Source organism: Marinobacter sp. (genome assembly GCF_040882185.1).
Lineage (GTDB): Bacteria > Pseudomonadota > Gammaproteobacteria > Pseudomonadales > Oleiphilaceae > Marinobacter.
Genome location: NZ_JBBEBW010000005.1, coordinates 114294 through 160593, shown reverse-complemented (window position 1 = coordinate 160593; position 46300 = coordinate 114294). Strand labels below are relative to the sequence as shown.

Below are 46300 nucleotides of genomic sequence, written 5' to 3'. Positions count from 1 at the left end.
AAACGATTTCAATGAGGTTGCTCCGTTCTATTTCGAACGCCTTGATCAAGTCATCTTTGAAGACGATCAGATTTGTGAGTACCAACAGGAAGGTTTGAACAACGACGTGCAAGGGCACTACACACCAGTTGAACCGGTGTCTGCTTACTTCTCGGAGCTTATTGGAGCAAGACTCAAGGACGCAGGGTATGATTAGCACTCGTACCGTTGGAGGCACCGCTCTATCAATTCCAGAAGGCTGGCTTAAATGGGGCGGTTGGTGCCTGCTCGTTAGCATCTTCATCAATGGTTTCTTTTTCCGTTTTGCGCCTGCGACGCTATCGGGAAGTATGCAACAGCAGCTTGGTTTGACAACGACTGCACTCGGTATTGTGGCATCTATGCACTTCTGGGTTTATACGCTGATGCAGGTACCCGCGGGAATTTTTACTGATTCAGTGGGAATGCGGAATGGGGGAGTCATCGGTGGGGCAGTAACGGCATTAGGTGCGTTTTGCTTTGGCTTTGCACCCACTTTTGTGGTTTTGCTCGTGGGGTCAGCGTTGATGGGCCTTGGACTGTCAGCCGTTTTTGTCGCTTTAATGAGTTACAACGCTACCTGGTTTTCACCAGAGCGTCATTCCCTAATTATGGGTACAACCATGCTCCTGGCTGCCTTGGGAAGTGCTATCGCGCAGAGTCCGACAGCGCATTTGTTGAATTGGTTTACCTGGAGGGAGATTGTCATTTTTTTTGGGATTCTTACGTTGTCAGCCACGGCGCTACTTCCTGTTTTCTCAGCAAGTTCTTCTAAGAAAGAACAACCGCCGGACCTGAAGGCCAGAATGAAATTGCGTCAACTACTTCTTGGAAATCGTTATGTATTAAGAGAACGCCAGGTTTGGTTGCTCTTTTTGTGCGTTGCTGCCACAAACGGAACACTGTATGCGTTTCTAGGTTTGTGGGCTGTTCCCTTGTTAACGGATGGATTCAGCCTAAACGCCTATCAAGCTGCACAATATGCCACCGCTGCGCTAATTGTTTATGGTATCAGTTCTTTGTTTTGGGGGTGGGCTGCATATCGTGTAGGTGCGAAGAAACCTATTATTGTTACAACTACTCTTTTATCCACGATCGTGTGGGCCGCCATGGCTTTTTCAGAATGGATGCCCGGATGGTCTGCACTGCTTCTATTTGTATTTCTGGGACTCTCTGGCGGACCGGTCGGTGTCATTTTTGCGGCTACGAAAGAGTCAGTAACCTTGCAGAACGTCGGGTTTGCGACTGCTCTCGTTAACATGGGGGCGTTCCTTGCAGCAGCTTTGGTTCAGTCAGGATTCGGCGTTATTTTAGATATTGCAACCATTTCAGAAAACGATATTAACCCAAGTTTTCAAAGTTACCAAGTCGCTTTGATTTTACCTTTAATTGTAAGCGGAATAGGCGTGATAGCAGCTATGTTATTAAGAGAAAAATCTTATTGAACAATATTTATCAAACTTATTAAAAATGGATATTAGTATAAGGACACAATACTTAATAATCTATATTAATATAATGGATCACAGGCGTCCATAATGATCATTATCATCTGGAGCATCACCTTAACCCAAGGGTGCCAATGTGGAATCTCCCAACCTCTAACCTCGTGCGTTTGGCTGAATCCAATTATCGAATCTGGGATAATCAATGGGGAGGCATATTCTCCAAGAAAGATGCTATATCCTCTAGGCGTACAGTTATCGAATATATTTTATCTCGAGACAATTGTATAGTCTGTACCGCCAAGGAAACTGGGGCGCAAAGCTATGGCGACTGAGTACTTTACATGGATTTTAGCGATTTCCTCTTTTGCCTTCATTATGACTTTTACACCTGGCCCTAATAACATTATGCTGGCCACCTCGGGGGCGAATTTTGGCATTCGGCGTTCAATGCCACACGTCTGGGGTGTCGCGTTTGGATTTCCAGCTATGCTCTTGGTTGTTGCCACTGGTATGGGCTATATTCTTGACTATCCCGTTCTAAGGCTGGCACTTCGAATTATCGGAATAGTTTACATTTTCTACCTTGCCTATGTAATGGCCACCATGAGTCAATTATCCAAGCAGGGCGTAAAGACACCTCTCACGTTTTTGCAGGCTGCTCTATTTCAGTGGGTTAACCCTAAAGCCTGGGCACAGGCAGTCGGCGCAAGCTCCGCATATCTTTCAATACACTTTGATAAAACGTTACAAATAATTGCTATGGCTGCAGTTTTCCTACCAATTGGTGTTGCTAGCTCCTATATATGGGCAATATTTGGGAGCAAAATTGCCAGGCTTCTAAATAATAAAATAAAACTCCGTACATTTAATATCTGCATGGCATTGGCTCTGCTGGTTACAGTGATACCAGTAATACTGAGCTACTGAACAAGACGGGCCCATACTTGCTACTAAAGCTGAGGTCAGCCGCTATGCCAAGCGGAACCTCGTGGGTGGTAAAGCGGGATAGGGGTCGTAATCTCGTTATTCGAGGTACCCATGGTTAAGTCTCGACATCAGCTCCAATTGTCGCTGTGGTTTGGAAATAAAGTTGGTAACTAAACACGCTCGCAATCCGGATTGAATGGCTTGGGTGTCGCCTGGCCAGAGAATAAAGATGGTAACTTTGGCGGGCTGCTCAGGCTCGGAAAACCGTAAATCAAACACTTACCATCCTTAATACGTTGATACCAACTTTATTACCACGCTACATTCTCACTGCGACACAAGCACCGTTCATTCGACCGTAACGCTTTTGGCTAGATTCCGCGGCTGGTCCACGTCAGTGCCTTTCAGTACAGCCACATGGTAGGCCAGTAACTGCAACGGCACGGTGTACACAATAGGTGCGGTAATGGGATGAACTGACGGAATCTGCATCACATGAAGGCCTTCTTCGGAGGTCATCCGGGATTCGCCGTCGGCAAAGATGAACAGTTCGCCCCCCCGGGCTCGAACTTCCTGCAGATTCGACTTCAGTTTTTCCAGCATGTCGTTGTTGGGGGCCACGGTCACCACAGGCATTTCACTATCCACCAATGCCAGGGGGCCGTGTTTGAGTTCTCCGGCGGGGTAGGCCTCTGCATGAATGTAGGATATTTCCTTCAGCTTGAGGGCCCCTTCCAGGGCGACCGGAAACAAACTCCCACGGCCCAGAAACAGGCTGTGATGCTTGTCGACGAAGGCGCCACTGAGCTCGGCTATGGCGTCATCCAGAGCCAGAACAGCCGCCACTTGCGAAGGCAGCGCGTGCAAAGCTTCAACCAGTTCTGCTTCTCTCGTTTCATCAAGGCCATTGTGCTTTGCCAGCGCAATGGTGAACAACAGCAGTGCGGTAAGCTGCGTGGTAAACGCCTTGGTGGAGGCAACTCCGATCTCCGGCCCGGCCTGAGTCATGATCACCAGATCAGATTCCCGAACCAACGAGCTGCTGGGAACGTTGCAGATCGCCATGGCGGCCCGGAAGCCTGCTTTCTTTGCCTGTCGCAACGCCGCCAGGGTGTCAGCCGTTTCACCAGACTGGGAAATACAGAGAAACAGGGTATCCGCCTGGATCACGTGCTTGCGGTAGCGAAATTCCGAGGCAACTTCGACCGAGCAGGGCACTCCTGCCAGATCTTCGATCCAGTAACGCGCCACCATGCCGGCGTGATAGCTGGTACCGCAGGCGATGATCTGAACGTGGCGGACGTTCTCCAACAATTTACCCGCATCTGTACCAAGAGCCTGCTCCAGTACCTTGGTTTTGGTAATCCGGCCTTCGGTCGTGGCTTTGATAACCCGGGCCTGCTCGTATATTTCCTTCAGCATGAAGTGGCGGTATTCGCCCTTATCGGCAGAATCCATACTGTGTTCGAAGCGGCTGATCGACCGGTCAACAGGTGCATTATCCCGATCCCAGATCTTGATGGAATCCTTCCGGACGTCTGCCATATCACCTTCTTCGAGAAACATGAAGCGGTCCGTTACCGGCAGCAGAGCAAGCTGGTCAGAGGCAATAAAATTCTCGCCAATACCGACACCGATTACCAGTGGACTGCCCTCACGACAGACCACCACGTGATCCGGCTCATCGGCGTGCAGGACTGCCAGAGCGTAGGCACCCCGAAGTTTGCCGGTGGCTGCCTGGACGGCTTTGAAAAGGTTAGCGGTGAGGCGAAATTGCTGCTCGATCAGGTGGGCAACGACTTCGGTATCGGTCTGGGAGGTGAATTCGAAGCCATCGGCCCGCAGACTGTCTCTTAACTCAACGTAGTTCTCAATAATACCGTTATGCACAATGGCCAGACGCTGGCCCGACATATGAGGGTGGGCGTTAGCTTGGGATGGCTCACCGTGGGTCGCCCAGCGGGTATGGGCGATGCCCACAATGCCGCGGCTCGGGGCGCCCGCCAAGGCGTCCCCGAGGGCAGCGACCTTACCCACTTCGCGCACCCTGCTAATCTGGCCGTCGCCACCCAAGACCGCCATGCCGGCAGAATCGTAACCCCGGTACTCCAACCGATGAAGGCCTTCCAGCAGAATCCCCTGGACATCCCGTTCCGATACTGCGCCTACAATCCCACACATGAGCCTGCCTTCCTGTTAAACGTTTAGTTCACGATTTCTTTTCGGGCCGGGCCCAGTTCGCCAGATTGCGCTGACGTCCACGAGCAACGGCCAGTTCCCAGGCACTGACATCCCTGGTAATGGTTGAGCCTGCACCAACGGTAGCGCCTTCCGCAACCGAAACAGGGGCCACGAGAGCGGTGTTGGAACCGATGAACACGTCATCGCCCAGCACGGTCTGAAATTTATTCACACCATCATAATTGCAGGTGATGGTTCCTGCACCCACATTCACATTACGTCCAAGTATGGCGTCGCCCACATAACTGAGGTGGTTGATCTTGCTTCCCTCCCCCACGGTGGCCTTCTTGGTCTCTACGAAGTTACCCACCTTGGTATCGGCAGCCAGCCGCGTGCCGGGGCGCAGACGGGCGAACGGACCGACCTGAGCCGCAACGCCTACTTCGGCCCCGTCGACTATAGAGTGGGCATGGATAACGGCCCCTGCGGCAATACGGCTGTCGCGGATGATACAGCCCGGACCAATGGAAACACCGTCAGCCAGTTCCACCTCGCCTTCAAACACCACGTTAATATCGATCAGAATGTCGTTGCCGATGGTGAGCTTGCCACGTACGTCCACCCGAGCAGGGTCAGCGAGGGTTGCGCCCTCGGTCATCAAACGATCAGCTTCCTGATGTTGAAACCAGCGCTCCAGCTCGGCCAACTGCAGCCGGTTATTAACGCCCTGCACTTCGTAAGAGTTATCGGGCTGACTGACCCGCACCGCCATACCTTCGTCCACGGCCATGGCAATAATATCGGTCAGGTAATATTCACCTTGGGCATTGCGATTGGATAGTTGCGGCAGCCATTTTTTCAAACGCGCAGCGGACACGGCGAGAATGCCGGTGTTCACTTCACGAATATGCTTCTGCTCAACGTTTGCATCTTTCTGCTCAACAATCGCCGTAACCTTGTCGGCGTTATCGCGAAGAATCCGGCCGTAGCCATCGGGATTGTCCAGAGTGACTGTCAGCAGGCCGAGAGTCTGGTCATCGATACCGGACACTAGCTGTTGCAAGGTTTCGGTACGAATCAAGGGTACGTCACCATAAAGCACCAGCACTCGGGCATCGTCTGGCAAATTTGGCAGTGTCTGAGCGACAGCATGGCCGGTGCCCAGTTGCTCCTCCTGCAATACCCATTGCAAATCCTCGCCCTGGGTTTCAGCCCTGACCCGATCGGCACCATGGCCGATCACACCGTGAATGTTCTCGGCACCGAGCTGGCGAGCCGTGGCAATTACATGGTGGAGCATGGGTAAACCGGCGATCTTGTGCAGTACTTTCGGCAACGCCGATTTCATACGGGAGCCCTGACCGGCAGCCAGGATTACAACATGAAGAGGGGGCATATCGGTGTCGTGCTCCTGCTCGGTAAATAAAAAAAGCCGCGTCCTTGACCTTTAGCGTGCCCAGTCCAAATCAGGATGTCGAACATATGGATGATGTTTAACATTCTGAACATGGGGCGCTCTCCGGTTTCGGATGCGGCTTTCCATCATGCAACACGCAGCATTCGGTGTTAGCGAACGTTCTTTCGCAGCTTCTGAAGCGTACGTAGCTGAGCAGCAGCTTCAGCGAGTTCCGCGGCTGCACGGGAGTATTCAAACTCGCCAGTTTTGTTAGCCAGAGCCTTCTCGGCTTCTTTCTGGGCTTCCTGCGCCGCAGCTTCGTCCACGTCTTTCGCCCGGATAGCGGTATCCGCCATCAAGGTCACGAGATTAGGCTGAACTTCGAGATATCCCCCTGAAACATAGAGGATCTCCTCGCTGCCGCCCTGCTTGACGATACGCACAGCACCAGGCTTGAGTTCGGTCAGCAAAGGCGCGTGGCCAAGCTGAACACCCAACTCACCTTCGGTTCCGGTGGCAACTAACAGCTCCACCAGCCCCGAATAGATCTTTTCCTCGGCACTTACGACGTCACAATGTATGGTCATAGCCATTTCTTACGCCTCTTGGGTCAGAAAGTGAAGGAGCGCTTACTTGCTTTCCTTCGCTTTCATTGCCTTCGCTTTCTCGACCGCTTCTTCAATGGTACCGACCATGTAGAATGCCTGCTCAGGCATCGTGTCATAGTCACCATTGAGGATGCCCTCAAAGCTGCTGATGGTCTCTTTCAGAGAAACGTACTTACCAGGCGAGCCGGTGAATACTTCAGCAACGTGGAACGGTTGAGACAGGAAACGTTCGATCTTACGCGCCCGGGATACCGTCAGCTTGTCTTCTTCTGACAGCTCATCCATGCCGAGAATCGCAATAATATCTTTCAGTTCCTTATAACGCTGGAGTACGTTCTGCACGCCCCGAGCCACGTCATAATGCTGCTGTCCGATCGTCAACGGGTCAAGCTGGCGTGAAGTAGAGTCCAGTGGATCGATCGCCGGGTAAATACCTTTTGATGCGATATCACGGCTCAGTACCACAGTCGCATCAAGATGCGAGAAGGTGGTCGCCGGTGACGGGTCTGTCAAGTCATCCGCCGGTACATAGACCGCCTGGATCGACGTGATGGAGCCGTCCTTGGTTGACGTAATACGTTCCTGCAGTTCGCCCATCTCCTGAGCCAGCGTCGGTTGATAACCTACCGCTGACGGCATCCGGCCTAGCAATGCGGATACTTCGGTACCCGCCAGGGTGTAACGATAAATGTTATCTACGAACAAAAGAACGTCACGGCCCTCGTCACGAAACTTCTCAGCCATGGTCAGACCGGTCAGTGCAACCCGCAGACGGTTTCCCGGGGGCTCGTTCATCTGGCCGTATACCATTGCCACTTTATCAAGGACGTTGGAGTCCTTCATTTCGTAGTAGAAGTCGTTACCTTCACGAGTCCGCTCACCCACACCCGCAAATACCGACAGTCCGGAGTGCTCTTTTGCGATGTTGTTGATCAGCTCCATCATGTTGACGGTCTTACCAACACCCGCACCACCGAACAGACCAACCTTACCGCCTTTTGCAAATGGGCAGATCAGGTCGATTACCTTGATGCCTGTTTCCAGAAGGTCGGCAGAGGCTGCCTGGTCTGCGTACCCGGGCGCCTTGCGGTGGATAGCCCAACGCTCCTCTTCACCGATTTCGCCCTGCTCGTCAATGGGACGGCCAAGAACATCCATGATACGACCCAATGTCTTGATACCCACCGGCACGGAAATTGGCTTGCCAGTGTTGTCTGCCTTCAGGCCCCGTTTAAGACCTTCAGTGCTGCCCATTGCGATGGTGCGTACAATGCCGTCACCCAGCTGTTGCTGGACTTCCAGAGTTGTTTCACCACCTTCAAGCAGCAGTGCGTCGTAAATGCCTGGCACGGAATCACGTGGAAATTCCACGTCGATAACCGCGCCTATGATCTGAACGATGTGTCCGCTACTCATGCTCGGTTCCTCGTTATCTTGATAGTCAATAAAACCAGTAGGATTGTGAGCCGGGTCAGACCGAAGCCGCGCCGCTGACAATCTCCGAAATTTCTTGCGTAATGGCTGCCTGACGGGCCTTGTTGTAGACCAACTGAAGATCGTCAATGATGCTGCCCGCGTTATCTGTCGCGCTCTTCATGGCAATCATCCGCGCAGCCTGCTCGCAGGCCAGATTTTCCACCACTCCCTGATAAACCTGGGACTCAATGTAACGTGGCAGAAGCCCATTCAGAATGGGTCGTGCATCGGGCTCGTAGATGTAATCCCACTGGTGACCGATCTCATCGTCTTCACTTTCAGGCAGTGGCAGAAGCTGCTCAACCTTTGGCGCCTGAGTCATGGTATTCACGAACTCGTTGCTGACCAGGTACAGGCGATCGATCTTGCCTTCCTCGAAGGAGTCCAGCATAACCTTGACGTTACCGACCAATTTTTCAGCACTCGGGTTGTCCCCTAGGTGCGTCAACGCGGCAACCACATTTCCCCCATAACTGCGGAAAAATGAAGCACCCTTTTGCCCCACAGCGCAGAGGTCCGTTTCAACACCTTTGCCTTTCCATTCACGCATTTCGCGAACCAGGGCCTTGAACAGGTTAGTGTTCAGGCCGCCACAAAGGCCGCGATCTGAGGACACTACAATAAAGCCTACCCGCTTGACCTCACGCTCCTGCATGAACGGATGCCGGTAATCCTGGTTTGCCTTGGCAATATGCCCGATCACCTGGCGCATCCGGGAAGCGTAGGGGCGGGTGGCCCGCATACGCTCCTGAGCTTTACGCATTTTACTCGCCGCGACCATTTCCATGGCACTGGTGATCTTCTGCGTGCTCTTGATGCTTCCGATCTGGTTACGTATTTCTTTTCCGTTGGCCATATGTCACTGCCTTCTCAAGTTAGACACTCAAACGGACCATGGCCCACCGCGAGGGCAGGCCAGGGACTCACCAGGTCTGAGTGGTCTTGAATTTTTCCAGAGCAGCTTTCAGGCCGGCAGCTATGTCGTCATCGTACTTGCCGTCTGCCCCGATCTTGTCGAGCAGATCTTTCTGTTCGGTGCGCATCCAGTCAATCAGCTGCGCCTCGAATTTGACCACTGCATCTACATCGACGTCGTCCAGGAAGCCTTCGTTGGCTGCGAACAATACGGTGCCCATTTCTGCCACAGACATCGGGCTGTACTGATTCTGTTTCATCAGTTCAGTAACCCGCTGACCATGCTCAAGCTGCTTCCGGGTGGCATCGTCCAGATCCGACGCAAACTGGGCGAATGCCGCCAGTTCACGGTACTGGGCGAGGGCCAGACGGATGTTACCGCCGAGCTTCTTCATGATCTTGGTCTGGGCTGCACCACCTACCCGTGATACCGAAATACCGGCGTTCATTGCCGGACGGATACCGGAGTTGAACAAATTGGTTTCCAGGAAGATTTGACCGTCGGTAATAGAGATAACGTTGGTCGGTACGAAAGCTGACACGTCACCAGCCTGGGTCTCAATGAGTGGCAACGCGGTCAATGAACCGGTCTTGCCTTTCACTTCACCGTTGGTCATCTCCTCAACGTAGTCCGCATTGACGCGGGATGCGCGCTCAAGCAGACGGGAGTGCAGGTAGAAAACGTCACCCGGGTAAGCTTCACGACCTGGTGGACGACGCAACAGCAGGGAGATCTGGCGATACGCAACAGCCTGCTTGGACAGATCATCATAGACGATCAGGGCGTCTTCACCACGGTCACGGAAATACTCGCCCATGGAAGTGCCGGAGTAGGGTGCCAGGAACTGCATCGCAGCAGGATCCGCAGCGCCAGCAGCAACGATGATGGTGTGAGCCAACGCGTCATGCTCTTCCAGCTTGCGGACAACTGCAGCAATGGAAGACTGCTTCTGACCAATCGCCACGTAGATACACTTGATGCCCGTGTTCTTCTGGTTGATGATCGCGTCGATCGCAACAGCGGTCTTACCAATCTGGCGGTCACCGATGATCAGCTCACGCTGGCCACGGCCGATCGGAACCATGGTGTCGATCGCTTTCAGGCCAGTCTGGACCGGCTGGTCAACAGATTGACGGGCAATAACACCCGGGGCTACTTTTTCGACCGGAGCGGTGAGGGTAGTGCCGAGATCGCCTTTTCCATCGATCGCGTTACCAAGCCCGTCAACGACACGGCCCATCAGTTCCGGACCAACCGGGACTTCCAGAATACGTCCGGTACACTTGACCTTCTGGCCTTCCGCCAGGTCTTCGAATTCACCCAGCACCACGGCACCAACAGAATCACGCTCAAGGTTGAGCGCCATGCCGAAGGTACCGTTAGAGAATTCAATCATCTCGCCGTACATAACGTCGGCCAGACCATGAATCAGTACGATACCGTCAGAAACAGACAGGATCGTACCTTCGTTTTTTGCTTCAGAGGAGATATCGAGCTTTTCGATTCTCTTCTTGATGATGTCACTGATCTCGGATGGATTCAGTTGCTGCATGCCTTTATCCTCAAACCTTATGCTGAAATCAGGAGCCCAGAGCCTTGGCCATTTTAGCCAACTTGCCACGAACAGAAGCGTCTATAACCATGTCACCTGTGCGAATTATCACACCGCCGATCAGTGTCTGATCGACTGAGGCTTCCAGATCAACTTTACGCTCCAGCTTTCTGGACAATGCGTCGACCAGCTTCTGTTGTTGCTCGGCTGTCATTTCAAATGCTGTGTTTACCTGCAGTTTCACCGTGCGCTCAAGTTCAGCGCGGTAAAGCCTGAATAATGCCGACACTTCCGGCAACAGGATCAAGCGTTTGCTTTGCGCGAGAATCAACAGGAAATTTCTGAGTGCTTCAGGCAGCTGTTCTTCAAAGCAGTCTGCGAAGAGTTCCGCTTTACGCTGCTCAGGCAGGCCCGGGCTGGCCAGGATTTTCTTTACCTGTTGATCGGCCGCTACCTGAGCGGCAAAGGCCAGCGCCTGATCCCAATGATCAACAGCATTCTGGTCCTGCGCGGCATCAAAAACGGCTTTCGCGTAGGGTCGGGCTAACGTCGTTAGTTCTGCCATGATGACCCTCTTCTAGAGTTCGGCGGCCAGCTTGTCCAGCATCTCGCTGTGAGCTTTGGCGTCGACAGAGGTTTCCAGGATTTTCTCTGCACCGGCAATGGCAATCGCTGCCACTTCTGCTCTCAGTGCGTCACGAGCCTGGACACGCTCCTGTTGAATTTCAGCTCTGGCCTGCTCAATAAGCTTTTCGCCTTCCTTGCGTGCGTCAGCCTTGGAGGCCTCGACGATCTGGGCGGCGCGCTTGTTAGCCTGGTCAATCAGGGCTGCAGATTCTTCTTTTGCCTTATGCATTTCCTTGGTGGCTCTTTCCTGCGCCAGTTCCAGATCGAGAGACGCACGATCTGCGGCGGAAAGGCCATCTGCTATTTTCTTCTGGCGTGCGCTCATGGCACCGGTGATCGGCGGCCATACATACTTGACGCAGAACCAGACGAAAATAGCGAAGGCGATGGTCTGCCCTATTAACGTAAGGTTGATATTCACGGCAATATACCTCTTGCTAGTCGGTGCATCCTGGTAACCGGAAATCAGGGCGCGGCTCCGAGTTAAGGGAGCTGCACCCGCAATGACGGTAGATTAACCAGCAACAACGAAGATCAGGTACATCGCGATACCAACACCGATCATAGGAACGGCGTCCAGCAGACCCGCCATAATGAAGGTTTTGGTTTGAAGCTGGTTAGCCATTTCTGGCTGACGAGCTGTGGATTCCAGCAGTTTGCCGCCCAGCAGTCCAAAGCCAATACCGGTTGCCAGGGCACCCAGACCGATGATGATTGACGCTGCAATAAATACCATTTCCATTGAAAGCTCCTCAGTTTTCTCAGATAGTTAAGGGTTTATTAAAGTAATCGGTAATCAGTGATCTTCGTGCGCCATGCCGAGGTATACCACAGCCAGCGTTGTAAAGATGAATGCCTGCAACAATATCACCATAATGTGGAAAATTGCCCAGGGCACATTAAGCGTCCATTGCACCCAGAAGGGCAACAGCGCAATCAGGATAAAGACAACTTCACCGGCGTACATGTTGCCGAACAGACGCAATGCAAGGCTGATGGGCTTTACAAAAAGCACCAGCAATTCGAGCACCAGGTTGAACGGAATAAGGGCCCAGTGGTTGAAAGGGGTAAATGAAAGTTCTTTCAGGAAGCCGCCTGCGCCTTTCACCTTAAAGCTGTAGAACAGGACCAGCAGGAACACGCCAATGGAGATCCCGAAGGTACCATTGGGATCGGTGGTCGGAACAATCTTGAAGTATTCCAGGCCCATGGCGTGAGCAATGGTTGGAATATAATCCACCGGGATCAACTTGAGACTGTTCATCAGTAGAATCCAGACGAACATCGTAAGCGCCAACGGTGCAATAAGTGTGTTGCGCGCATGGAAACCGTTTCTCACCATGCCCTCAATGAATTCCACTGTCATTTCGACGGCGTTTTGTAAGCCACCCGGAACACCCGTTGTTGCACGGGATGCGACGAATCGGAATAGACCGATGAACAGGATACCCATCGCGATTGACCACCCGAGGGTGTCTACGTGAAAGGCCATGAACCCCATATCGGAGGCTTCAGCCGCAGTACGGGCGAAGGTCCAGGTGGCTTCTTCCACCACGGTGCCATCAGCACGCTCGTAACCTTCTGGCAATTTGCCGTAGGTCAAATTCTGTAGGTGGTGCTTTATATACTCTACTGGGGTATCAGCTGCCATACTGCTCTCGTCCAGTCATCGCTGTGTTTGGGGCTGTATGAACCAGCGCAAAGCTGCACTGACAACAACCATCACAGCAAAAGTGAATAACAAAGCCGGCGCATGTACCGGCTCTATTAAGATGAAAACGGCCGCAAAAAAAACGGCGGTCAGGGCAAGCTTCACGCTCTCTGCCCTGAATAAATCACCGACCATCAGTCGCATGTTACGTGCGCCCTGAAAACGAAACATTCGGTGAGCAAAATATGCGTTCGGTATGACATGAATAAGACCGCCCAATAATGCGGAATAACCAGCCAAACGACTTTCAAAGTTCCACAACACACTCAGTACAACCAATATCGTGCCTTCAGCGATTAGCCATCGGGCAAACGGCAAACGGGTGAATCGGGTTCCGGTTTTCGTCATGGGAGCGAACCTTGTTCAATACCTGCTTCCTGGCGATGGAACCTTCACCTGCTGTCATACCAAGCGCGCGAATTATATGTGTTAACCGGTACTTGTTCAACTGACACTGACTGAAAGCTGGCGAAATTGTAGGCATTTTCCTGGGGGCGAAAAATCTCAGATAATACAAGTTGTGGTTTCGAATTAATTTTATCACGACATATAGTGGTTAAAGGGAAATTCATACTTCAACCAGTGAGCGAGCGTTCTTATTTGATATGGCCCAGAATCCCGTCCAATTCATCCAGTGAACTGTACTCGATAACCAGTTTGCCTTTACCACGCTGACCATGGTCGATGGCGACACGAGCCCCAAGACGCTCAGCAAGGTCATCCTGAAGCGCCCGAATATTGGGGTCGAGCTCTGTTTTCGTCCTAACTTTATGGTCCGGAGCTTCCTGTTGTAGTTTGCGCACCAGGGCTTCGGTTTGCCGAACCGACAGGGACTTTGCCACCACTTGCCTCGCCACCTGCATCTGTTGCTCGGGCGGCAGAGTCAGCATCGCACGGCCGTGGCCCATCTCGAGATCGCCATGCTCCAACATGACCCGAACATCTTCGGTCAGACTTACCAGCCTCAGCAGGTTGGTGATCGTTGTACGGGATTTACCCACCGCCTCAGCCACCTGAGCCTGGGTGAGGCCGAATTCTTCCTGCAGGCGCTGCAGGGCAAACGCTTCCTCAATCGGGTTGAGGTTTTCGCGCTGGATGTTCTCGATCAGCGCCATCGCGATGGCGGCTTCATCGGGGACATCACGGATAATGGCCGGGATGCGGTCCAGTTCAGCCATCTGAGTGGCTCGCCAGCGACGCTCGCCAGCAATCAGCTCATATCGGCCTTCACTCAACGGCCGCAGTACCACAGGCTGCATGACACCCTGTTGCCGGATTGAATCTGCCAGTTCCTGCAACGCCGTCGGATCCATGTCCCGCCTCGGCTGGAAGCGACCGCGCTGGATCAGATCGATGGGTACTTCCCGCAGTTCACCGTCATGCTCGCTGACCTCCCGGCCCAGGTTTACCTTGGAACCTGCCAGCAAAGCACCCAGTCCGCGCTCACCCAATCCTCGTTTTTTCGCCGCCATGGTGTTGGTCATTTGTCCAGGTGAATATCTGTCGTTGAGAATTTTCCGGTATCTTACACGGCAACGGCGGGTGATGTCTTTTGTGTGCCGTGCCGTCGTACCATTTCCCCTGCCAGCGCAAGGTAAGCGATAGCGCCCTTCGATATACGGTCGTACTTCAGCGCTGGCAGGCCGTAGCTTGGCGCCTCGGCCAGTCTGACATTACGCGGAATCACGGCTTTGTATACTTTGTCACCGAAAAATTCGGTTAACTGGGAGGACACATCGAGTGTCAGGCTGTTACGGGGGTCATACATGGTACGCAGTATGCCTTCGATCTGGAGGGCCGGGTTTACAGTCTCCTGAATCTGCTCGACCGTGTTCATCAGGGCCGCCAGACCCTCTAGGGCGTAGTATTCACACTGCATCGGGATCAACACGGTATCGGCCGCCGACAACGCGTTTACCGTCAGCAAACTGAGCGAAGGCGGGCAATCGATCAGGATGTAATCGTAGTTATCGCGCACGGTATTGAGTGCCAACCGTAACCGGTGCTCGCGGCCAATTTCATTCATGAGCACCACTTCCGCAGCGGTTAAATCGCCATTGGAGGGCATAATATCGAATCCGGAGGCCTCAGCGGGAATGATCACCTCGGCCGCCGTTGCCTGTTTGGTCAGCAGGTCATAGCCGGACAAAGCAAGCCCGCTTTTGTCGACGCCGCTGCCCATGGTGGCGTTGCCCTGAGGGTCCATATCCACCAGCAACACCCGGCGCTTGGTCGCCGCCAGAGAGGCACTCAAATTGACGCAGGTGGTGGTTTTGCCAACACCGCCTTTCTGGTTGGTGACCGCAATGACGCGTGCCATGGCTAAGCTCCTGTCCTGGGAATACGACCAATAATGAGCAAGTGACGTTCGCCCGCGCAGCCCGGCACCTTCAGCGAGTGTTGGGATTTAAGCTGCCAGCCGTGCGGTAGACCCGCGACTTCATCATCCGGAAACTGACCTTTCATGGCAAGGAACTCTCCACCACATTCTCCACCAAACTCTTCACCATCCGCCAGCAGATGGCCACACCAGTGAACCATATTTCCAATAGCAGTAAAGGCGCGACTGCTGATCTGAGTGTAGCGGATACCCTCGTCGCAGTCCTCGGCACGACCATGAAGGACCTGGACATTTTCAAGTTTGAGCTCCAGCACACACTGGGTCAGGAACCGGGTCTTCTTACTGTTGCTGTCCAGCAAAGTGAACTGGACGTCCGGATTAGCGATGGCCAAGGGTATGCCGGGTAATCCGCCACCTGCACCGACATCCAGCAGATGGCCGGTAGTAAGGAACGGCTGAATACTCAAACTGTCGAGCAGCTGTCGCGACACCATTTCGGAGGTCTCGCGTACCGCCGTCAGGTTGTAGGCCTGGTTCCATTTGGCCAGCAGTGCGAGAAACGCCACCAGTCGCTGGTGCTGATCACCGTCCAGCTCCAGGCCAAGCTCCTTCAGGCCACTCGTAAGCTGTCGCTGCCACAGTGATTCAGTCATCTCGGTCAATCAGGCGGATTGCTTGCGCAACAGGTCGCGCTTTTTCAAATGAACCAGTAGCTGGGATACAGCCGCCGGGGTTACCCCCTGAATGCGTGAGGCCTGGGCGATGGTCTCCGGCCTGACGGTTTTAAGCTTCTGCCTGATTTCGTTAGACAGACCACCCACCGCATCAAAATCCAGATCAATCGGCAGGACGGTGTTTTCATTGCGGCGTAGACGTTCAATTTCATCGGTCTGACGGGAAATGTAACCCTCATACTTGATCTCGATTTCAACCTGATCGGCCACAACCGGATCGTCGGCCTGTGCCCCACTGATTTCTGCTACATGGCGATAAACAATTTCAGGCCGGCGCAGCAGGTCTGCCAGGGAATGTTCCCGGCTCAACGGGCGCTGCAGATACTGGTCTGCAATGACGCCCTGATCGCTGCCCGGATGCACAAACGTAGTGTCGAGGCGAACCCTTTCGCTGCCGATGGCTTCGCGCTTCTCATTGAAGCTGGCCCAGCGATGCTCATTGACCAGACCGAGGCGGTAGCCGGTTTCGGTCAGCCGCAGGTCAGCATTGTCTTCCCTCAGGATCAGCCGGTATTCCGCACGACTGGTGAACATCCGGTAGGGCTCCGAGGTGCCCATGGTAATCAGGTCATCGACCAGGACACCCAGGTAAGCTTCATCGCGACGGGGATACCACCCATCTTTTTCCTGCGCTTTGAGGGCAGCGTTGATACCGGCGAGCAAGCCTTGGGCACCCGCCTCTTCATAACCGGTGGTGCCGTTGATTTGCCCCGCGAAATACAAACCCTGGATAAATTTGGTTTCCAGGGTGTGGCGAAGGTCCTGTGGATTCAGGAAGTCATACTCGATGGCGTAGCCGGGCCGGGTAATATGGGCCTGCTCAAAACCTGGAATGGAACGAACAGCGGCCAACTGGATATCGAACGGCATACTGGTCGAGATACCATTAGGGTAAAGCTCGTTGGTGCTCAACCCTTCCGGCTCGACAAAGATCTGGTGGGAATTCTTATCCGCAAAGCGATTAACCTTGTCCTCGATCGACGGGCAGTAACGGGGCCCAATGCCTTCGATATTGCCAGCAAACATCGGCGATCGGTCAAAACCGCTGCGGATGATGTCGTGGGTTTCTTCGGTGGTACGGGTAACGTAGCAGCACACCTGTTCTGGGTGCGCACTCCGGGAGCCGAGGAACGACATAACTGGCGTGGGGTCATCACCCCATTGCTGCTGCATCACCGAGAAATCCACACTGCGCGCGTCAATGCGCGGCGGTGTGCCGGTTTTCAGGCGGCCGACATTGAACGGCAACTCCCGCAGACGCTTGGCCAGCGCGTTGGCTGGAGCATCGCCTGCACGTCCACCCGCATGGTGTTGCATGCCGATGTGGATAACGCCACCCAAAAAAGTACCAGTGGTGAGAACCACTGTCCTGGCATTGAAACGGATTCCGGTCTGGGTGACGACACCAGTGACGGTATCAGCCTCGACAATCAAATCATCGGCCGCTTGCTGGAACAGCGTCAGGTTAGGTTCGTTCTCCAGCACACTGCGAATAGCTGCCTTGTAGAGCACCCGATCAGCCTGAGCGCGGGTGGCGCGAACCGCTGGACCCTTACGGGAATTCAGGGTACGGAACTGAATGCCAGCCAAATCGGTAGCATGAGCCATGGCCCCGCCCAGAGCATCAATTTCCTTGACCAGATGGCTTTTGCCAATGCCGCCGATAGCGGGATTACAGGACATCTGCCCAAGGGTTTCAATGTTGTGGGTCAGCAAAAGCGTCCGGGACCCCATCCGGGCAGCCGCCAGGGCAGCCTCGGTACCGGCATGGCCCCCACCAATCACTATCACATCGAAACGGCTCGGAAAATCCACACGTCACCTCAAAAAAGACGGAAAAATCAGGCGGGCGAGTATAACGCGTCGAGGCTTGGATTGCAGTCAGAATGTGCAAATTTTAACCACATTCGAATCGGAGTCGGCTTACCATAACCAGATTACCCCCCTCTACGGGAGCTGATCAGAAAACATTGCCGATTAATCAGGCGCTTAAGATGATCACTTCAGGAAGTGTTGCAAGAAAGTTATCCACATTTAACGAACCTTATGATCCGCCTTATTAGTCCTTTAAGCTATTGTTTATATTGGGTATATGAAAATCTATTCTCAGCTTATCCTGAGGTTGTTCAGTACTTTATCCACAGCTCGTCAGGCTTGATTTTGCTGTTGCATCGATCTGACCCGCGTTTCAAGATCAGCTGCTCGGACCTCATCAGGCCGAACCGGCTCCTGGGCGAGCAAATGGATACGGGACCAGAATCGCGTGGGCCAATGTTTCATCGCAGCGCCTCCGGCATTACTGAAGAAGCTCCCCCACAGTCCCTGTAATATCATCGGCACAATCGGTACTCCATAACGATCGACAATGCGCTCCACCCCTGGACGGAATTCTCCCACCTCACCATCCCGTGTCAGCCGACCTTCCGGGAAGATACACACAACATTGCCTTCCCGCAGTTCCTGCTCTATACGATCAAACGCGGCTTCGTATGTCTCTGGTGCCTCGCTGCGAGGGGCGATGGGAATAGTTTTGGCTAACCGGAAGAATGCACCCAGAACCGGCGTCCGGAATATCCGATGATCCATCACGAAACGCACCGGTCGACGCACCGCGCCGCCAATCACCAACGCATCCATATAAGAGACGTGGTTACAGACCAGTAACACCGGGCCGTCTTCAGGGATGTTTTCAAGGCCGTGACTACGTACCCGGTAAATGGTGTGAGATAACAGCCATATCACAAACCGCAGGGCGAATTCCGGCATCTGCTGATAAACAAACCCGGCGACAATCAGGTTCATGATCGACAACACCAGGAAAAACTCTGGAATGCTCAGACCAATAACACCCAGCATGACAATGCCCAGCAGGGCACTCACCACCATGAATAGGGCATTCATAACATTGAGCGCTGCGATGATCCGGGCGCGCTTATCCTTCGGGGTTTCATGCTGAACAAAGGCATACAGAGGCACGATGAACAAGCCGCCCGAGATTCCGATACCCAGCAGATCAATCATTATGCGGCGGTAGCCGGAGTCCGTCAGCATCAGCCACCAGTCGGAAGGCACCGGCCGCGCCGGCATGCTGAAATACAAATCAATGCCGAACAGACTCAACCCGAGCGAGCCGATGGGCACGATACCCAGTTCAATCCGGTGGCCTGATAACCGCTCACACAACATGGAACCTACCGCGATGCCGATGGTGAATACCGCCAGCAACAGGGTTACGACAGTTTCGTCGCCCATCAGATTGGTTTTGGCAAAGTTCGGGAACTGGGTCAGATAGGCCGCGCCGAGAAACCAGAACCAGGAGATCGCCATGATACTCAGCAGTACCACATGTCGCTCGCGGGCCAGCGCTAATAACCGCCAGGTTTCCCGAAAAGGTTGCAGTCGAATATCCAGTGTTGCGGAACCGGCCTCGGTCACCGGTACCTGACGGGCGACCAGATAACCAACGATTGCCATAATCAATACCCCGACAGCCGCCATTTTTGCTGCCGACTCAGAACCCATAATCACACCCGCGGCAATGGTTCCGAGCAGGATCGCCACAAACGTTCCCATACCGACCAGCGCATTCCCGCCTACCAGTTCGTCATCTTTAAGAACCTGGGGCAATATGGCGTACTTCACCGGCCCGAAGAACGTGGATTGCGCGCCCATCAGGAACAATAGCAACAACAGCAATTCATACCAGCCGAACCAGAGACCGATCGCTGCCGCCAGCATAATGCCTATTTCGAGCATTTTGACCCGACGAATTACCAATGATTTTTCGTATTTGTCCGCGACCTGGCCAGCAATTCCCGAAAACAGAAAAAACGGCAGAATGAACAGGAACGCCGCAAAGTTGACCACGATATCAATCGGCAAGCCCATCAGCCCGCCAGCGCTGTAGGTGACCAGCAGCAGCAGGGCGTTCTTGAACAGGTTATCGTTGAATGCACCCGAGAACTGGGTCAGGAAGAACGGCAGGAACCGCCGCTCCGTAAATAGTCGGAATTGGCTCTGGTCAGCCATAAAAGTTTGTATCCCTCAAAACGGCTCCTTTTTTGACTGTACAGTGCCAGCCAGACTCCCCCGGCTACCTTCAGCACGGGTCTGATGGTCCAGTTCCACAGCGACCGAATTGGCCGATTTCGCAAACCGGGCCAGCAAGTTGTACAACACCGGAATGATAAACAGCGTCAACGTGGTAGCAAATATCAATCCACCGAGCACCACCACACCGATCGCGGCACGGCTTTCAGCACCGGCCCCGGTGGCAATAACAAGGGGTACCGCGCCAAAGATCGTGGAAATGGTGGTCATCAGAACAGGCCGGAAACGCAGGATCGCGCCCTCCAGAATGGCGTCATGCACACTCCGGCCCTCATCCCGCAACTGGTTGGCAAATTCGACGATCAAAATACCGTTCTTTGCCATCAACCCCAAGAGCATGATGATGCCTATCTGACTGTATATGTTCAGACTGATACCCGACATCCACAACGCAGCCAGCGCTCCCGTCACCGCCAATGGCACCGACAACATGATGATCAGGGGATGAATCCAGCTTTCAAACTGCGCAGCCAGTACCAGGAACACAATCAGGAAAGCGAGGCCAAAGGTCACATAGATAGCCGCCGATGACTCCTGGAACTCCCGACTCAGGCCTTTATAGCTCACCCTTGCCTCCGGTGGTAAAAAGTCCACCGCCAGGCCATTGAGATAGTCCAGGGCAGAGCCCAGAGCATAACCAGGTGCAAGTGAGCCGCTGATCACCACGGCGGGCAGGCGATCAATCCGCCTCAGGTCCGGGTTAGCCCCGATTTCGGTGATATCCACCAACGCCTGAAGGGGCACCAGCTCACCGCCCACGCGGGGTCGCAGGAAAATCTGGCCGAGATCTTCCGGTGAAGCCCGGTCAGCATCCCCAGCCTGGAGAATCACGTCATATTCACGACCACGGTCAAGAAAAGTGGTTACCTGTCGCGATGCCAGCATGGTCTGCAGTGTCAGACCCACATCCTCCACCGTTACATCCAGGTCGGCCGCCCGTTGGCGATCTATGGTGACCCGCAGTTCAGGCCGGGTAAGCTCGAAATCGGTCTCCAGATTCTGCAGGTTGGGGTTGTCCTTGGCTCGCTCGATGATCTCCTGACTCCAGGCCTGGACAGTCTCGTAATCCGGACCCCCAATCACGAATTCCACCGGCTGGTTGAACCCGCGTTGGCCAAGGCCTGGGGGGTTAACCGCCACCGAGCGCACGCCGGGAACTTCTGCCAGCTTGGGGAACAGCTCGGCGGCAATTTCCTGTTGCTTGATATCCCGTTCATCCCAAGGCACCAGGCCCATAATCAGAAACCCGCGATCCGCTTCATCCCGGAAGCCGACGATCGACAACAGGCGATTGGAAACGCCCTGTTCGAGGTAAGGCAGCAGACGCTCCTCGATCTTGCGAACATAATGATCGGTATACTCCACCGTCGAACCCCTGGGCGCGCTGGTCGGCATAATGATAATGCCGCGATCTTCGGTGGGTGCCAGTTCCTGGGGCAGCTTGGGGAAGATAATAATTGCCACCAGCATCCCGGCAACACCGAGGCCAATCAGCAACCCCGATTGCCTGAGCGAGAACCGCAGTAGCCTTTCGTAGCCCCGGTTCAGACCGCTCAAAACGCGCTCACTGGCGGCCCACAGCTTGTGGCCTTCTTCGGTTTCCGGGCTGTGTTTCAACCATTTCGAACACAGCATCGGCGCGAGGGTCAGCGCCACAAAGCTTGAGACCACCACAGCAGTAGCCAGGGTAAAGCCGAACTCACCAAACAGTCGGCCGACGTTGCCGCCCATCAATGAGATCGGCACGAACACCGCAATCAAGGTCAACGTCGTGGCGATGACCGCGAACGCTACCTGTTTTGCGCCCCGGTAAGCAGCGAGCAGCGGGGGTTCACCCAGGTCAATCCGGCGCTGGATGTTCTCCAGCATAACGATGGCATCATCCACCACCAGGCCGATCGCGAGGATGATCGCCAGCAGCGTCAGCACGTTGATCGAGAAACCGAGGGCACTAAGCCCGACGAAGGCACCGATAATGGACACCGGTATCGTGACCGCCGGAATGAGAGTGGCTCGCCAGGACCGCAGGAATACGAAGATTACCAGAATGACCAGGGCAATCGAGATGGCCAGGGTAAACAACACTTCCTTGATGGAAGCCCGTATGAAAATCGACTCATCGTAACTTTCAGCGATGGTCACTTCCGGTGGCAGAGTCTGACGTATGTTGTCCAGTTCCTTACGTACCGAATCGGAGACCGCCACCGTGTTGGACTTGGACTGACGGATAACCCCCATCCCGATAGCCGTTCGGCCGTTAGCCCGAAGCCGGCTGGTGTCCGATTCCACCCCCATCTGTACATTGGCTACTTCACCAAGCCGCAACAGATCGTTGTCGTCCCGTCGAACCACCAGGTTCCGGAACTCCTCTACCGTCGACAATCGGCCTTCCGCCCGCACGGTGAAATCCCGAGAGGTGGACTCAATCGAGCCGGCGGGTAATTCAACATTGTTGGAGCGTAGGGCTTGTTCGACCTCGGCAACCGTAATATTACGAGATGCCAGACGTTCTTGATCAAGCCAGACCCGAATGGCGTAACGCCGTTCTCCACCAATCCGCACATCAGCAACGCCATCAAGTACCGATAACCGGTCGGCCAGGACCCGTTCAGCAAAATCACTCAGCTCGGCGCTGTCCCAGACATCACTGCGCAAGGTTATCCACATCATGGGGCGCGCATCGGAATCCGCTTTGCGGATAACCGGAGGGTCCGCTTCTTCAGGCAGCTGGTTTAAAACGCGGGAAACCGCGTCCCGAACATCATTGGCGGCAATATCCACATCCCGGGAGGTACTGAACTCAATAGAGGTGCGTGACTCACCCTGCTCGGTACTGGATTCGATAGACCGAATGCCTTCCACACCGCTGATCGCGCCTTCAATGACCTGGGTTATCTGGGTATCGACAACTTCGGCTGCAGCGCCGATGTAATCAGTCGATACCGACACCACCGGGGGATCGATATCCGGGTATTCCCGCACCGGCAAACCCATAAGGGCCGCCACCCCGAAAACCACAATGAGCAGGCTGATGACGGTAGCAAAAACCGGGCGCTTGATGGAGACATCGGAGAGAATCATCCGTTATTGCCACAAACGGTTAGTCGAGGATTCGCTGGAAACCAGAGCGTTGTCGTCCTCCACGATTGCAACCTTGTCGCCGCTGCTAAGGCGGTCCTGACCGGTAATGATCACTGAATCAGTCGAGGACACTCCTTCAGTTATCTCCACCACCCCCGGCTCCCGGGAACCCAATCCGACTTCGATGCGCCGTGCCTCCCCATCATTAGCGACAAACACAAACGCCTTGCTGCCCTGCACCAGCACCGCTTGCTCGGGAATGACCAAGGCTTCGCGCTCCTGCAATGTGAGACTAACAGACATGAACTGACCTGGGCGCAAACGGCCTTCCGAATTACCGATCATCGCCTTGACTGGCAGCGAGCGGCTCAACTCATTAATACGGGTGCCTAACTCCGCCAGGGTGCCATTGAAATCACGGTCAGGAAAAGCAGCTGTTTTGGCCGTCAGGGCTTGCCCCTGTGCGACCTGACCAAGGTAACGTTCGGGAACGGCAAACGTGAGTTCCATCTGATCGATCGCATCGAGCGTAGCAATAGAATCACCAATATTAAGATAAGCCCCAACGCTGGTGTCTACCAGTCCCACAACGCCCGCGAAAGGTGCTTCAATCCGGTGATCGCTGGCCCGGGTTCGCGCTGCTTCGAGTTGGGCTTCAGCGACATCCAGCGTGGTTCGTAACGCATCCACCTGAGCCTGGGAAATGCTGTTGTTTGTACGCAGGCTTTGAGCGCGATCATACTGACGCTTGGCATCGGCATACTGGGCATTCGAGACACGCAAATCCGCCTGGGCCTGTCGGTCTTCCAGACGAACCAGCAACTGGCCCTTGGAAACCGGATCACCCGGAGCAAAGTTGAGCTCCACAATGCGCCCGCTCACCTCAGTGGTCAGCTCAATTTCCTGCCGCGAACGCAGAGTGCCTACCGCAACCACCACGTCACGAACCCGATCTGTCCTGGGCTGCACAACATTGACATTGCTCGCCCGTTTTTCACGGGCCTGCTCCGCTTCCACCCCGTCATCCAGATAGAAAGCGGCACCAACGCCTACCGCCGCCAGAACGATGATTGTTGTTGCGATCAGCCATTGCTTTGCCATATCAGTTCTCGTGGTAAACCATCACAGTAGTCCGTCCAGACACCTATCGGCGGCAACACGGATGATAACTTCTGGCAACTCTTCAGTCACCGCTTCTGGATCACCAGTACAAGCTCGCCAACATCAATACCCCACTTGCTCATGGTAGTCTGGTTGATCAGCGTATCGGGGGTAATCAGGTACATCCAGTCATCCATGCGGACATCCAGCGTGCCATCACCGTAAGCCACTCTGAGCACATAATTCATGTGGATAGCGTTACCTTGCCAACGCATTTGTCCAGCTTCGACCACATCCCCAGCGGTGGCTTTGTAACCATCTTCATGGGGCGTAAGGGTCCAGACACGAGTCTGCTCTTCACCGTCGTCGAACCGGAACACTTCCTCAAGGGTACCGATACCCTGATCGTCCCAACTTGCAACAATGTCTGCATCAAAGGTGCGAATCACTTCTCCGGTGTAATCCTTGACTACCCCGCGTGCTGAAAGTTCACCCTCAAAAAACTGTTCCGGCACCAGCGCCGGTGACCGCTGGGCATAATCGTCCAGCCCAGGCCCGGCACAGCCTGCGAGCAGCAGTGCCATAGCTAATGCATAGATGATACGTCTCGCACGTGGCGATGATATAAAAATAGGCCGTCTTTGCATGATATTTACACTCGTTTCGTAAATAGAATAGTGAATTCCATTTACGCTTCAATACCTGCAACAGACCAGCCTGGACCACCTCCTGACGCTACCGACCGGGGTCGCTACTGATCCCGGAATCGGTCAATAAAGGCTTCCGATTCCGCAATGGAGGCTTCCATGTTGCGGATGAGCGTGTCCACATCGTCGCGAATACGGCTTAACTCGCCTTCAAGAGCGCCGATGGCCTGGGCATTCAGGTTGTGCTTCAGATACAACACTTGATCCTCGAACGCCTGGAGCACCGGGGCCATACGGTTCTCGGTCTGATGCATGCGCTTGATCAGCTTCTCGTACTGACCGCGGGTTTCATTGAGCTGCTGTTCACTACTCTGGCGAAGAGAGGCACTTTCATAACGCTCCAGTTCATCTTCCCATTCACTGAACAGCGCTTCTGACACATCTTCCACGCCGTTGATGCTGTCGCTGACTTCGTCGGCCGCGTCCACACTTTCTTCATAAGCGCTGCTGAGCTCGTCGTAACGCGCTTTTAATTCGCTATCCGGTGTATTCACCATGCTCTGAAAACGCTCAAGCGATGAACGGAAGGTTTCCTGAGCCTCGCTTTGGGCATCTCGGGCATCACCAACCCGGTCAACCAGGATTTCTCGTTTCTCAAAGCCGAGCTTTTCCATTGTGTTGTAATACACAGTACTGCAACCCGTAAGCGCCAGCACAACAAGCGATAAGGCAACCATTGAGCGGTAGGGCAGACGTCGAATTTGTTTCATAATTCTGTTTCCTTTGAGTGATAGATTATTTACCGATACAGAAACTGCTGAAAATCTTGCCGAGCAAATCATCGGGCGTCATTGTGCCAGTAATCTCTCCAAGAGCATCCTGGGCAGCTCGCAGATCTTCTGCCAGAAGTTCACCTGCTCCATAACCCGTCAGTTGTTGCTGTCCGCGGACCAGGGCAGAGCGCGCCTGATCAAGGGCGTCCAGGTGACGCCGACGGGCCAGGAAGCCGCCTTCGGTCGTGGTGGCAAATCCCATGCACTGTTTTAGATGATCGCGAAGAACGTCCAGCCCGTCTGCCGAACTTGCCGTCATTCGGATAACAGGAACCTGAGTGCCCCGAGAAGCAGTGAACCCGATCGATTCGCCGCTCAGATCCACTTTGTTGCGGATCACGGTGATGGGCGCAGCCTCTGGCAACTGACCAAGAAAGTCAGGCCAGATTTCCTGGGGCATGGTTTTCTCGGTCGTCGTGGCATCCACCATTAGCAGAATGCGATCAGCCTGGCGAATTTCAGTCCAGGCACGGGCGATACCGATCTGTTCAACTTCGTCCGGACTGTCTCTCAGTCCCGCGGTATCGATTATATGCAGAGGCATACCATCAATGTGGATATGTTCACGCAAGACATCCCGGGTAGTGCCTTCAATGGCCGTTACTATGGCCGCCTCCCGACCTGCAAGAGCGTTTAACAGACTGGACTTGCCCGCATTGGGACGACCTGCGATCACCACACTCATGCCGTCCCGTATAATTGTTCCCTGCTGGGCTTCCGAAAGGATCTGATCAAGATCGGTCATCAGCGCATCAAGATCATTTTCAACCTTGCCATCAGCCAAAAAATCTATCTCTTCCTCTGGAAAATCAATCGCGGCCTCAACGTAGATTCTCAAGTACGTGATCGCCTCTACCAGGGCGTCGATACGATGTGAAAACGCACCCTGTAAGGATCGTACCGCACATCGGGCTGCCTGTTCCGAACTGCTTTCAATCAGATCAGCGATCGCTTCCGCCTGGGCGAGATCAAGTTTGTCATTGAGGAAGGCCCGTTCCGAAAACTCCCCCGGATGGGCGAGGCGGGCGCCGAGATTACAGACTGTGCGTAACAGCATATCCAAAATAACGGTGCCGCCGTGCCCCTGCAGCTCAAAGACATCCTCTCCGGTAAAGGAATGAGGATTAGGGAAGAACAAACCGATACCTTCATCAATAACGGCTCCCCCGGGTTCGTAAAACGGACCGTAGTGGGCGTAGCGTGGCTTTGGCTCGAACCCCAATACCTGCTGTGCCATTGCTTTTGCCAACGGGCCTGATACCCGAACGATCCCCACGCCCGCTTGTCCTGGAGCAGTCGCAATAGCAGCGATGGTATCGGTTGGATGAATCATAAAGGGCCGTCTGTCCGGTTGTTCTTAACGGAAAAAGGCTCCTTTCGAAGGAGCCTTTTAAAGGAACTGCTTACATTGTCAGTGTTTTTTGCTGGCAACTTCCGCTTCAATCTTGCGGGTAATATACCACTGCTGGGCGATAGACAGAATGTTGTTGGTGAGCCAGTAAAGCACCAGACCAGCCGGGAACCACAGGAAGAAAACGGTGAAAACGATAGGCATCATTTTCATAATCTTCGCCTGCATCGGGTCCGGCGGTGTCGGATTAAGACTCATCTGAATGAACATACTGGCGCCCATCAGGATTGGCAGTATGAAGTATGGGTCCATCACTGACAGGTCATTGATCCATAAAACGAAAGGTGCGTGGCGTAATTGTACGCTCTCGAACAGTGCCCAGTAGAGGGAGATAAATACCGGCATTTGCACCAGAATTGGCAAACAACCACCAAGAGGATTGATCTTCTCACGCTTGTATAATCCCATCATTTCCTGGGACATACGTTGCCTATCATCGCCGTAAAGTTCCTTCAGGCGGGTCAGCTGAGGCGCCACAGCTCGCATTCTTGCCATTGAGCGGTAACTGGTGGCAGAGAGGTGGAAGAACACCCCTTTGACCAGCACGGTCAGCAGGATAATAGCGACACCCCAATTGCCTACAATGCCGTGAAACCAGTCCAGTATCATGAACAGTGGCAGAGCGATAAAAAACAGAAAACCGAAATCGACGGTACGGTCGAGATTGGGTGCGACATTTTCAAGACGGTCGATTATCTTGGGTCCGATGTAAGTTTTGGCACCTACTTCCCCAGTTTGTCCCGGTTCAACAACCGTAGCGGGGCTGACAAAACCCATCACATAGAGATTATTGCGCTGGTTGGTCTGAAACTGGTGGATTTGTCCGGGTTCAGGTATCCAGGCGGTGAGAAAGTAGTGCTGAAGAAAAGCCAGCCAGCCATTGGAGACCGACTTCTTGATAGGCGTTTCGTTAAGGTCACTGAAATCGTACTTTTCATAAGGATCTTCTGGCGTACTGACCACTAACCCAAGAAACGCCTGAATTCCCATGCTGTTCTGAGCAGTGGGATCTGCACTCTGGTCACGGATAATCTTACCGGTAAAATTGCCTTGCCAGGTTTCGTCTGACTGATTGTTAACGAGATATTGGACGTTGATTTCGTAACTGTCGCGGAAAAATTGATATTGTTTGGTGACCGAAACGCCGTTGTCTTTGGTGACCGTTAAATCAACGATCAGGGAATCCCGATTTTTGTCAAGCGTATAGGAGGTCGCAGTTGACGAGTATTCCGGCGTATCACCGTTGCGGCTACTATCAAAGCCATCCTGCCCGATCATGCCACTTTCGAGCATGTAAATACGGCTGGATGAGTTTTCCAGTAATTTCAGTGGCGCTTCGCTATTGAGTTCCTGATCGTACTGCAGCATAGCGGCTTCGACGATGTTGCCACCGACCGGATCAATTTTAAGCTCCAGTACGTCCGTGGTAACGCTGATCAGTTGATCGCTTACGCGAGTAGAACTGTCTGAACTTTGGGTATTACTGTAGGTACCTTGCTCGGGCGTTGAAAACTCTTCTTCTGCGGTGTCTTGCGTGGCTGCAGATTGGTTAGCCGAGTTGCCGTTCGGACCCGTTCCAGGAGTTGTTTGCTCCGATACCTGAGCAGTCTGAGGTTGGTGGTAATCTTCGTTCCAGGCCAGAACCATCAGGTAACTGACTACGGCCAGGCCAGCAAATAATACGATTCGTTGAATATCCATAAACTCAGTGCGTCGTCTGGTTAGCGTTGGAAGAGCTGTGAGCCTGCCGGCAACAACTGCGAGTAGTATTGATTTGATGAGGTTTCATACCCGGGACGGGATCATAACCTCCCTCTGCCCATGGATGACACCGTAATAATCGTTTGGTTGCCATTATGAGCCCAGTCAGTGCTCCATGACGTTCGATTGCTTCGACGGCATAAGTTGAGCAGGTGGGATAATGGCGGCAATGACTGGCCATAAGAGGACTGATGGCGTACTGGTAAACCCGAATGGGGAAAAGCAGAAGTTTACGCATCAGTCGGCACCCTTTTCACGTGGGGCAGGTGGCTCAGTAGGCAAGCGTGTGTGGCAAGCCTTTCGGATCAAGCGTTGCCAGAGGTCAGCAAGCATGAGATTCAGTTCCGGATTATCAATCGCGGCCAACCCTTGTCTGCTCAGGACCACAATATCCAAGGGAGGCAGATCTGTCTGATGCCGGAAAGTTTCACGTACCAGCCGCTTAACCCGGTTACGTTGTACTGCGTGCTTTAAATTCTTTTTAGAAAACACAAGCCCGACTCTGGCGTGGCCCATGGTATTGGGTTTGGCCAGAATCAGAAAATGCTTGTGTGGTACTCGAACCTGTACGTCACTGAAGACTTCGCTGTAGTCCCGAGGTGTCAGCAATCGTGATGATCTCGGAAAAGCGAAAATCCCCATAAGGCTTGCGGTGACTTATGCAGTCAGGCGCGCACGACCTTTGGCACGACGACGGGAAATGACTTTACGACCGTTCGCGGTGGCCATACGGGCACGGAAACCGTGAACACGCTTACGCTTCAGGTTACTGGGTTGAAACGTTCTTTTCATGGTGATGCTCTCACGTAACGAAGTTTAGAATCAGATGTTGTCTGTAAAATGAACAGTCAAAACAGGTGCGGCATTCTAGTCAATATGGCGGGCGAATTCAATGCCAAATGCGGGCGACCGGGAAAGTCAATTTTGAGGGTCGGAGGGGTGGCGATTATTAATTCATTAGGTTTTTTAATTCTTTTAATTCTTTTAACTACTACTGTTATTAGGGAAGGTGTTTTCGGTGGATAAGCCGTTTCTTGTTTTTAAAATCAATAATATGGAGTAATGAAAAACCAGTTGATGACTGGGCTTGAGCACTGTGGGTAACTGGATAACGTTTTGTGGGTAAGTTCCGGAGACAGCATGGGTCCGACTTATTCATGGTTTGGTACACCGGATATGAACAGCCTTGAGGCCGGGTTGCCCACAAGTGCCTGTGGATAACTTTATTTGTACTTTTATCTGTACACAACCTTGTAGGTAAGTTTTTAAATTATTGAAATTTAATGCTTAAAATTTCCACAGGCTGTTTATTACTTGTGTTTGGGGCTTTTACTTGAGGGTGCCGGGGAGTAGAATTCCGGGTCATCTCGAAGAATAAGATTCCGGATTCGCCGGGTCAGAGGAATTCCTACAGCATCGGAGGCAGGCTGTCGTGCCGCAAAGAGTTTGGCATCAATGTCTAGAAATACTCCGGGATGAGTTTCCCGCTCAACAGTTTAATACCTGGTTAAGACCTTTACAGTCAGATCATCGGGAAGGCCAGCTTATGCTGTTTGCTCCGAATCGATTTGTTATGGACTGGGTCAATGAGAAGTATCTGCGGCGGATCGAAGAAGTGCTCAAGGAACTGGAAGGTGGTCACGCGCCCCGAATAAACATGAGCGTCGGGTCAGCCCCAAAAGCTGGCGCGTTGGTAGAGGCCTCCGCACAACAGAAAAAGTCGGGCTTTCGCGATGATCCAGGTGTGGCTAATGAAGAAGAGCAAGGCGTTGCTGCGAGTGTAGCGGAACGTCCCAGCCGCAGGCATATTAACCATATCAATAGTGATCGGCGGTCGGTTCAGGTCGAGGGCGACATAAAACACCAGAGTTTTCTGAACGAAGGCTTTACCTTTGACACCTTTGTGGAGGGTAAGTCCAACCAGCTTGCCCGAGCAGCATCTATGCAGGTTGCGGAGAATCCGGGCGGTGCTTACAACCCTCTGTTTCTATACGGAGGTGTGGGTTTGGGTAAAACCCACCTCATGCATGCGATTGGTAATGACATAGTTCGTCGCAATCCAAGAGCGAAGGTTGCCTATCTGCGGTCGGAGCGTTTTGTAGCGGATATGGTGAAAGCGCTACAGTTGAATGCGATCAATGAGTTCAAACGCTATTATCGTTCGGTAGACGCCTTACTGATTGACGACATCCAGTTTTTTGCCCGTAAGGAGCGCTCCCAGGAAGAGTTCTTTCATACTTTCAATGCTTTGCTCGAGGGTGGTCAGCAGGTGATTGTGACTTGTGACCGTTTTCCAAAAGAAATTGTGGATATGGAAGAGCGCCTCAAGTCTCGTTTCGGCTGGGGTCTGACGGTGATGGTCGAACCACCTGAGCTTGAGACCCGAGTGGCGATACTGATGAAAAAAGCCGAGCAAGTGAATGTTCGGTTGAGCAGTGAAGCGGCATTTTTTATTGCCCAGAAAATTCGCTCAAACGTCAGAGAGCTCGAAGGTGCGCTGCGTTTGGTGATAGCGAACGCTCACTTCACGGGTTCAGAAATTACCCCGCCTTTTATCCGTGAAAGTCTCAAGGATTTATTGGCTCTGCATGAAAAACAGGTCAGTATTGATAATATCCAACGCACGGTGGCTGAGTATTACAAAATCAAGGTGGCGGACCTGTTGTCCAAACGTAGAACCCGGGTTATTACCCGGCCAAGACAGGTTGCCATGTCGCTTGCCAAAGAGCTCACGAATCACAGCCTGCCGGAGATTGGCGACGCGTTTGGCGGGCGCGATCATACGACGGTATTGCATGCGTGCAAGAAAATCATTGAACTGCAGGGAACCGACCCGAATATCCGGGAAGACTACCAGAATTTTATGCGTCTACTGACGACCTGATAATCACACCCTCCATCCAACCACAAGAATGCTGAGTGCCATGAAACTGACGATCAGCCGAGAAGCCCTGTTAACTCCGTTACAGTCCATCGCTGGTGTTGTTGAGCGTAAACAAACGATGCCGGTGCTGTCTAATGTCCTGATGGAAGCAGAGGGAAACACGCTTACCTTGACGGGTACCAATATGGAAGTGGAGTTGGTGGGCCGGGTTACACCGGTTCATATCGATCAGCCGGGCAGAATTACCGTTCCTGCCCGCAAGTTGTCCGATATTTGCCGCGCGCTTGGTGAAGAGTCGCCAATTGAGCTGGCATTGGAAGGTGACCGGTTACATTTGCGGTGCGGTGCCAGCCACTTCACGTTATCAACCCTGCCGGCGGAACACTTTCCCAATGTCGAGGACGAGCCTGAAAGTTTCCGGTTGGAGATTCCCCAGGGTGAACTGGGCAGAATGCTTGATGCCACCGCGTTTGCTATGGCACAGCAGGATGTTCGGTACTATTTGAACGGCTTGTTGTTGGAAGTGGACAAGGATCATGTCCGCACAGTCGCCACTGACGGCCACCGCTTGGCCATGGCGCATTTTGACGTTGCAACGGGTTGTCCCGATCCACGCCAGGTTATCGTGCCCCGTAAAGGTGTGTTGGAGCTGGCCCGTTTGCTGGACGATGTGCAGACCTCCGTCACTCTGGTGATTGGGGATAATCATCTGCGGGCCACGGTCGGGGCGTATACTTTTACCTCGAAGTTGATTGAAGGCAAATTTCCGGACTACAACCGGGTCATTCCTCGCGGTGGCGATAAAATCGTTCTGGCGGATCGTGTGACTCTCAAGAATACCTTGCAGCGTGCTGGAATTCTGTCCCATGAGAACATTCGTGGTGTAAGGCTGAATCTGGCATCGGGTGAGCTGCAGGTGTTTGCAAACAACCCGGATCAGGAACAGGCTGAAGATGCACTGGCGGTGGACTACCAGGGCGAATCACTTCAGATTGGGTTTAACGTAGGGTATCTGGTGGACGTGTTGAACGCACTGGATGAGGAACAGGTGAAGATTACCCTTGCGAACCCGAATTCGAGTGCCTTGATTGAAGGTCAGAACGACACGGGCTGTCTTTACGTGGTCATGCCAATGCGGCTTTAAAGGCTTGATAGCAATGTCAGATTCATAGACCTCGCTTCCCACAAGTAGACAAGTAGCGGCAACGAACAGGTTAAGGTGGAAGAACGTATGAGTGCAGTGACCAATGGCGTAAAGGGCGCGTTCAGAATCGGGCAGACGGCGTCGGTGCTCGGCCGTACCGGGCTGAGTTGGCTAAGGGGTGATCGTCCCACTACGCCTCGGCTGTTGCGCCAGACGTTTGAATCCCTTGGGGCGACTTACATCAAGTTGGGCCAATTTATTGCGAGTTCTCCGACGTTCTTTCCCAAGGAGTATGTTGAAGAGTTTCAGTACTGCCTGGATAGAACACCCAACCTTCCTTTTGGCGTGATGAAGAAAATTATCCAGCAGGAGTTGGGCTGTCCGATTAGTGATGTGTACGAGTCTGTCGATCCGGTGCCACTGGCGTCGGCGTCCATTGCACAGGTGCATGCAGCACGGCTGAAAACCGGTGAGGATGTGGTTATCAAGGTTCAGAAGCCGGGCGTCGAAAACATCCTGCTAACCGACCTGAACTTCCTGTATCTGTCGGCCCGAATTCTTGAAACGATCGCGCCAAAATTGTCCTGGACCTCCTTGTCAGGGATTGTTGAGGAGATCCAGCGCACCATGATGGAGGAGTGTGACTTCATCAAGGAAGCGAACAATCTGAAGATTTTCCGGGAGTTTTTGCAGACTAGTCATAACGATGAAGCGACAGCGCCAAAGGTATACGAGCACTGCAGCACGCGTCGGATCCTCACGATGGAGCGGTTCCATGGGGTACCGTTAACGGATATGGAGAGCATTAGGGGTTATTCGAAAGACCCTGAGCGCACACTGATTACCGCCATGAACACCTGGTTTGCCAGCCTGACCCAGTGTGAATTTTTCCACGCGGATGTGCACGCCGGTAATCTGATGGTATTAACTGATGGCCGGGTCGGGTTCATCGATTTTGGCATTGTAGGCCGGATCAGACCGGATACCTGGCAAGCGGTGTCGGATTTCATTTCATCGGTCATGGTGGGTCACTTCGAGGGCATGGCAGATGCCATGATACGCATTGGCGTGACTCGTGAGGCCGTGAGCGCGGAAGCGCTTGCGGGTGATCTCAGACGGCTCTACCAGCAGATGGACAGGATGGTTCCCGATGAGACCCCTTATCAACCTGACCAAACTGAGGACGAGGTGAATAGTATCCTGATGGATATGGTGAAAATTGGTGAGAGTCACGGTCTTCACTTCCCCAGGGAATTCGCTTTGTTGCTCAAGCAGTTTTTGTACTTTGATCGATACGTCCACATTCTGGCGCCAGAAATGGACATGTTTATGGATGAACGACTCACGATGCTTCATTGACACCTATGCTATCCTCCCGGTGATTTGAGTCGGGCCTGTTTCAGGCCCAGCTTGCCAGACAAACATCACCCCCCTGCCTTGGACCGTTATTCCCTATGGCGCTTGTTAAGTTGCAGACGGAATTTTTTCGCAATCTCGACGGCGCGCCTGTGGCATTCTCTCCCTCTATGAATCTGTTGTTTGGTGAAAACGGCAGCGGTAAATCCAGCTTTCTTGAAGCTATTGGTTATCTTGGTCTGGGTCGTTCCTTTCGGGTGGGTCGTCATCAGGCGGTATGCACTCACAACCATGATCGGTTGACAGTGTTCGGTGGTCTTAATTCCGGCTTGGCAATCGGAGGAGATCGGCTGTCGAAAGGAGTGGGAAATATCGCCCATCGGCTTGGTATTTCGCGAGATATTGTCGCTAAAGAAACGAGGTTAAAAGTTGATGGTGAAGCCGTTCGGAGCTTGTCACAGCTAGCCCGCCACTTTCCAGTCTCGGTAATCGATCCTGGAGTCTTCGACATCGTTGCGGGCGGCCCGGGTAAGCGCAGACAATTTTTGGACTGGTCAGTGTTCCACGTGGAACCTTCTTTTTCGTCAGCGTGGCAACAGTGCCAAAGAGTCACATCGCAGCGGAATCAGATGCTCAGAAATGGTAGACTAGATGAAGCACTGATTCGCGTTTGGGATGCTCAATACGTAACCTTGGCCTATCAGGTGACCGAGGCTCGTCGAGAGGCCTTTCTCTTGTTCAAAACGGCGTTGGATGCACTTCTTGCAGAAGTGGTAACACCCTGGACAAATGGATTAAAACTGGATTTTTCCCCTGGGTGGGATACCAGTCAATCATTGGCTGATGTATTGATTCAGCATCGGGAGCAGGAACAGCGAATGGGGCATACGTTATATGGCCCCAACCGTGCCGATCTTCGAATGAAATTTCAGGGGCGGCCGGTTTCCGAAACGTTTTCACGTGGCCAGCAAAAAACCCTAGTGATATTGATGAAGATTGCCCAGGGGATGGTTTTGAACACCTTGGGCAAGCAGGTCACATTTCTGTTGGATGATATTAATGCGGAGTTGGATGGTGAGCATCGAGCCATGCTTGCTGAAAAACTTCGAGAACTGAGATGTCAGGTGTTTCTGACGTCGATAGAACAGCCGCAGCCACAGGCATTGTGGCGACATACCATGCCCGATTTCAAAATGTTCCACGTGGAACATGGCGGATTAACGGAAGTATAAAAGATCAGCGCTTTAGGAGCGTCCGAATGACAACGTCGAACTACAACTCCTCCAGTATCAAAGTCTTAAAAGGCCTCGATGCGGTTCGCAAGCGACCCGGTATGTACATCGGTGACACAGACGATGGTACCGGCCTTCACCACATGGTGTTCGAGCTGGTGGATAACTCTATTGACGAATCGCTTGCGGGACACTGCACCGAAATTGGCGTTGTTATCCACCCGGATGAGTCTGTAACAGTAAGAGATAACGGTCGAGGCATACCGGTAGATATTCACGAAGAGGAAGGTGTTTCGGCAGCCGAAGTGATCATGACCGTTCTTCACGCTGGCGGGAAATTCGACGACAACAGCTATAAGGTGTCCGGTGGCCTTCACGGCGTGGGTGTTTCCGTCGTAAACGCATTGTCTGAAAAGCTTAAGTTGACTATTCGCCGCGAAAATAAAGTCTACGAACAGCTCTATACTCACGGTGTTCCCGACAGTCCCCTGCATACGGTGGGTGATACCGATCGAAGCGGCACAGACGTGCATTTTATTCCATCCCCTGAAACCTTCACCCACATCGAGTTTCACTACGATATTCTTGCCAAACGTCTGAGAGAACTGGCCTTTCTGAATAGCGGGGTGCGTATCCGGCTTCAGGACGAGCGGTCAGGTAAGGAAGAAATCTTCCAGTACGAAGGTGGTTTAAGGGCGTTTGTTGAGCATCTCAACACCAACAAGACTCCGATAAACAGGGTTTTCCACTTTGTTAAAGAGCGAGAAGACGGTATTACAGTCGAAATCGCCATGCAGTGGAACGACGCGTTTCAGGAGAACCTGTATTGCTTTACCAACAACATTCCCCAGCGTGACGGCGGTACGCACCTGGCGGGCTTCCGGGCGGCCTTGACACGCTCGCTGAATAATTACATCGAAAATGAAGGCATTGGCAAGAAAGCCAAGGTTAATACCTCTGGTGACGATGCCCGTGAAGGTCTGACCGCTATTGTCAGTGTTAAAGTACCGGACCCTAAATTTTCGTCTCAAACCAAAGACAAACTGGTGTCTTCGGAGGTAAAAACGGCGGTTGAGCAAGAGCTGTATCAGTCCTTCGCCGATTTTCTCCAGGAACAGCCCAGCGAAGCAAAGCTGATCGTTAACAAGATGATCGACGCAGCGCGCGCCCGGGAAGCGGCTCGTAAGGCGCGGGACATGACCCGTCGTAAAGGCGCTCTGGACATTGCTGGCTTGCCGGGCAAACTGGCGGACTGCCAGGAAAAAGATCCGGCACTCTCTGAACTGTTCATTGTGGAGGGTGATTCTGCCGGTGGCAGTGCCAAACAGGGCCGCGACCGCAAGACCCAGGCTATCCTGCCCCTGAAAGGTAAAATCCTCAACGTCGAGAAAGCCCGCTTTGACAAAATGTTGTCATCGGTTGAAGTGGGTACTTTGATCACAGCACTCGGTTGCGGGATCGGCCGGGAAGAATTCAATCCGGACAAACTGCGCTATCATTCCATCATTATCATGACGGATGCGGACGTGGACGGCTCTCACATCCGCACGTTGCTGCTGACCTTCCTGTTCCGCCAGATGCGCGAGATTATCGAACGGGGCCACGTATTCATTGCGATGCCGCCGTTGTATAAAGTCAAACGCGGTAAACAGGAAGAGTATCTGAAAGATGAGAAAGCGAAGGAAGCCTATCTGACCCAGACAGCATTGGAAGGTGCCCAACTGTTTGTGAACCCGGAAGCGCCCGCCATTAAAGATTCAGCACTTGAGACCATGGTCAAGGATTATCAAGCTGTGATGGCGATGATTGATCGCCTGTCTCGTGCCTACCCGGCGAAAGTGCTGGTTCAGATGCTCGATAATGTGACCCTGAAGCGGGAAGATCTGAGTAGCGAAGAAGCGGTGACGCGTTGGGTTGCACGCCTGGGCGAGGGTCTGGAACTGGATACGCGTACCGGGACCAAGTATACCTTCTCGGTTGCAAAAGACACCGAGCGTAATCTTTATCTGCCTAAGGTGACGATTTACGTCCACGGTATTCCCCATACCCATACTTTCAACCATGACTTTTTTGAATCCTCCTCCTATGGCGCTATTGCCCGTATGGGTGAGACTCTGGACGGGTTGATTGAAGATGGCGCCTTTATACAGCGGGGCGAGCGAAAGCAGGCGGTGTTGTCCTTTGAAGGCGCCCTATCCTGGCTGATGAAGGAAGCTCAGCGCGGGCTGAACATCCAGCGCTATAAGGGTCTGGGAGAAATGAACCCTGACCAGCTTTGGGAAACCACAATGGATCCGGAAACCCGCCGGATGATGAAGGTGACCATCGAGGACGCGTTTGCAGCCGATCAGATCTTTACCACGCTGATGGGTGACGATGTTGAGCCGAGGCGAAAATTCATCCAGACCAACGCCTTGCAGGTCACCAATCTGGATATCTAACAGGTAGGATCGATTCAGCAAGGCATAAGAAAAAGGCGACCAATGGGTCGCCTTTTCTTTTATATTCAATAAGTTATATTTTATAGCCGGGAGTTTGATTTTACCATTTACTTCGAAGGCTCGTCAGAGCTGTTCGATGGCTGGGGCGATACCTGCTCTGACAGCACTTCATCCAGGGTGTAGCCCGTGAGCCGACGAATAGAGCGCCAGAGATAGTAGAAAATGGCGATCATCATGATCATTGATGGAATGGCGATCATCGGGTAGCTGACCAGCGTCATGCGGCCCAGCTCTTCGTTAAAAGCGGTGGTGCCGGATGGGCTGGTGACGATCCACTTTGCGAGTACGTAGTTCATAACCGACGAAAAGAAGAAGGTACCGCTAAAAAAGTAGCTGGCTTTCAACAGTCGCGCTTCAAAGACCTCTTCAGTACCCTTCTCTGCCAAGGTACGATGTATCTTATCGACATTGAGAATCGCGGGGTTATAGAGCAGGGTTTTGACCAGCGGGTATTTGGTGCAGGTGGAAACCAGCACCGCTATGCCGAGTAGCCCGGGAATGGCCGCTTCTTTTATAGCGAGCCATTTGGGATCCAGCGCCATAAGCCCGATACCACCGGTCAAGCCAACACTTACCAGCCCCAATACGGCTATAAAGTTGTATTTACGGTATTTGACCAGCTCAAACAGCCCCCACCCCAGCGGAAAAGCCAGTCCGATGATCAAGGCCATGACGGGACCGAGGTATTCATCACTGCTTAATTTCATAAGGATGACGGAAGGGACGACAATACTGACCAGCAAATCTACCCAGGGACGTGGTTTGTGGGTTGGATGGTCTTTGCTCGGGGAACTCATAAGGCAACCTGCAGTAGGTCCGTGGAAATGCTATGGCACGGACTGTGGTCTGGAAGCCCTAGTATACGATGAATGGTCAGGTTATCGAAGGAAGCCAGGCACTCAAATCAGCAAGGTTCTGTCGGAGCCCAGCAAGAACCGCAACTTCAGGGAAATACAAACCTCCAGAGGGGTTGTAAGGGTGTTAAAGGTGTTGAGATGTGAACTTGAAGGTCTTAAAAACAGGGGGAGATAACAGGATATCAGAAGAGAAAACTGGTCGGCGTGGCAGGATTCGAACCTGCGACCCCTTCGTCCCGAACGAAGTGCGCTACCAAGCTGCGCCACACGCCGATTAGGCCGCTATTATACTGATAACCGGGCTGAATGCCAGCCAGGCTATGGGTCTAGTCTGAGCGATTTAAAAGCAGATTATCGACCAGTGCTGACAGATCATCAAAGACAATCACGTTCTCTAGCGGCCGTTTTATTAAATGATGTTCTGTATCCCTGCCATTACCTGTCCGCACCAGATTAACCCGGCACCCGGCAGCAATACCGGCTTCCAGATCCTTCCGGCTGTCACCTACCATGAGACTGTCTGCCAGGGAATCGAGGCTGAGCGCCTTCTGGATCGCATACAGCAGGCCTGGTTTGGGTTTTCGGCAATCGCAACCGTCGTCCGGGTGATGGGGACAGAAAGCGATAAATGAAATGCTGCCGCCCTGAGTCTCGACCAACTGTTTGAGCTTCAGATGCATTGCATCCAGAGTGCCAACATCATAGTACTTACGCGCAATACCGGACTGATTAGTGGCAATAGCGACCTGGTAGCCCGCCTTGCAAAGACGAGCAATGGCCTCAATACTCCCCGGTAACGGGTGCCAGTCATCCGCTGAGCAGATGTAGTGGCCGTCATACGCATTAATGACCCCGTCCCGGTCCAGAATAATCAGCATGGTCTTGATCAGCTTGCCGCTGGCAACAATGATATGTCCGCCACGCGCAGGAATAGATTGCGGAGCTGGGTCAACAGCGCCAACCGATTGTTGCGCACGGCCTCGTCGTCTGCCATTACCATGACATCCTCAAAGAAACGGTCCACCGGTTGCCGCAGTGTCGCCAGAGAGGCCAGCGCGGCGCCGTAATCACCCTGCTCAAACAAGGGCAATACTCTGCTGGCCTGCTGCTCGACCATGTCGGCCAGAGCCTTCTCAGCATCGTCCTGAAGCAGACCTGGATTGACGGTATTAATGACCTGATCACCGCCCTGTTTCGTCAGAATGTTGGACACCCGCTTGTTGGCAGCAGCCAGAGCCTGGGACTCTGGCATCTGACGGAAGGCTTCCACAGCTCTTACGCGTTGGTCGAAGTCTAATGGCCGGGTCGGACGACGGGCATGTACAGCGAGGTAGACTTCAGCCCCAATGCCCTGCTCGTCGTAATGAGCCCGGAAGCGTTCCAGCATATAGTCCACCACTGCCGTGGCTGGAGCTTCGGTTGTCAGCTGCTGGAAATTCTCAGCCGCCCATTCGCAGCAGGTTTGTAAATCAAGTGGTAGATTACGCTCGATGATAATCCGCAATACGCCCAGAGAGGCCCGGCGTAGGGCAAAAGGATCACGGGTGCCCGACGGTGGCTGGCCGATGCCGAACAAGCCAACCAGCGAGTCCAGGCGGTCTGCAATGGCTACGGCGCAACCGGTCATAGTGGCTGGCAGTTGGTCACCGGCAAACCTCGGCATGTATTGCTCATTCAGGGCCTGGGCAACATCCTCATGCTCTTTGTCGTGCCGGGCATAATATTGCCCCATGATGCCCTGAAGGTCGGTGAATTCCAGCACCATCTCAGTCACCAGATCGGTCTTGGCGAGCATCGCTGCCCGCTCGGCCAGAGCGGGGTCGCTGCCTATGGCGCCTGCAATCTTGCTGGCGAGTGCAGCCACTCGCCGGGATTTATCGTAAAGACTGCCCAGTTTTTCCTGGAACACGATGGGCCTGAGTTGCTCGATGCGGTCTTCCAGGCGGGTCTTACGGTCGGTCTGGTAGAAAAATGCCGCGTCGGAAAGCCGAGGACGGATGACCTTTTCGTTACCGGCGATAACCTGGGCGGGGTCCTTGCTCTCCAGATTGGCGACTGTGATGAACAGCGGCAGCATCCGGCCCTGAGAGTCTACAACGTGAAAATACTTCTGATGTTCTTTCATCGAGGAGATCAGGGCTTCAGGAGGCACCTCCAGGAAGCGCTCTTCGAAATGGCCCAGTAGCGGCACCGGCCACTCGTTCAGTGCTGTCACTTCGTCCAGCAGGTCGTCATCAATAACCGCTTTACCCTGGCCCTGTTGCTCCGCTATCGCCTTAATACCGCGCTTGATTTTCTCCCGGCGCTCGGCAAAATCGGCAATAACCCAGCCTTCTTTCTTCAGCACGACTTCGTAGTCATTCGGGGTCGGGATAATCAATGATTTCGGGCAGTGGAAGCGGTGGCCACGGGTTTTGTTGACCGGCGCCAGACCCATGATCGGGCTGTCCACAATGGTGTTGCCAAATAACAATACTACCCAGTGCACTGGCCGCACGAACTCGGTCCGGTGGGCTCCCCAGCGCATACGCTTGGGAATAGGTAAGCCCGCGAGAGATTGCTCAATCAGCTCCGGCAGCAAGTCTACGGTTTGTTTGCCCTGCTCTATGGTTCGATAGATCACCCAGGCACCCTTGTCGGTTTCCAGGGTATCGAGCTGATCCGGGGTAACGCCCTGAGACGTTGCAAACCCGGTCAACGCCCGAGTCGGGTTGCCAGCATCGTCGAAAGCCGCTTTAACCGCTGGGCCACGCCGTTCGACGGCTTTGTCTGGCTGCGCATCGGCCAGGTCACGAATACGCACTGCGAGCCGGCGCGGCGCGCCGAAGGATTCCACCGCGCCATAGGTGATGCCTGCGGTGTCCAGGCCATTTACTATGCCTTGGGTAAACGCCTCTGAGAGGGTTTTCAGCGCCTTCGGGGGCAATTCTTCGGTGCCCAGCTCGACCAGAAAATCCTGTGTTGCCATGATTAAGCGTGTCCTTTTACGGCTTCGGGTTCAACGTCGGCCAGCAGTTCGGTGCGCAGGGCGTCCGGTGCCATCGGAAAGCCCAGGGCTTTGCGGCTGTTAAAATACGCCTGGGCGACAGCGCGAGCGAGTGTCCTGACCCGGAGAATAAAACGCTGACGCTCAGTAACCGAAATGGCGTGACGGGCATCCAGCATGTTGAAGGTGTGGGATGCCTTGAGCACCTGCTCATAAGCGGGCAGCGCCAGCCCTGCTTCGATCAGGCGTTTGCTTTCACGTTCGTGGACGTCAAAGCTGTGAAACAGAAAGTCCGTATCGGCCTGTTGAAAGTTATAGGTCGACATTTCGACTTCCTGCTGGTGGAACACATCGCCGTAGGTGACCACGCCGTCTGGGCCTTCTGTCCAGACCAGATCGTAGACGCTGTCGACCCCCTGCAAGTACATGGCTATCCGCTCGAGACCGTAGGTCAGCTCACCGGTAACCGGGTAGCACTCCAGGCCGCCTACCTGCTGAAAATAGGTAAACTGCGTGACCTCCATCCCGTTCAGCCAGATTTCCCAACCCAGGCCCCAGGCACCGAGCGTCGGGGATTCCCAGTTGTCCTCTACAAACCGGATATCATGGACTAGCGGATCAAGCCCCAGTGCTTTCAAAGAGTCCAGGTAAAGCTCCTGGATATTGTCCGGCGACGGCTTCAGAACTACCTGGAACTGGTAATAGTGCTGCAGCCGATTGGGATTTTCGCCGTAACGGCCATCGGTTGGTCGACGGCTGGGCTGGACATAGGCGGCATTCCAGGTTTCCGGCCCGATGGCACGGAGAAAGGTCGCAGGGTGAAAGGTACCGGCGCCCACTTCCATATCCAGTGGCTGGAGCACTACGCAGCCGTGCCGGGCCCAGAATTGTTGCAGGGCCAGAATCAGGCCCTGGAAGGTCTTGATGTCCGGGTTGCTAATAAACGTTGCCTTGTCTGTCACGACGATTGCCTGCTGAGCTGTCTGTATGTCGCGTGGCGATAATCCGGAGCCACGCATCGAAAGGCCGGTATTATACGCTGCTCAAAGACCTAATTCTAAGTAACCGCTGAAAAACTGCCCGACGGCTTTGAATTTGCTGAATGGCGGGGCCTCTTTTCATATTCAACGGCGCCAGAACGCGGGGGTCAGAAGCACCAACAGGGTGAAGACCTCAAGCCGGCCCAGCAACATGGCGAAACACAGTACCCACTTGGCGACGTCGTTGATATCACCGTAATGGTACGTCACGTCCCCCAACCCCGGTCCCAGGTTGTTGATGGCTGAGCCCACGGCCGTCCAGGCAGTGACCTGATCCAATCCGGTGGCCAGCAGAACCAACAGCATCAGCAAAAACATACCCATGTAGACTGAAAAGAACCCCCAGACCGCCTGCAATACCCGGTCCGATACCGGCCGATTTCCCAGCTTGACCAGAATGACAGCGTTTGGGTGCAGTAGACGTTTGATCTCCCGGGAACCTTGCCTGAAGATCAACAATATTCTTACCACCTTCATGCCGCCGCCCGTAGAGGCTGCGCAGCCTCCCATGAAAGCCATGACAAACAGTAAAAACGGCAGCATATGCGGCCATTGGGAAAAATCAGCGGTGGTAAAGCCGGTAGTCGTCGCTATGGAGACCACCTGAAACATGCCTTTGGTCAAAGCGGTGAACGGGTCCAGCGTGGCGGTAACAATCAGCACGCCAATGGTTATTACCACCACCAGCGCCAAGGCACCCACGTAAAACCGGAACTCCGGATCTTGCCAGTAAAGCAATGGGTTACGCTGCCGGAATGCCATAAAATGCAGAGCGTAGTTGGCCCCGCTAAGGAACATGAAGATAACGGCAATCATTTCCACAGCGGCGCTGTCGAAGTAGCCGATACTGGCGTCATGGGTAGAAAAACCGCCGATGGCAACGGTAGAAAAGCTGTGACAGATGGCATCAAACCAGGTCATTCCGGCTGCCCAATAGGCAAGAGCACAGATCGCTGTCAGAGCCACATAGATATACCAGAGCGCCTTGGCGGTCTCGGCTATTCGGGGTGTCAGCTTGTTGTCTTTAACCGGACCCGGTACCTCTGCCCGGTAGAGCTGCATACCCCCGATGCCCAGCATCGGCAAAATGGCGACCGCCAGTACGATGATCCCCATGCCGCCCAACCATTGCAGTTGCTGGCGATACCAGAGGATGGATTCCGGCAGGGAGTCGATGCCGGTGATGACTGTTGCACCGGTCGTGGTGAGGCCGGACACCGCCTCAAAAAAGGAGTCTATGTAGGTGTAAGGCGCGTTACTGCTGAGGTAAAACGGCAGCGACCCGGCGATACTCAAGACCACCCAGAACAGCGTGGTGATGAGGAATCCGTCCCGGACCCGAAGGTCTCCAGAGGTGGCACGGAACGGATACCAGACCAGTAGCCCGCTCAGGGCAACCATACCCATTGCGTTAAGGAAACGACTCCACTGACCATCGTCATAGAGTAAAGAAATGCCCAACGGCGGCAACATGGTGAGGCTGAAGAGCATCATCAATATGCCGAGCACTTTTGCGATCACTGGTAAACGCATGAATCAGGCAAATCCTGGTCAGAAGAAGGTAAGCCCCACCTGAAACAGCCGTTCCACGTCCCGTATCCGGGATTTATCCACGAGGAACAGAATCACGTGGTCATCGGGCTGTACACGGAGATGGTCGTGGGCAATCAATACTTCGTTGTGCCTTACTATGGCGCCGATGGTGGTGCCCTCGGGGAGCGGTATCTCATCCAGCCGCTTGCCCACCACTTTGGAAGATCGATGGTCACCATGGGCGATCGCTTCGATCGCTTCTGCTGCCCCTCTACGCAGTGAGTGAACGTTTACTACGTCGCCTTTTCGCACGTGCGTAAGCAGACTGCCGATGGTGGTTTGCTGAGGCGAAATGGCCACATCGATTTCCCCGCCCTGAATCAGGTCAACGTAATCCGGGTTGTTGATCAGGGTCAGTACCTTGCGGGCACCGAGACGTTTGGCCAGTAACGACGCCATGATGTTGGCCTCGTCATCGTTGGTGACCGCGCAGAACACATCGGTGCTTTCGATGTTCTCTTCCAGCAGGATATCCTTGTTGGCAGCGTTACCTTCCAGCACGATGGTCTTGCGCAAACTTTCCGAGAGCATCACACAGCGGTCGCGGTTGCGTTCGATCAACTTGACCTGGAACCGGCCTTCGAGACTGTGAGCGAGACGCTGGCCGATATTGCCGCCGCCACAAATGAAAATGCGTTTGTAAGGCTTTTCCGACGGCTGCAGTTCACTCATGACCGATCGGATGTGATCGGTACCGGCGATGAAGAACACTTCGTCACCGTCTTCAATGACGGTATCGCCCTGGGGAATGATCGGCCGATCCTTGCGGAAAATGGCCGCCACCCGGGTATCGGTCTTGGGCATGTGAGTGCGCAGGAAGGATAGCTCGTGACCTACCAGCGGCCCACCCTTGGTCGCTCGAATCGCCACCAGCCGCACCAGCCCCTTGGAAAACTCCAGTACCTGTAGAGCACCGGGGTATTCGATCAGGCGGGTAATGTGTTGCGTCACAACCTGCTCGGGGCTGATCAGCACATCGATGGGAAAGCCGGTCTCACCAAACAGTTCCTTGCGTGACAGGTAGGCGTTTGCCCGCACCCGGCTGATTTTGGTCGGTGTCTTGAACAGGGAATTGGCAACCTGGCAGGCGACCATGTTGACTTCGTCACTGCTGGTTACCGCAATCAGCATGTCAGCGTCTTCGGCGCCCGCCTGGCGAAGGACCGACGGGTAGGAACCTCTGCCTTGCACGGTTCGTATATCGAGACGATCCTGGAGTTCCCGCAACCGCAGACCATCACTATCAATAATAGTGATGTCGTTGGCTTCATTAGCAAGATTTTCGGCCAGTGTTCCGCCGACCTGGCCGGCGCCGAGAATGATGATTTTCATGTCGCAACTACCTGACTGGGTCGGAACATTGGGCTTCCCTTCACTCGTCGATGCGTTCCAGGCACGCGTAGAAAAAACCGTCGTGAGACCGGGCATTCGGTAACAGCTGGCGCCCGGCTGGAGTAGTAATACCCCAGGCGACGTCCGGCTCCAGCAGGCGGGCGGTCCTCTCCTGCTTCAGGAATCGCTGGATTATACGGTGATTCTCCTGCGGGAATACAGAGCAGGTCGCGTAAACCAGGCGTCCTCCAGGTTTCAGGGTTTTCCACAAGGAGGTCAGTAAGCCGGACTGAATTGCGGCCAGCGGAGTAATGTCGGCTTCCCGTCGCAGCAATTTGATGTCCGGGTGTCGTCTGATCACGCCACTGGCGCTGCAGGGAACATCGAGAAGAATGCGATCAAACGGTAACTGATCCCACCATTGATCCAGATTGGCAGCATCCGCTTCCATCAGTGTGGCTGAAAGCCCCAGTCGATCAAGGTTTTCCTGAACCCG

Annotated in this window: 40 protein-coding genes and 1 tRNA gene (1 of these 41 running past the window's edge); 8 read left to right on the top strand and 33 right to left on the bottom strand. The window is 53.6% G+C overall.

The window, feature by feature from the left end; translation table 11 throughout:
• The 3 genes from WEB64_RS05230 to WEB64_RS05220 form a co-directional block, all read left to right on the top strand.
• Positions 1 to 196: hypothetical protein (locus WEB64_RS05230; protein WP_368065524.1), on the top strand; the 196-nt coding region annotated here is incomplete at its 5' end.
• Positions 189 to 1463, top strand: a complete 1275-nt coding sequence (locus WEB64_RS05225) for a nitrate/nitrite transporter (RefSeq protein WP_368057077.1) — start codon at positions 189 to 191, stop codon at positions 1461 to 1463. The genes WEB64_RS05230 and WEB64_RS05225, both read left to right, overlap by 8 nt.
• A 324-nt stretch (positions 1464 to 1787) precedes the next feature.
• Positions 1788 to 2393 (top strand): LysE family translocator, encoded by a 606-nt coding sequence (locus WEB64_RS05220; protein WP_368057075.1) that lies wholly within the window; start codon positions 1788 to 1790, stop codon positions 2391 to 2393.
• Between the two features lie 348 nt (positions 2394 to 2741).
• Here WEB64_RS05220 and glmS read toward each other — a convergent pair whose 3' ends face one another.
• The 25 genes from glmS to rpmH form a co-directional block, all read right to left on the bottom strand.
• Entirely contained in the window at positions 2742 to 4574 is a 1833-nt protein-coding gene (gene glmS / locus WEB64_RS05215) for a glutamine--fructose-6-phosphate transaminase (isomerizing) (protein WP_368057073.1), read from the bottom strand.
• Positions 4575 to 4602: 28 nt separating this feature from the next.
• Complete coding sequence (gene glmU / locus WEB64_RS05210) at positions 4603 to 5970, bottom strand: bifunctional UDP-N-acetylglucosamine diphosphorylase/glucosamine-1-phosphate N-acetyltransferase GlmU (protein ID WP_368057071.1); 1368 nt, start codon at positions 5968 to 5970, stop codon at positions 4603 to 4605.
• 170 nt (positions 5971 to 6140) lie between these two features.
• Positions 6141 to 6563, bottom strand: a complete 423-nt coding sequence (locus WEB64_RS05205; RefSeq protein WP_368057068.1) for a F0F1 ATP synthase subunit epsilon — start codon at positions 6561 to 6563, stop codon at positions 6141 to 6143.
• A 36-nt stretch (positions 6564 to 6599) separates the two neighbouring features.
• Positions 6600 to 7994 carry a F0F1 ATP synthase subunit beta gene (gene atpD, locus WEB64_RS05200; protein WP_368057066.1) on the bottom strand — a complete coding sequence of 465 codons (1395 nt, stop codon included), beginning with the start codon at positions 7992 to 7994 and terminating at the stop codon, positions 6600 to 6602.
• Between the two features lie 55 nt (positions 7995 to 8049).
• Positions 8050 to 8910: a F0F1 ATP synthase subunit gamma gene (gene atpG, locus WEB64_RS05195; RefSeq protein ID WP_368065523.1), complete on the bottom strand. Its 861-nt coding sequence runs from the start codon at positions 8908 to 8910 to the stop codon at positions 8050 to 8052.
• A 67-nt stretch (positions 8911 to 8977) separates the two neighbouring features.
• Complete coding sequence (gene atpA / locus WEB64_RS05190; RefSeq protein ID WP_368057725.1) at positions 8978 to 10522, bottom strand: F0F1 ATP synthase subunit alpha; 1545 nt, start codon at positions 10520 to 10522, stop codon at positions 8978 to 8980.
• A 28-nt stretch (positions 10523 to 10550) separates the two neighbouring features.
• Positions 10551 to 11087 carry a F0F1 ATP synthase subunit delta gene (locus tag WEB64_RS05185; protein WP_368057723.1) on the bottom strand — a complete coding sequence of 179 codons (537 nt, stop codon included), beginning with the start codon at positions 11085 to 11087 and terminating at the stop codon, positions 10551 to 10553.
• A gap of 12 nt (positions 11088 to 11099) precedes the next feature.
• Positions 11100 to 11570, bottom strand: coding sequence for a F0F1 ATP synthase subunit B (locus WEB64_RS05180; protein WP_368057721.1), 471 nt, complete (start codon positions 11568 to 11570; stop codon positions 11100 to 11102).
• A 93-nt stretch (positions 11571 to 11663) separates the two neighbouring features.
• The gene (atpE, locus tag WEB64_RS05175; protein ID WP_152205805.1) at positions 11664 to 11891 is read right to left on the bottom strand and encodes a F0F1 ATP synthase subunit C; all 228 of its coding nucleotides are present in this window, start codon (positions 11889 to 11891) and stop codon (positions 11664 to 11666) included.
• 54 nt (positions 11892 to 11945) lie between these two features.
• Entirely contained in the window at positions 11946 to 12800 is an 855-nt protein-coding gene (gene atpB, locus WEB64_RS05170) for a F0F1 ATP synthase subunit A (protein WP_368057719.1), read from the bottom strand.
• A gap of 15 nt (positions 12801 to 12815) precedes the next feature.
• Positions 12816 to 13208 carry an ATP synthase subunit I gene (locus tag WEB64_RS05165; protein WP_368057717.1) on the bottom strand — a complete coding sequence of 131 codons (393 nt, stop codon included), beginning with the start codon at positions 13206 to 13208 and terminating at the stop codon, positions 12816 to 12818.
• 248 nt (positions 13209 to 13456) lie between these two features.
• Entirely contained in the window at positions 13457 to 14332 is an 876-nt protein-coding gene (locus tag WEB64_RS05160) for a ParB/RepB/Spo0J family partition protein (protein WP_368057715.1), read from the bottom strand.
• 53 nt (positions 14333 to 14385) lie between these two features.
• Positions 14386 to 15180: a ParA family protein gene (locus tag WEB64_RS05155; RefSeq protein WP_368057713.1), complete on the bottom strand. Its 795-nt coding sequence runs from the start codon at positions 15178 to 15180 to the stop codon at positions 14386 to 14388.
• A gap of 2 nt (positions 15181 to 15182) precedes the next feature.
• Positions 15183 to 15854 (bottom strand): 16S rRNA (guanine(527)-N(7))-methyltransferase RsmG, encoded by a 672-nt coding sequence (rsmG, locus tag WEB64_RS05150; protein WP_368057711.1) that lies wholly within the window; start codon positions 15852 to 15854, stop codon positions 15183 to 15185.
• A gap of 9 nt (positions 15855 to 15863) precedes the next feature.
• Positions 15864 to 17750, bottom strand: a complete 1887-nt coding sequence (gene mnmG / locus WEB64_RS05145; protein ID WP_368057709.1) for a tRNA uridine-5-carboxymethylaminomethyl(34) synthesis enzyme MnmG — start codon at positions 17748 to 17750, stop codon at positions 15864 to 15866.
• 333 nt (positions 17751 to 18083) lie between these two features.
• Positions 18084 to 19964 carry an MFS transporter gene (locus WEB64_RS05140; protein WP_368057707.1) on the bottom strand — a complete coding sequence of 627 codons (1881 nt, stop codon included), beginning with the start codon at positions 19962 to 19964 and terminating at the stop codon, positions 18084 to 18086.
• Between the two features lie 15 nt (positions 19965 to 19979).
• The gene (locus WEB64_RS05135; RefSeq protein ID WP_368057705.1) at positions 19980 to 23126 is read right to left on the bottom strand and encodes an efflux RND transporter permease subunit; all 3147 of its coding nucleotides are present in this window, start codon (positions 23124 to 23126) and stop codon (positions 19980 to 19982) included.
• 3 nt (positions 23127 to 23129) lie between these two features.
• The gene (locus tag WEB64_RS05130; RefSeq protein WP_368057703.1) at positions 23130 to 24227 is read right to left on the bottom strand and encodes an efflux RND transporter periplasmic adaptor subunit; all 1098 of its coding nucleotides are present in this window, start codon (positions 24225 to 24227) and stop codon (positions 23130 to 23132) included.
• An 86-nt stretch (positions 24228 to 24313) separates the two neighbouring features.
• Positions 24314 to 24811, bottom strand: a complete 498-nt coding sequence (locus tag WEB64_RS05125) for a DUF3833 domain-containing protein (protein WP_368057701.1) — start codon at positions 24809 to 24811, stop codon at positions 24314 to 24316.
• 167 nt (positions 24812 to 24978) lie between these two features.
• A complete protein-coding gene (locus WEB64_RS05120; protein WP_368057699.1) occupies positions 24979 to 25644 on the bottom strand; it encodes a DUF2959 domain-containing protein in 666 nt (221 codons plus the stop codon).
• Positions 25645 to 25669: 25 nt separating this feature from the next.
• Positions 25670 to 27040 carry a tRNA uridine-5-carboxymethylaminomethyl(34) synthesis GTPase MnmE gene (mnmE, locus tag WEB64_RS05115; RefSeq protein WP_368057697.1) on the bottom strand — a complete coding sequence of 457 codons (1371 nt, stop codon included), beginning with the start codon at positions 27038 to 27040 and terminating at the stop codon, positions 25670 to 25672.
• A gap of 78 nt (positions 27041 to 27118) precedes the next feature.
• Positions 27119 to 28819 (bottom strand): membrane protein insertase YidC, encoded by a 1701-nt coding sequence (gene yidC / locus WEB64_RS05110; RefSeq protein WP_368057695.1) that lies wholly within the window; start codon positions 28817 to 28819, stop codon positions 27119 to 27121.
• 4 nt (positions 28820 to 28823) lie between these two features.
• On the bottom strand, positions 28824 to 29117 hold the full coding sequence (gene yidD, locus WEB64_RS05105; RefSeq protein ID WP_368057693.1) for a membrane protein insertion efficiency factor YidD: 294 nt from the start codon (positions 29115 to 29117) through the stop codon (positions 28824 to 28826).
• Positions 29117 to 29521, bottom strand: a complete 405-nt coding sequence (gene rnpA / locus WEB64_RS05100) for a ribonuclease P protein component (RefSeq protein ID WP_368057691.1) — start codon at positions 29519 to 29521, stop codon at positions 29117 to 29119. Before rnpA ends, yidD begins: the two co-directional genes overlap by 1 nt.
• A gap of 15 nt (positions 29522 to 29536) precedes the next feature.
• Complete coding sequence (rpmH, locus tag WEB64_RS05095) at positions 29537 to 29671, bottom strand: 50S ribosomal protein L34 (RefSeq protein ID WP_368057689.1); 135 nt, start codon at positions 29669 to 29671, stop codon at positions 29537 to 29539.
• 640 nt (positions 29672 to 30311) lie between these two features.
• Here rpmH and dnaA point away from each other — a divergent pair.
• From dnaA to gyrB, 5 genes are all read left to right on the top strand, one after another.
• Positions 30312 to 31763 (top strand): chromosomal replication initiator protein DnaA, encoded by a 1452-nt coding sequence (gene dnaA / locus WEB64_RS05090; RefSeq protein ID WP_368057687.1) that lies wholly within the window; start codon positions 30312 to 30314, stop codon positions 31761 to 31763.
• 40 nt (positions 31764 to 31803) lie between these two features.
• Complete coding sequence (gene dnaN, locus WEB64_RS05085) at positions 31804 to 32907, top strand: DNA polymerase III subunit beta (RefSeq protein ID WP_368057685.1); 1104 nt, start codon at positions 31804 to 31806, stop codon at positions 32905 to 32907.
• Positions 32908 to 32994: 87 nt separating this feature from the next.
• Positions 32995 to 34266 (top strand): ABC1 kinase family protein, encoded by a 1272-nt coding sequence (locus tag WEB64_RS05080; protein ID WP_368057683.1) that lies wholly within the window; start codon positions 32995 to 32997, stop codon positions 34264 to 34266.
• A gap of 95 nt (positions 34267 to 34361) precedes the next feature.
• On the top strand, positions 34362 to 35495 hold the full coding sequence (recF, locus tag WEB64_RS05075) for a DNA replication/repair protein RecF (RefSeq protein WP_368057681.1): 1134 nt from the start codon (positions 34362 to 34364) through the stop codon (positions 35493 to 35495).
• Positions 35496 to 35521: 26 nt separating this feature from the next.
• Positions 35522 to 37936, top strand: a complete 2415-nt coding sequence (gene gyrB / locus WEB64_RS05070) for a DNA topoisomerase (ATP-hydrolyzing) subunit B (RefSeq protein WP_368057679.1) — start codon at positions 35522 to 35524, stop codon at positions 37934 to 37936.
• Positions 37937 to 38043: 107 nt separating this feature from the next.
• Here the strand turns inward: gyrB and WEB64_RS05065 are convergent, their stop codons facing one another.
• The 8 genes from WEB64_RS05065 to rsmB form a co-directional block, all read right to left on the bottom strand.
• Complete coding sequence (locus WEB64_RS05065; RefSeq protein WP_368057677.1) at positions 38044 to 38793, bottom strand: VC0807 family protein; 750 nt, start codon at positions 38791 to 38793, stop codon at positions 38044 to 38046.
• A 256-nt stretch (positions 38794 to 39049) separates the two neighbouring features.
• Positions 39050 to 39126: transfer RNA gene (locus WEB64_RS05060), tRNA-Pro, on the bottom strand.
• Positions 39127 to 39179: 53 nt separating this feature from the next.
• The gene (gene gmhB, locus WEB64_RS05055; RefSeq protein WP_368057675.1) at positions 39180 to 39731 is read right to left on the bottom strand and encodes a D-glycero-beta-D-manno-heptose 1,7-bisphosphate 7-phosphatase; all 552 of its coding nucleotides are present in this window, start codon (positions 39729 to 39731) and stop codon (positions 39180 to 39182) included.
• Positions 39732 to 39739: 8 nt separating this feature from the next.
• Positions 39740 to 41821, bottom strand: a complete 2082-nt coding sequence (gene glyS, locus WEB64_RS05050; protein WP_368057673.1) for a glycine--tRNA ligase subunit beta — start codon at positions 41819 to 41821, stop codon at positions 39740 to 39742.
• 2 nt (positions 41822 to 41823) lie between these two features.
• Positions 41824 to 42801 carry a glycine--tRNA ligase subunit alpha gene (gene glyQ / locus WEB64_RS05045; protein ID WP_368057671.1) on the bottom strand — a complete coding sequence of 326 codons (978 nt, stop codon included), beginning with the start codon at positions 42799 to 42801 and terminating at the stop codon, positions 41824 to 41826.
• Between the two features lie 162 nt (positions 42802 to 42963).
• Positions 42964 to 44412: a TrkH family potassium uptake protein gene (locus tag WEB64_RS05040; RefSeq protein ID WP_368057669.1), complete on the bottom strand. Its 1449-nt coding sequence runs from the start codon at positions 44410 to 44412 to the stop codon at positions 42964 to 42966.
• Positions 44413 to 44430: 18 nt separating this feature from the next.
• Complete coding sequence (gene trkA, locus WEB64_RS05035) at positions 44431 to 45804, bottom strand: Trk system potassium transporter TrkA (protein ID WP_368057667.1); 1374 nt, start codon at positions 45802 to 45804, stop codon at positions 44431 to 44433.
• A 40-nt stretch (positions 45805 to 45844) separates the two neighbouring features.
• Positions 45845 to 46300, bottom strand: partial view of a 16S rRNA (cytosine(967)-C(5))-methyltransferase RsmB gene (gene rsmB / locus WEB64_RS05030; protein ID WP_368057737.1) — the 3' portion only. The gene runs 846 nt beyond the window's last position; 456 of the gene's 1302 nt are visible here — the last part of the coding sequence; its start codon lies off the right edge, out of view; the stop codon is at positions 45845 to 45847.

Coding starts and splice junctions, on each gene's coding strand:
- WEB64_RS05225 (WP_368057077.1), top strand. CDS start 189: ATGATTAGCACTCGTACCGTTGGAGGCACCGCTCTATCAATTCCAGAA.
- WEB64_RS05220 (WP_368057075.1), top strand. CDS start 1,788: ATGGCGACTGAGTACTTTACATGGATTTTAGCGATTTCCTCTTTTGCC.
- glmS (WP_368057073.1), bottom strand. CDS start 4,574: ATGTGTGGGATTGTAGGCGCAGTATCGGAACGGGATGTCCAGGGGATT.
- glmU (WP_368057071.1), bottom strand. CDS start 5,970: ATGCCCCCTCTTCATGTTGTAATCCTGGCTGCCGGTCAGGGCTCCCGT.
- WEB64_RS05205 (WP_368057068.1), bottom strand. CDS start 6,563: ATGGCTATGACCATACATTGTGACGTCGTAAGTGCCGAGGAAAAGATC.
- atpD (WP_368057066.1), bottom strand. CDS start 7,994: ATGAGTAGCGGACACATCGTTCAGATCATAGGCGCGGTTATCGACGTG.
- atpG (WP_368065523.1), bottom strand. CDS start 8,910: ATGGCCAACGGAAAAGAAATACGTAACCAGATCGGAAGCATCAAGAGC.
- atpA (WP_368057725.1), bottom strand. CDS start 10,522: ATGCAGCAACTGAATCCATCCGAGATCAGTGACATCATCAAGAAGAGA.
- WEB64_RS05185 (WP_368057723.1), bottom strand. CDS start 11,087: ATGGCAGAACTAACGACGTTAGCCCGACCCTACGCGAAAGCCGTTTTT.
- atpE (WP_152205805.1), bottom strand. CDS start 11,891: ATGGAAATGGTATTTATTGCAGCGTCAATCATCATCGGTCTGGGTGCC.
- atpB (WP_368057719.1), bottom strand. CDS start 12,800: ATGGCAGCTGATACCCCAGTAGAGTATATAAAGCACCACCTACAGAAT.
- WEB64_RS05165 (WP_368057717.1), bottom strand. CDS start 13,208: ATGACGAAAACCGGAACCCGATTCACCCGTTTGCCGTTTGCCCGATGG.
- WEB64_RS05160 (WP_368057715.1), bottom strand. CDS start 14,332: ATGGCGGCGAAAAAACGAGGATTGGGTGAGCGCGGACTGGGTGCTTTG.
- WEB64_RS05155 (WP_368057713.1), bottom strand. CDS start 15,180: ATGGCACGCGTCATTGCGGTCACCAACCAGAAAGGCGGTGTTGGCAAA.
- rsmG (WP_368057711.1), bottom strand. CDS start 15,854: ATGACTGAATCACTGTGGCAGCGACAGCTTACGAGTGGCCTGAAGGAG.
- WEB64_RS05140 (WP_368057707.1), bottom strand. CDS start 19,964: ATGGCTGACCAGAGCCAATTCCGACTATTTACGGAGCGGCGGTTCCTG.
- WEB64_RS05135 (WP_368057705.1), bottom strand. CDS start 23,126: ATGATTCTCTCCGATGTCTCCATCAAGCGCCCGGTTTTTGCTACCGTC.
- WEB64_RS05130 (WP_368057703.1), bottom strand. CDS start 24,227: ATGGCAAAGCAATGGCTGATCGCAACAACAATCATCGTTCTGGCGGCG.
- WEB64_RS05125 (WP_368057701.1), bottom strand. CDS start 24,811: ATGGCACTGCTGCTCGCAGGCTGTGCCGGGCCTGGGCTGGACGATTAT.
- WEB64_RS05120 (WP_368057699.1), bottom strand. CDS start 25,644: ATGAAACAAATTCGACGTCTGCCCTACCGCTCAATGGTTGCCTTATCG.
- mnmE (WP_368057697.1), bottom strand. CDS start 27,040: ATGATTCATCCAACCGATACCATCGCTGCTATTGCGACTGCTCCAGGA.
- yidC (WP_368057695.1), bottom strand. CDS start 28,819: ATGGATATTCAACGAATCGTATTATTTGCTGGCCTGGCCGTAGTCAGT.
- yidD (WP_368057693.1), bottom strand. CDS start 29,117: ATGCGTAAACTTCTGCTTTTCCCCATTCGGGTTTACCAGTACGCCATC.
- rnpA (WP_368057691.1), bottom strand. CDS start 29,521: ATGGGGATTTTCGCTTTTCCGAGATCATCACGATTGCTGACACCTCGG.
- rpmH (WP_368057689.1), bottom strand. CDS start 29,671: ATGAAAAGAACGTTTCAACCCAGTAACCTGAAGCGTAAGCGTGTTCAC.
- dnaN (WP_368057685.1), top strand. CDS start 31,804: ATGAAACTGACGATCAGCCGAGAAGCCCTGTTAACTCCGTTACAGTCC.
- WEB64_RS05080 (WP_368057683.1), top strand. CDS start 32,995: ATGAGTGCAGTGACCAATGGCGTAAAGGGCGCGTTCAGAATCGGGCAG.
- recF (WP_368057681.1), top strand. CDS start 34,362: ATGGCGCTTGTTAAGTTGCAGACGGAATTTTTTCGCAATCTCGACGGC.
- gyrB (WP_368057679.1), top strand. CDS start 35,522: ATGACAACGTCGAACTACAACTCCTCCAGTATCAAAGTCTTAAAAGGC.
- WEB64_RS05065 (WP_368057677.1), bottom strand. CDS start 38,793: ATGAGTTCCCCGAGCAAAGACCATCCAACCCACAAACCACGTCCCTGG.
- gmhB (WP_368057675.1), bottom strand. CDS start 39,731: ATGCTGATTATTCTGGACCGGGACGGGGTCATTAATGCGTATGACGGC.
- glyS (WP_368057673.1), bottom strand. CDS start 41,821: ATGGCAACACAGGATTTTCTGGTCGAGCTGGGCACCGAAGAATTGCCC.
- WEB64_RS05040 (WP_368057669.1), bottom strand. CDS start 44,412: ATGCGTTTACCAGTGATCGCAAAAGTGCTCGGCATATTGATGATGCTC.
- trkA (WP_368057667.1), bottom strand. CDS start 45,804: ATGAAAATCATCATTCTCGGCGCCGGCCAGGTCGGCGGAACACTGGCC.